This is a genomic window from Niveispirillum sp. FG148 (genome assembly GCF_057809655.1).
In genome coordinates, this window is sequence record NZ_JBMDKJ010000008.1 from 1 (window position 1) to 56,592 (window position 56,592).

Here is a 56,592-nt window from a genome sequence, read left to right on the forward strand (position 1 = left end):
CTGCCTGCCGTGGCCGCATGACACAACCGGCCAGATAAGCCGGAGAGCGCGATGATCCCGCCGCTCCTACACCACGCACGGGGACGTGATCTTGCCTGCCCCCGGCCCTGCGCAAGCCCCGCCTGCGCCGCTGGGAAGCGAGCCAGTACCTGGAGTTGGTTCACGGCATCAATTACGCCCCCGCCACCTTGGCGAAGCTGGCGAGCGTCGGCGGCGGGCCGACCTATCAGAAGAATCTTCGTACCCCGCTGTATCCCCGCGACGAACTGGACGCTTGGGCTCTGGCCCGGCTGGGAAAGCTGCGACGCAGCACCAGCGACGCGGGGGAATGAAGGCGCCGCTACACCGCCCTGCTGCGCTGCCCACGACGACCGAAAGCGACCTGACCCCCGCGGTCATTTTGGAGAAGCGTCTTGTCCTTCCAGATCATCACCGTCGTCATGCCGCTGCGTTTGCCGCCGCCCGAAAAGGCGGTGCTGCTGGCGCTGGCATACCGGGCGGACAAAGACGGGAATGACGCATACCCTTCCATCAATACCCTATGCCACGAGACCGGGTATGGTGAACGCGCTGTTCAACAGGCGCTGGGCAAGCTCCAGAAGGACCATCGGCTGATCGCCATGACGGCCGAAGCCGATTATGGCAAGCGCCGTCCCCGGACCTATCGAATTCTGCTGGAAAACATCACGTCGGAAACGGCCACCCCCGCACCAGATGCACCGGTGCAGGACATGCACCCCCGCACCAGATGCACCGGTGCGGGAGATGCACCGGTGCAGGAGGTGCGCCCTACCCCCGCACCAGATGCACCCGAACCTGTCCTTGAACCTGTCCAGAATAAAAACAGAGGGAAGCTGCGCGAGCGAAAAGCCGATCAGGTCGCCGGGGAAAGCACCAAGCGGGGAACCCGGATGGACCCGAATTTCACGTTGCCGCCAGCGTGGCGGGACTGGGCAGGGGAGCGCTGGGCGGAGAAAGCCCGCACCAGCGGAGTGCCGCCCCCCGATTTTGACCGGGAAGCAGAACGCTTCCGGGACCACCACCTCGCCAAGGGCACCGTGTCCAAGGACTGGGCGGCATCCTGGCGAACCTGGATCAGCAATGCCCTGACCTACGCCGAAAGGGACCAAGCCAATGCCGCCAGACATGCACCTGCTGCCCGACGCCAGTCGCGCCCCGCCGCGCAATCCTCAACCGCTGCATTTGCCGAAGGCATCTTCGGGTTTGGCGGAGGCGCTGAAGGATCGCCAGACGGGGCGGCTGGTTCAGCGCCCGGATGGTACAGAGACGTTCGAGATGGCGCCATCGTCATGGACGGCACCGCCCAACGTGTCGACTGAGATCCGTCAGGAGGCGGGCCATCGCGCCGGTGTCCTGGCCGCAGCACTGGCATCCGCGCCACCGCCCGGCATAGTCCGGCAATGGCTGGGCATGCTGGGGGTCGCCTGTGCCGGCGGGCGGATGGAGGGAGACGACGCCAAGGCGAAGATGTCAGTTTACGAAGCTCTGCTTGATTATCCCCATGCCTGCTACACCGCCGACAGCATCCGCACAGTGACGCGGGCGATGGGCGCCAAGGGCGGGTTCTTTCCTTCCCTGGGTGAACTGCAGATCATCCTGGACGCGGAACGGGCGCGGCTGGAAAGCGAACTGGGGCGTTGCAGGGCGCTGCTGGGCCAGCCGACCAAGGCAACGGCACCGGGGCAGACAGGCAAGGTCACCGGCAATGGGCATGGCACCGCCGAACAATGGACGTTTCGGCTGGAGAAGTTCCTGGTGTCGGCCTTCTGGGTTGAATCGACCTGGGGTGGCCGGCCAGGGTCAGGAACCTGTTTGGCACCCTTGCCGGCAATCCAGGCTGTGTTGGGAGACGAAGCCGCAGACACCGAGGCCCAAGCCCGAAAGCGTGGTCGGGAAGGACGGTCAGCGGAGCAGATCGAGGAAGTTTCCGAACTGCTGAGGAAATGGCGCTCCGCGTGAAGGAAGCCTCGAAGAAAGCCTGAGTAAACATCGGAAAGTACCAGGAAATCTATCTTCCGCCGCCAACGTCGAAGACGTTGAAGTTCCCATTTCGTTCCGTCCAGTGTGATCCGTTATTCCCGTGAGGGCTTTCGGATGCTGGGCAGGATCAAGGCGCTGTTGGCGCCTGAGCGGAAGAGCGGTGACGGATATGAGGTGCTGACCGGCAATCTCTTGCCGACCGCCGCCGGTGTGTCCGTGTCCGCTGAAACCGCGATGCGATGCAGCACCGTCTATGGCTGTGTGAAGGCCATCGCCGAAACCGTCCAGCAGATCCCGTGGCACCTGTACCGCCGACGGGGGGACGACCGGGTTCGGGCCACCGACCACCCCGCCTATGCTCTGGTCACCAAGGCGGCAAACGAGTGGACCCCGGCCAGCGAATTTCGCCTGATCCTGGCCACTCACCTCGCCACCTATGGCAACGCCTATGCCTTCGCCAACCGGGACCGCGCCGGCCGGGTGGTGGAGTTGATCCCGCTGGACCCACGGCGGGTTGCCGTCCGCCAGCATCCCACCACCATGGCGCCGATCTACAGCGTCACCACGGGTGAGGGCACCCGCGATTATGGCCGGGATGAAATCATGCATATTCGTGGCGTCGGGCTGGATGTCTGCCATGGCGACAGCCCCGTCACCCTGGCCAGGGAAGCCATCGGCCTTGCCCTGACCCTGGAATCGCATTGTGCCGGCTTGTTCGGCCGGGGCGCCAAGCCCAGCGGCCTGCTGAAACACACGAAAAAGGTCGGCGACGATGTGATGGCACGTCTGCGCAAGAGCTTCAGCGCTTGGTACACGGGCACCGCCAATTCCGGCCGGACGATGATCCTGGAAGACGGCATGGAGTTCGAGCAACTCCAGCTTTCTTCCACCGACAGCCAGACGCTGGAAATGCGCCGAATGCAGGTGGCGGAAGTCTCCCGCTTCTGGCGGGTGCCGCTGTCCCTGCTGAACGACTTGGAACGGGTGACGCACGCGAATGCGGAGACGCTGGGCCAGCAGTTTCTGACCTACTGCATGATGCCCATCCTGCGGGCTTTCTGCGATGCCGCCGCCATCACCCTGCTGACCCCGGAAGAGCGGGACGAGTTCTATTTCGAGTTCCTGATCGATGACCTCACCCGCGCCGAAATCGCCAAGCGGTTCGAAGCCTATAGCAGGGCCATCAATGCCGGCGTGCTGAACCCGAACGAAGCCCGCGCCATGGAAAACCGGCCGGCCTATGCCGGTGGCGAGACCTTTATGCGCCCGGTCAATACCGCGCCGGCCCCGGCCGCCCCCTCCACCACCGATGGGAGCGGCACCGATGGAACGGCTTGAACTGAAGTTCTCCCATGATGCCGGTGAGGCTGGGCTGATTGAGGGCATCGCGTCGCCCATCGGCGGCACCCCGGATCGGGTGCGCGATATCGTGGCTCCGGGAGCCTTTGCCCGCACCCTGGCCGACCATCGGGCCGCAAGCGCCATGCCGGCGATGCTGCTGAACCATGACCCCAAGGCCGTGGCCGGCACCTGGCTGCAGATGACCGAAACGCCGGAGGGCTTGCGTGTCTCCGGCCGGCTGGCGCTGGGCACCGATGATGGCGACCGCGCCTATGTCCTGGCCAAGTCCAAAGCCATCACGGGCCTGTCCATCGGCTATCGCGCCATCCGGGCCAAGGCCATGCCCGGCGGCATCCGCCGCCTGGAGGAAATCGACCTGCTGGAAATCAGCCTGGTCAGCGTACCTGCTGCACCGGGTGCCCGGATCACCAGCGTCAAGAGCTTCCCCGCCGCCGCTGCGGCATCATCGAGAGAGAGCGCACCCATGGAAGAGAATGAAGCCGGCGGCGGCACCCCGACCGTCGAAGAGCGAGTCGGCAAGCTGGAAACCGGTATCGCCGATCTGGACAAACGCCTGAAGGTGGTGGAGGGCAACAGTGCCGCCGCTGCCAAGGGCGTGGACCGCATCGAGACCATGCTTCGCCGTCCGGGCACTGCGGCACCGGAGACGAAGGCAGCGGACGGGGTGGAGGCCAAGGCCTTCGAGAATTATCTGCGCTTCGGCCCCACCGGCATGGAGTTTACCGAGGTCAAGACGCTGCGCACGGCGGAAGACCCGTCGGCCGGCTATCTGGCACCGGCGGAGTTCATCGCCGAAATCGACAAGAACGTCGTGCTGTTCTCTCCCGTCCGCCAGTACGCCACCGTGCGCAGCACGGCACGCGGTGCGGTGGAACTGCCCAAGCGCATCGGCCGGCCTACCGCCACCTGGGTGGAAGAGCTGGAGGATCGGGACGACGCCGACACAGGCAGCCGATACGGCAAGTCGACCTATGACGTGAAGGAACTGACGGCCTATGTGGATGTCAGCTTCTCCACGCTGGAGGATGCGGCCGTCAACATCTTCGCCGAACTGTCCGCCGACCTGGCCGAAGAGTTCGGCTATGCCGAAGGGCAGGCGTTCGTGAACGGCAACGGCGTGAAGCGCCCCATGGGCTTCATGTCGGATACCAGCATCCCCACCGTGATCAGCGGCCATGCCTCCCTGATCACCGCCGACAGCCTGATCGACGCCTATCACGCCCTGCCCACGCCCTACCGGGCAAATGCGGTCTGGGGGATGAACAGCACGACGCTGGGGGCCTGTCGCAAGCTGAAGACCACGACGGGCGAATATCTGCTGTCCATGACCGGTATCGCCGGTTCCCCGGTCACCACCATCCTGGGACGCCCCGTCATCGAGCTGCCGGACCTGCCCGACGTGGCGGGCGGCGCCGTACCCATCGTCTTCGGCGACTTCCGCCAGGGCTTCCGCATCTTCGACCGGGTGGGCTTCTCCATCCTGCGTGATGACCTGACCCAGCGGACCAAGGGCAAGGCCCGGTTCCATGCCCGCCGCCGGGTGGCCGCCGGGGTGCGGAAGTCCGAGGCCATCCGCAAGCTGATCGTGTCCGTGAGCTAAGGAAGCATCCCATGCGCGACCTGATGAACAACATCCACCCCGTCCGGGCGATTTCCCCAGCGGCGGCCGTCACCGACAACACGCCCTTCGTGTCGCAGGTGGTCGATACGCTGGGCTTCAACAGCCTGACCTTCGTGATCCTCACCGGGGCGCTGGCCGATACCGACGCCACCTTCACCACCCTGCTGGAACATGGTGATGCGTCGGACTTCTCCGATGCGGCGGCGGTCCCGGATGACCTGCTGATCGGCACCGAGGCGCTGGCGAGCTTCACCTTCGCCGATGACAACGAAACCCGGAAGCTGGGCTATGTCGGCGGCAAGCGCTATGCGCGCCTGACCATCACGCCGGCCGGCAATAGCGGCAATGCCTTCGTGGCTGCCGTCGCCTTGCTGGGCCATCCCAACAGCGCCCCCACTGCCAACCCGCCCGTCTGATCGGAAGGCCCCGGAATGCTGACCATCATCACCCCTGCGGAAAGCCAACGCCTCACCACCTTGGTCACGATCAAGGATGAATTGCGGCTGACCACCGGGGCCGATGATGCCTTCCTGCTGACCCTGATTGACCAAGCCAGCGGGGCCGTGCGGCGCTGGTGCAACCGCACCTTTGCCGCCGAAACCGTCCGGGAGACGTTCCGCCTGCCCACCGCCAACGACAGCCTGATGCTGTCGCGCTGGCCGGTGGGTGCCGTGCTGTCCGTCACCCTGGCCGGGGCGGCGCTGGGCGAAGCCGGGTATGAGGTGGAGGGGGCAAGCGGTCTGCTTTACCGCCTCACTGACTCGGACGAACGCCAGCCCTGGCCGCCGGTGAAGATCGTGGTGGAATACGTCGCCGGCTTCGTTCTACCGGGCAACCCCGGCCGCACCCTGCCCGACGACGTGGAGCGGGCTGCCATCCTGCTGGTAAAGGCGGCTTGGTTCAGCCGCAACCGTGACCCGCTGGTCAAGACGGAAGAGGTCGACGGTATCGGCGCCAATTCCTATTGGGTCGGCGGGTTCAGCGACGGGGCCGCCTTGCCGCCCGATGTGCAAGGTCTGCTTTCCGTCTATCGCCAACCCGCCATCGGATGACGCCATGCTGAACCCCGGCACCTATGCGCTGGCCGACAAGCCCGTCACCACCGCCGCCAACGAAGCGCAGGCCCCGATCACGGATCTTGAAGGCATGACCGCCGCAACGGTCCAAGCCCGGTTCGCCTACGGCACGGGCGGCACGTCCGCCAAAGTCTATGTCGCCACCAGCCTGGACGGCGGCACCACCTGGGTTGACATCGCATGTTTCGCCTTCACCACCGCCGGCGGGGTGAAGGTGGTGAATGTGTCAGGACTGACACCCCGGACAGCCCCCATCGTGCCAACGGACGGCGCCCTTGCCGACGACACCACGGTTGATGGTGTGCTGGGCGACCGGCTGCGCGCCCGGATCGTGACCACCGGCACCTATTCCAACAGCCTGTTGACTGTCCGAGCGGTGGTGCGATGAACAGGGAAATTGCCACCCTGGACCGCATGCTTGCCGTGGCCGGGGAACCCATCGTGCTGATGCGTCAGTTCGGCACGACGCCCAACAGCTTCGCCAGCGTCGAATGCCGGGCCTTCGTGCGCGGCTATCGGCCGGAAGAGCTGATCGGCGGCATCTCGCAGACCGACAGCTTCGTCGTCATCTCGCCAACAGAAATCAACCGAGCCAAATGGCCGGGGGGATCGGGCCTGCTGTCCATCACGGATGCCCGCATTCCCCGCAAAGGGGACAAGGTCATGATCCGGGGCCTTCAGCGCAATGTCGAGACGGCCGGGCCGATCTATGTTCGCGGCACTTTGGTCCGCATCGACATGCGTGTGTTGGGGTAAGCCATGCCATTCGCCCCACCCCGTTCCTGCAAATGTGGCGCCCTGGTTCCTGCTGGCCAGCGGTGCCCCCGATGCGCCAAAGCCGCCGACCTTGCCCGCGGTTCCGCCCGCCAGCGCGGCTATGACCGGGATTGGGAGAGTGTCCGGGCGGCATTCCTGGCACGCCATCCAATGTGCTGCGCCCCTGGCTGCGACCAGCCGGCCACCGATGCGGACCATATCCAGACCGTGAAGGAGGCCCCGCACCGCCGGCTTGATCCCACCAACCTCCGCCCCTTCTGCCACCGGCACCATTCCCAGCGGACGCGCCGCGACCAGGGAGGACGGCGGGGATAGGGGTTCCAGAGTTTCCAACCCGAGGGGGCCGGGACCGTCTGGGGGTCTTGCGCGCACTCACCTTGAAATTGGGGATTTTCCCGAAAGGGCTTTCAGATGAAGGGTCGAAAACCGAACCTACGGGTGATTGAAGGGGGTGCCGCCACGGGCCGCTGCCCCTCTCCCCCGACCTGGCTTTCCGTTCACGCCAAGCGCGAATGGAAACGCTGCGCTCCCGAACTGCATCGCCGGCGGCTGCTGACGGCCGACACGCTGGCGACGCTGGAAAGCTACTGCGTCGCAGCCGGCCAGGTGCGGGAGTTTGAAGAGCTGATGGCCACCGATGGCCGGATGATCTCCGGGGAGGACGGGCCCAAGCCGCACCCGGCTTTCAAGATGCAACAGGCAGCAATGCGGGAATGCCGGCTGCTGGCGGCCGAACTGGCATTGACGCCGCAGCGACAGGGCACCAAAGGCAAAACGGACGAAGGAAAAGGCGATGGCTGGGATTCCGATCTTCTCGCCTGATCCGGGGCTTTACCCTGATCCAACCGGCCGGGCCGACCGGATGTGCCGCTTCGTCAACAAGCTCCGGCTATGGGAAGGAAGATTCGCAGGCAAGCCGTTCCACCTGCATGATTTCCAACGGTCATTGGTCCGCCGCATATATGGCCCGGCCACGGACGACGGGCGCCGTCTGGTGCGCATGGCCTGCATCTGGATACCCCGCGGCAATGCCAAGACGACGCTCGCGTCGGCGCTGGCCCTGGCTCATTTCCTGGGACCGGAAGCCGAAGCCGGCGGACAGGTGATCCAAGCAGCGGCCGACCGGGAGAATGCCGGCATCGCCTTCAAGCACAGCTTTGAGATGGTGAAGCAGGATGACACCCTGCTGCGCCGCGTGGCGCCCATCGAAAGCCGGAAGGTGCTGAACCACACAAAGACCAGCTCCATCCTGAAGGCGATTTCCTCCGAGGCCTACAGCAAGCACGGCATGAACGCCTCGTTCTTCCTGGCCGATGAGGTGCATTCCTGGCCGTTGGTTGAAGGCCGGAAGCTGTTCAAGGTGGTAACGGACAGCATGGTGAAGCGGGAACAGCCGCTGACCATTGTCATTTCCACCGCCGGGGAAGGTCAAGGCGGGCTTGCCCATGATCTATGGTCCTACTCCCTGGCCGTGGCGCGGGGCGAAGTGAACGATCCGACCTTCGCGCCCATCATCTTCGCCGCCGACCCGGAAGCGGATTGGCGCGACGAAGCGGCCTGGCACGCGGCAAACCCGGCCATCGCCGCCGGTTTTTGCAGCCTGGAGGAATTGCGCATCAAGGCCCGCCGCATCGAGCATTTCCCGGCGGAGATTGCCGATTTCCGCCGCTTCCATCTGAACCAGTGGCAGGAAGGGGCCGCAAACCCTTGGATGGATCTGGCCACCTATGACCAGGCAGCGACGATGACGCCCCCTGACGAGCTGATCGGTCGCCCCTGCTGGGTTGGCGTTGACCTGTCCAGCGTTGAGGATCTGACGGCCGCGGCCGCGGTCTTCCCCTCTGGCGATGGCGACACCCGGTCCTATGACGTGATCGCCACCTTCTTCCTGCCGGCCGCAGCCTTGGCCCGGAAGGCGGATCGTGACCAGGCGGACTATCTGCGCTGGCGGGACGCTGGGCACCTGAAGGTGACGGAAGGGAACCGCATCGATTACGACGCGGTGATCGCCCATGTCGTGGAGTTGGCGGAACGGTATGCCGTCCAGGAAGTCGCCATTGATCGATGGAACTCCACGGCTGTGACCACGGCGTTGCAGCGGGAGGAAATCACCGTCGCCACCTTCGGTCAGGGCTTTGCCAGCATGGCCGCCCCCGTGCGGGAGTTGAAGAGGGCCATCCTTGGCGGTGAGTTCCGCCATGGTGATAACCCGGTCCTGCGCCTGTGTTTTGGCAACGTGGTGGCAGAGAAGGACGCGGCGGAGAACGAGAAGTTCACCAAGGAAAAGGCCAGGGGCCGCATTGACGGCGCGGTGGCCGCCGCCATGGCCGTAGGCCGCATCCTGGCCAGCGAAGACACCGGTTCCGTCTATGAGGCCGCCCGGCCTGAAGGCTTCCTATTCGTTTGAGGACACCATGCGCTTGGATGTTATCCGTATCGACCGCCGCCACGACAATTCAGCCTGTATCGCTGTCGTGGCCGTTGCAATCCCGAAAGCCGGTGTCGAGGTCCGCGGCATTCGGATAATCAGACGCGATGACGGCAGCGTCTACGCGAACATGCCCCACCAGCGCGACCATCTTGGAGCATGGTATCCCACCGTCCGGTTCATGAAGCCGGGCACCGTTGACGCCATTAAACGGGCCGCTCTGGAGGCTGTTTGCGGCCCGCAATAAGCTGCTTACGCCACGCTTACGGCAAACCATCCGCTCCCACCAAGAGCATGAAAAGCAAGGGTAATGCCAAATTGTCTCTAGCATCTGGCAGGCGGATGATGACGGGGTGCTGAATCCCGCCGCCATCCGCCTGGTTCCCGGCACCATCATCCCCAAGGCCGTGGGATCGGCGGGGCTGACGCCGCTGGCCAGTCCGGGGCGGTTCGATATCAGCCAGCTGGTGCTGAACGATCTGCGTGCCCGCATCCGCCATGCCCTGCTGGCCGACCGGCTGGCCCCTGTCGACGGGCCGCGCATGACGGCGACGGAGGTGCTGGAACGCAGCGCGGAGGTGGCCCGGCTGCTGGGCGCCACCTTTGGCCGGCTGCAATCGGAACTGCTGGTGCCGCTGGTGCGGCGCTGTCTGTCCATCCTGCGCCGGCGCGGGCTGATCCCGGACATCGCCGCCGACGGACGGCAGGTGCAGGTGCGCATCCTGTCGCCGCTGGCCCGCGCCCAGGCGCAGCGTGATGCGGAAACCACCCTGCGTTGGCTGGAATCGGTCTCGGCCCTGGGGCCGGACGCACTGTCGGTCGTGGATCTGCCGGCCTGTGCCCGCTTCCTGGCCGACGCCGCCGGTGTGCCGCCCGGTCTGGTGCGGGCGCCGGTCCCCGCGATGGAGGCAACCGATGGCTGATCCCGGCTGGCCCTGGCTGGGTGAAATCCGCCCAGAGCCGTCACCCGAACCCTCCCCCGACCTGCTGGCCGAGGCCTGCGCCCGGCTGTTCGCACGGGGCGACGGACGCCTGCTGCTGGACCATCTCTGCCGCCTGACCCTGCACACCAGCCCCGGCCCGGAGGTCAGTGAGGCGCGGCTGCGTCATCTGGAGGGGCAGCGCGCCCTGGTCCTGCATCTGCGTCAACTGGCTGTTCGCGGCGGCCTGTCCCTCCGCCCCCATTTCCCTGACCTGAAGGAAAAACGCCATGAAGTCGATTTCTTTGGCCCCTGACACTTCCACCCGACCCGACCATGTCCCGGCCAAGTTCTGGGACGGGGAGAACGGAACCATCCGCATTGAGGCCCTGCTGAAATCCTATCAGGAGCTGGAGCGGAAAATGTCCACCCCGCCCGACCCGGCAGCGGAGAAGGCCCGTGCCCTGACCCTGCTGGGCGTGCCGGAAAAGCCGGACGATTACTGCATCCGCTGCGACCATGGTCTGTTCGAACCGGACGACGCCATCAACCAGCGCCTGTTCGCCGCATCCTACACCCCCGATCAGGCCCAGCTGCTCTACGATCTGGCGGCCGAGCGCCTGCTGCCGCTGCTGCAGGAGATGGCCGAGGGCTTCCAGGCCGAACGGGAGCTGGAAAAGCTGGTCAGCCATTTCGGTGGAGAGGAGAAATGGCGCGACCTGTCGGGCCAGATCCTGGCCTGGGGAGAGCGCAACCTGCCGCCGCCCCTGCTGTCCGCCCTGTCCGGCACGGCCGACGGGGTGCTGGCCCTGCATCGCATGATGGCTGAGGGCGGCGGGGAGCCCAGGGTCCTGCGCGCCGGGCCGGAGACGGAAGGCCATGATGGCCAGGACCTGAACCGCATGATCGCCGATCCCCGCTACTGGCGTGACCGCGACCCCGCCTTCATCGCCAAGGTGACGGAAGGGTTCCGGCGAACCTATGGGGGATAGTTGTCGTTTCGATTATTGCGTTTAGAGGCGACATACCCCATATGTACCGGATATGGGGTATGGTCCGCCTTATGGAAGCAGGAAGATGAACGCGCTGTTGGATCGTGAGGGAACCGTGATTCCGTCGGCCGAAGATTCTGAACTGGCCACGGAGTCGAGCCGCATCCTGTCCCGTAATGCCGGCCGGCCGTTGCGGGTGCAGATCGACAATGGCCCCATATTGCCCCTACCCGGCGCCGTCAGAGAGCTGCTGTCCCATCTTCTGCTGGAAATGTCGCAAGGCAATGCGGTGACGGTGATCCCCGTCCATGCCGAGGTGACGACACAGGAGGCGGCTGATTTCCTGAATGTCAGCCGCCCCCATCTCGTCAAGCTGCTGGAAACAGGCCAGTTGCCCTTCCATAAGGTCGGCACCCATCGTCGCGTGCGCTTCACCGACCTGCAAGCCTTCAAACAACGGAATTCACAGGCGCGGTCGGCCGCCCTGGATGCCTTGACGGCGGAGGCCCAGGAACTGGGCCTGGGTTACTGAAATGTCCCGGTTCACAGTCGTCCTGGACGCCTGTGTTCTCTATCCTGCGCCCTTTCGCTGCGTTGATCTGATTGGATTCAGAACTGCCAGGTCACGGCCACGGCGCCATATTCATCGCCTTCATCCTGACCGACAAATTCCCGGCTGCGGAAGACATGGGTGTAGGTGATACGGGCGTCATAGACATTGACGGCGAAACCAGCCTGGACATCGCCGACCCAGGTCTTGCGGTCCACCGACCGGCTGTCGCGGAAGCTGTTGCCATCCAGGAAGATGTTGCGGGCCACGGCGCGGCCGGAAAAGCCCAGGAAGGCGTAGAAGCCGACCGGATGGCGGGCGTCGGGTTCGAAGAAGCCGCTGCCGGGCAGCGACGGCTGGATGCGGGCCGGGCCGAAATCGGCGGGCAGTTGCCAGCCGGCCCGCAGCATGAAACCCGCATCGGCATAGGTGGAGACGTTGCCCACGGCGCCGCCGACATGCGGCATGATATCGACGCCAAATCCGGTGCTTTCCAGCAGGTCATGCCGCCAGCTGCGCTGATAGGTGATGACCACGCCCGGTTCGTTATGCAGCTGCGTGCCCCAGCCCATCGGCTTTGGCGCATCGGTCAGGCGGTGGACGATCTTCTGCGTCGGTTCGGCCAGCGAGGCCGGACCGACCATGCCCAGGGTCAGCTGCAACTGATCCATGCGCTGGCCATTCTCATTGATCAGGCCGGCCGAACCGTGCAGCCAGCCGGCATAGGGCCGTTCCGTCAAGGGCGGGTCCACCAGCTTGATATCGCTGGGCGTATACATGTTCTGACCCAGGGAGAAGACGGCCCGGACATGGCCGTCCTGGGCGAAGAACGGCACCAGCCGGGCCCAGCGGCGGGTCCAGTCCGGCACCTCGTCCCGTGCCGTCGTCCACACCGCCTCCACCCCGTTGGTGTAATGGCGGTCCAGATTGTAGAACAGGTCATTTTCCAGGATCAGGGTCAGCGTACCCGTCTCCGCCCCTGCCGTGCGGGCAGCCTGCGCCCCCGCCGGCAAGGCGGAGGCCAGGCAGGCCAGCAGGAACGGAACGGATCGAAGGGTGGCTTGCGGCGTCATGGGCATGAGCATTGTTCAACCGGAACTGGTGAGGCTTTGAACTGACCCGGCCGCTGCCGCAGTGACGCCCCTCACACTGGACCCATCACACGCCCATGAACTGGCGTATCAGGGCGAAGGTGCCCTCAGGATCGTCGCGGAAAGTGCCGTGCCCGCAATGGGGAAACCGGTGCAGGCGGCTGGTGGCCGGTGGCAGCAGAGAGATGATTTCCTCCGAACATTCCCAGGGGGTGATCGGATCCTGGTCCCCGCACAGCACCAGCACGGGGCTGGCGGCCTTGGGCAGGCTGTCGCGGAAATCCATGCCCCACATTTCGCCACCCTGGCCGGAGAAATGTTCCAGCACCTCCGGCTTCATGATGGAGCGGGCGCGGCCCGGACCGTCCATCGGTGCCTTCACCGTATAGAATGGCATGACCTGGGCGGCATAGGGTGCCACCTTGTCGGCTGTCAGCGCGGACCAGAAATCCTGTGCTGCCTGGCCCACGGCCGGGCCGCCGCGGCGGGCGAAGGCGGCGGCGATCAGGTCCAGCTGCATGCGTGCCGCCGTGGACGACAGGATGATGCCCGCCGCATGGCCGGGATGGCGGCGCATATATTCCATGGCGACGAAGCCGCCGAAGCTGTTCCCCAGCACGAAGGGCTTTTCGATGCCCAGCGCGTCACAGAAGCCCATCACATCATCGGCCCATTGCGGCAGCGTCCAGGTGGCGCGGTCATCCCCGCCGCTGCGTCCCTGGCCGCGATGGTCCAGATAGATCACCTGGGCGACATCGGCCAGCCCGCTGAAGGTGGGCTTGAAACTGGCATGGTCGAAACCGGGACCGCCATGCAGCAGCAGCAGCGTCGGCTTCTTGCGCAACGAGCCGCCATCGGGCACCAGTTCCGCCCCTTCGACATCGAAATACAGCGGCACGCCATTGACCATCACCCGCACGATTACATCTCCGACAGGGCTACGCGAAGGGTGCAGGCTGGCACGGGGGCCGGGGGTGCTGCAAGGGTTGCCGCTGCGCCGGTCCAGACGTACAAGCAAGGATGCTGGGAAACCGGCGGACAAAAGGGACAGGGGCGAAGGCCCATCCATGCACAGGAAGGCAATCGGACAATGCAGAGCAAGACTAGGCGCAGGTTGGCGGCACTTCTGCTGGGGACGCTGGGACTGATGCCGATCATGACGGACATGGCCGTGGCGGCCGATTATGTGGACGGGGCCCAGCCGGGGCGTGGCGACCGTCTGGTCGGCGCCAATTTCGCCGGCCGGTCGGAAATCATCGCCAGAAATGGTGCTGCCGCCACCAGCCAGCCGCTGGCAACCCAGGTCGCCATCTCCATCCTGCAGCAGGGAGGCTCCGCCGTTGACGCCGCCATCGCCGCCAACGCCACGCTGGGCCTGCTGGAACCCACGGGCAGCGGTATGGGCGGCGACCTGTTCGCCCTGATCTGGGACCCCAAGGCCAAGAAGGTGGTGGGTCTGAACGCGTCCGGCCGCGCGCCCAAGGGGCAGAGCCTGGATGATCTGGTCAAGCGTCTGGGCCCGGGCAAGCCCATCCCGTCGCACGGGTCCTTGTCCGTCACCGTGCCCGGTGCTGTGGCCGGCTGGTTCGAGATGCACAAGAAATACGGCAAGCTGCCCATGGAAAAGGTGCTGGCCCCGGCCATCGCCTATGCCAATGACGGCGCCCCCGTTTCCCCCTTCATCGCCAAGGGCTGGGCCGGGAATTTCAAGCGGTTCGAACAGATGACGGGCGTGATCGAGGAACTGGACAATGCCCGCAAAACCTATCTGATCGACGGCAAGCCACCCGTCGCCGGCCAGATCTTCCGCAATCCCGATCTGGCCAAGTCGCTGTCCATCGTCGCCAAGGGCGGCAATGACGCCTATTACAAGGGCCCCATCGCCCGGACCATCGATGCCTATATGAAGCGCATTGGCGGCCCGCTGCGGTACGAGGATTTCGCGGATTTCAAGGCGCAGTGGGTGGAGCCGATCTCCACCAATTACCGCGGCTATGATGTCTGGCAGATCCCGCCCAACGGCCAGGGGCTGGCCACCTTGCAGATGCTGAACATCCTGGAGGGCTATGACCTGAAGAAGATGGGGCATAACAGCGCCGACTTCATCCATGCCTCGGTAGAAGCCAAGAAGCTGGCCTTTGCCGACCGCTCGCGCTGGTACGCCGATCAGGAATTCGTGAAGCTGCCCATCAGCACGCTGATTTCCAAGGAATACGCCGCCAAGCGCCGGGCCCTGATCGACATGGGCAAGGCCGGCGCGCCCGAAACCGGCCTGATGCCGGAAAGCCATGACACGATCTTCCTGTCGACCGCCGACAAGGATGGCTTGATGGTGGCCTTCATCCAGTCCAACTATCGTGGCATGGGCTCCGGCCTGGTGCCGGACGGGCTGGGCTTCATGTTGCAGGATCGCGGCGAACAGTTCGCGCTGGATCCCAAGCACCCCAACGTCTATGCGCCCGGCAAGCGCCCCTTCCATACCATCATCCCCGGCTTCGTCACCAAGGATGGCCAGCCCTTCGCCGCCTATGGCGTCATGGGCGGAGCCATGCAGCCGCAGGGCCATGTGCAGGTCCTGGTCAACATGATCGATTTCGGCATGAATGTGCAGGAAGCCGGCGATGCCGCCCGCTGGCAGCATGAAGGCTCGCCCGAACCGACAGGGGAGAAAGGCGACGGCGTCGGCACCCTTTATGTCGAACAGGGCGTATCGCCCGCCGTCATCGAGGAGCTGCGCAAGCGCGGCCACAAGGTGGAAGTGAAGCCCGGCCTGCATTACGGCAGTTACGAGGCCATCCAGCGCGACACTGTGAATGGCGTCTATCGCGCCGGCACGGAAATGCGCGTGGACGGCCACGCGGCCGGCTATTGATCGTCGCGGCAGCGGGGGCGGCAGACGCACCCCCGCTGCCCCTGTCAGGGATCACCCCACGGCCGTGCGGCGTTCCGCCCAGCGGATGCCCTGGGCGATGGCAAAATTCATGACCAGATAGATGGCCCCGGCGATGATGAACATCTCCACGGGCTGGAAGCTGCGCGACGCGATGGCGCGGGCCGCGCCTGTCAGTTCCATCAGGGTGATGGTGCTGGCCAGCGAGGTGGCCTGCACCATCTGGATCATCTCGTTCCCATAGGCGGGCAATATCTGACGCAACGCCTGCGGCAGCACGATGCGCCGGTACAATAGCGGCCGCGACATGCCCAGCGCGCGCGCCGCCTCGATCTGGCCGAAGGGCACGGCCTGAATGCCGCCGCGCAGGATTTCCCCTGTATAGGCCGCTGTGTTCAGCGTCAGCGCGATGATGGCACACCAATAGGGCTCGCGCAGGATCGGCCACAGCAGGCTTTCCCGCACCGCCTGGAACTGGCCCAACCCGTAATAGATCAGGAAAATCTGCACCAGCAGCGGCGTGGACCGGAACAGGAAGACATAGACGCCCGTAACGCCGGAAACGGCCCGGTGGGAGGACAGCCGGCCAAAGGCGACGGCCAGGGCCAGTACGAAGCCCGCCGCCAGCGCGATGACGACCAGTTGCACGGTTACCCAGGTGCCAGCCATCAGTGACGGCAGGGAGGAAAGAATCAGATCCGGTACCATCGGCCGCCCTCCCTCAATTCGCCACGGCGCGGCGCACGCCGCGCTCGGCCCGGCGCGACAGGGCGCGGAAACCGGCTTCCGACAGGGTGGTCATGATCATGTAGAGGATGGCCGCCGTCACGTAGAAGACGAAGGGCTGCCGGGTCGACTGCATGCCCATATAGGCTTGTCGCATCAACTCCGCCAGCGTGACAACCGACACCAGCGTCGTGTCCTTCAGGGTCATCTGCCAGACATTGCCCAGGCCCGGCAGGGCATAGCGCAGGGCCTGCGGCACCAGGATGCGGCGCAGAATCAGGAAACGGTGCATGCCCAGCGCACGCGCCGCCTCGATCTGTCCTTTGGGCACGGCCTGCAGGGCGCCACGGATCACCTCTGTCGCATAGGCGCCCGACACGATGCCGACGGCCGACACACCAACAGCAAAGGCCGACAGTTCAACCCGTCCGTCGTACCCGAACAAGACCGCCAGCCATGTGATCAGGCCCGAACCGCCAAAGAACAGCAGCCAGATGACCAGCAGGGCCGGCACACCGCGCACGACCGTTGTATAAGTGGCAGCCAGCCAGCGCAAAGGGGCGGGCCCGGCCAGCTTGGCCGCCGCCGCCAGCGACCCGGCAGCGATCCCGATCAGATAGGCAAGCACGGCGACGGACAGGGTCATGACCGCGCCGGAGGCGATTTCGTCTCCCCACCCGTCGGCACCGAAACGAAGCAGGTCAAGCATGGGGCGGCCTCGCGGCGCTGCGGGGCGGGGTCTGGATCATTGGGCGCAGGTTTCCACGAATTCGGCGGCGAACTGGTCCCAGCGGCGATTGCCCAGCACCCATTCGGAGCTGGCAATACCCTTGGCACGGGCGTCGTCGCGGTTCTGATAGGCAAATTCCATCGCCTCCAGCAATTCCTCCACGTCGCTCTCCCCCCAGTAATTGCGATTGCCGTCGGGGTTGGTGACGGGGCGCTGCCGGTTCAGCACATAGGTGCGGTCATCCCCGATCAGGTCCATATGGCCGGTATTGGCCGACAGGATGACGGGCATCGCACAGGCCATGGCCTCCATCGCCACCAGGTTGGTGCCGGGTTCGCAGCGATTGGGGAAGACGCCCAGATCACATTCGCGCAAGACCCCGGCGATATGTTCACGCGTCAGGAAGCCCAGGTCCTGGAACGAGCCCTCGGGCAGGCCGTTGGCCCGCAGCCAGCCCGCCACATCGACATAGCCTGTGGCGGCAAAGCCCGGCGGAACGGACAGGATCGTGCTCTCCGCCAGGCTGAGGGCGGTTGCCGGCCAGAAATTGCCCCAGGCCGTGACCAGCAGCGCCTCGGGATGGCGCTGCTGGAAGGCGCGGAAGGCCGCGACGACAATATCCTGTCCCTTGCGGAATTCGATCTTCCCGCCGGAAAAGATGACGAAGCGGTCGCCGAAACGGCCCATGCGCGGCCCCGGCGACACCTCCGTCGGGTCGATCCCCTGAAACACGCAGTCCGAGGCAATGCCGTGATCGGCCAGCACCTGCTTGTTGTAGCTCGAATGGATGACGACGCGGCTGTAGCTGAGGCTGTCGGCAATGGCCGTCGGCGACAGGTTGGTGTCGGTGAAGGCGCCGACGCCGATATTCTTGTCGCCATAGAAAGGCTGCGTGGAGAGGTGCGGCTGCATCTGGCCACCCAGCGCGTAGAGACAGACGCCGTTCTGCAGATAGAGCCGCTGCCCGGCCGCCTGTGACTGATCAATGATCGCCCGCAGGCGGGCCGACGGCTCACACAGGGGCCTGAGGGCTTCTTGCGTGTTCGGCCGCATGGTGCCCATGTCGGGCTGGTCATACAGGAAAACGGCCCCGCCCGTCCGCAGCAGGTGCAGGCAGGTATGCGTGCCGACCAAACCCCAGCCATGCACCTCTGTCAGGCGCCAGTTCAGCACGAAGGGCCGGTATTCCTGTTGCGACAATGGCTGCACTCCTGGCAAGCGGGTCGGAAGGGGGAAGCCGCCCTTCCCCCGGTAAGCGGCTAAATCAGGGCATCGAACTGTCGAAGCCAAACCATTGCACCGACAGGGTCTTCATCGTCCCGTCGGCCTTCATGTCGGCCAGGGCCTTGTTCAGGGCTGCCAGCAGTTCCGACCGGTTCTTGGCGATGGCAATGCCCTGCCCGTTGCCGAACAGGCCCCCGTCGAAGCCGGGACCGAAATAGCTGAAATCCTTGCCTTCCGGACGCTGCAGGAAGGCATTCCAGGTGATGGCGTCGGCCAGACCGATCTCGACGCGGCCCGTCTGCATGTCCAGCGCCAGATTCTCCTGCGTGTCGTAACGACGGATCTCCACCACGTCGGACAGGTACTTGTCGGCGAAATTGGCGTGGATGGTGCTGGTCTGCACCCCCAGCACCTTGCCCTTCAACAGGCTGCGCAGCTTGTCCAGGCTGGCCTGCTCCTCCGCGCTGATCTCTGTCAGGTCGACACGCTCCACCCCGTAATCCACATTTTGCAGCGGGTTGGCATTGGCCGACACCAGATAGGCGGGTGTGGTGGTGTAGCCGGCGGAGAAATCGACGGCCTGCCGGCGTTCATCGGTGATGGACATGCCGGCGACGATGGCGTCGAAGCGGCCGGCCTGCAAGGCGGGGATCATGCCGTCCCAGGCCTGGGCGATGAACTGGCATTCGGTGCCCATGCGCTTGCACACATCCTTCATCATGTCGATTTCGAACCCGACAAGATTGCCGGATGCATCAACCATGTTGTAGGGCGGATAGGCACCTTCCGTGGCCACGCGCAGCGGGTTGGGAATGCCAGCTGCTGTCGCGGCCACCGGCTCGGCCTTCCTGGCCTCATCCTTGCCGCAGCCCGTCAGCGCCATCAGGCCCGCCAATGTCAGGGCCGCCATCAACTTCTTCATCGTCCGATACTCCCCCAGAACCTGTCCTGTCCGGATTGCTTATTTATCGTCGCCGATCCAAGCGGCCTTGGCGGCCGGTCAGGGTCGGGTTCAGCGTTGACCCTCGCGGGTCAGGAACTGCCGGCAGCGCTCCGACTTGGGGTTGCCGAACACTTCGGCCGGTGTCCCCTCCTCCTCGATGCGCCCCTGATGCAGAAACACAACCTTGTGCGACACGTCGCGGGCGAACGCCATCTCATGCGTGACGATCAGCATGGTCGCCCCCTCGGTCGCCAGGTCGCGCATGACCTTCAGCACCTCGCCCACCAGTTCGGGGTCCAGCGCGCTGGTCGGCTCGTCGAACAGCATGACCTTGGGTTCCATGGCCAGCATGCGGGCGATGGCCGCGCGCTGCTGCTGCCCGCCCGACATCTGCGACGGGTAGGCGTCGCGCTTTGCCGACAGGCCGACCTTGGCCAGCAGGGCCTCCGCCTTGGCCACAGCCTGATCCTTGGGCTGGCCCAGCACATGTACCGGCGCCTCGATGATGTTTTCCAGCACCGTCATGTGAGTCCAGAGATTGAAGCTCTGAAACACCATGCCGCAGCGCTGGCGGATGCGGTCGACCTGGCGGCCGTCCGCGGGATGGACGCCGCGGGCGGTGCGCTTCATGGCGATTTGTTCACCGCCGATGCGCACAATGCCCTCGTCCGGGATTTCCAGCAGGTTGATACAGCGCAGCAGCGTGCTCTTGCCCGACCCGGAGGAACCGATCAGGGCCACCACCTCGCCCTCTTTGGCCGACAGGGAAACGCCCTTCAGCACCTCATTGTCGCCAAAACGCTTATGCAGCGCCTCCACCTCTACGGCCGGGACTGCGGTGGATGCGATCGGGCTGGGCGGCATCTGTATCCGTGCAAAGCAATTCAAAGGTCCGCCCCCAAGCTACCGCGCCAAGCCCCGGCCGCGAAAGGGGGAAATCCTGCTGAAACCACTCAATTGTTGGCGCACCCGTGACCGGCCACCCCGGCTGGAAGTCCGATCTTCGGACCCTGTTGGGAATTGACGCGGCGGGACGGCGCGTACCGTGCTATGGATGAAAAATCCTCCGTCTTCCATCCGGTCCGTCGTCCAGCATGAGCCAAGGTATCCAGCCCGCCCCGAACCGCAGCACACATTTCGTGTTTGAGCACAAGGTGTTCACGGTCGAAGGCTGCCGATTCGTCTGGTCCAAATCGGCGGAGGAACCGGTGATGCGCTTCATGCTGGGCAAGGTGCAGGCCGAAGTCGCCATCGCCAAACTGTGCAATGAATTCAAGATCGACCCGAAAAGCTTCGACGGCCAGTTGCTGGACATGGCATCGAAGGGTCTGAAATATGTGCGGGAAATCCGCCCCGGCGACACGATTCCCAACGAACTGATTGATGGCACCGCTTCCTGGCGGGTCGATGACAAGCATTTCAACATCGCCAAGGGACGCCTGACCGTGCAGATGGTCACCTGGCTGACGGGTGGCGAAACGGTGATTTCCAGCCCGGAACAGCTGGAGCAGGTGGTGGAGGACCCCGGCACCAAGGCCCGCGTGCGCGAGGCGTTTCAGATGATCGCCAACAAGCTGGCCCTGACCGGCAACGCCGAGGAGCAGGTGGAAACCCGCATCGACCTGCTGGCCAAGGAACTGTCCTACATTGAGGCGCTGCGCGAACGCTGCGCCAAATTGCAGAAGATCCGCGACGGGCTGGAGGATGCACACCGCATCTACAAGAATGAACGCAATCTGCGTGAGGAAATCGTCCGCATGCAGACACTGTCATTACCGCCCCTGACCGACATGGGGCAGCGCTTCGACCAGGTGGATGCGCAGACAGGCGAGATCCTGTCCATGCTGCTGAAGTTCGACAAGAACATCGCCTATATCCGCGAAATGCGGGACGACCTGCACCAGACCCTGCTGCCCTGGGACGAGGTGATGGAGGATTGGGAAGCGGTGACGGTCGAAAAGGGCGGTCCGTTCGAGGCCGTGCTGAAGAAGACCTACCAGTTCCTGGCCCGCAACTATTCCCAGGCCAAGCATTGGCGTCTCGCCTCCCGCCCCGCCCCGCGGTAACGGTGCGGCCCCGGATTTCGGGGACACGGGGGGTCGGAAAACCAACCCGTGTCAATGCCCGCCGACCGGCTCCGGCGCCACGTAACGGAAGCTGATGCTCTTGGCCTGGCTGCCCTCCTTCTCGGGCATGCGGCTTTCGAACTTGGTCGACTGGTTGGGGAACAGGCGGCGCACGGGCGGGATGATGCGCCAGGCGTAAAGTTCCTTGCCATCCTCTCCCAGCGCCACGGCCTGGATGTCGGGCACGTCGCGCTGCGTGTCGGACTTGTTGGCGATCTCCCCGGTCACGAACAGCAGGTTCACGCCCTCGACGTCGCGCACCTCGACCTTCGTGTTCCTGGGATCGCCCGGATCCGACAGACCCGTGCCCGGCAGTTCGGCCAGCCCCACCATTTCATACAGCAGGAAGGAGGCCGGCCAGGCCTGGATGATCTCGTCCTTGCCCAGCACGATGCCCGTACCGGCCCCGCCAACGACCAGCAGCAGCCCCATCCAGGCGGCGACGGTCGCCTTCCTGAAGCGTCTGGCCTTTCCCGGCATGGCCGGCAGGTTGCTGCCCTTGGGCATGGGGCGCGGCCGGAAGGGCCGGGCCATGCCCATATCCTCGCCGTCGGCATCGAACCGGCTGGATTCGAAGCTGCCCGACAGGGCGTCCTGGGCCAGCCCCGACAATTCGTCATCGGCCGGCGGATCGTCGAACAGCGTCGGCCGTTCGTCGAAAATATCCTTGGACGGCGGCGGCGGTGGTGGACTGGCGGGGGCGTTGCGGGCCGCCGGCCGTGCGGCCGGTCGCGATGCCGGCGTCCCCGACCCTGGGCGTTCCACCTTGGCGATGGTCGGGGCGGCATTGGCTGCGGACGTGGCAGTCCGCGCGCCTGACCGCTCGACCGGCACCTCCCGCCGGGGGGGCGGGGGCGGCGGTGAAAGGGCCATGGCAGGTTCGGCGAACCAGATATGGCCGCACTGTCCGCACTTGACCTTGCGGCCCTCACCCAACAGCCGCCCGTCGAGCATGAAGCGTTTGGCGCAGGACGGGCAGGAGAGGATCATCGCGGAGGGGCGCCGGATTGCTGGTGGGAAATCGGGGTCGCCCGTGCAGGCACGGGGGCTCCCTATCCTTATAGGCGGGCCGCCGGGTGCAGCGCAAGGTTGGGGGTTGGGGGCACCGCTACCTCCATCGGATGGGGCGTCGACACGATCCCCTGCTTTACGCGCCGGTTTGCCCGTGCCATTCCTGTGACCTTCATCAAGGGTGGCAGGGCCGCCCGCCGACTTCCGCCGGATCAGGGTAAAGATGGGCCGCCGCGCGCATTTCGACATTCCGTTGAGCCAGGATGCCACCGGGCGCTTCCTGCCCTGGATCATCGCCTTGATGGTCTATCTGGCAGCGCTGGCGCTGGCGGCGTCGCTGATCCTGTCGGGCCTGGCCCGGCGCTGGGACAGCGAACTGTCATCCGGTATGACCGTGCAGGTGGCCCCCACCGGCCCCAACGGCGTCCGCGACCAGGAAGAACGGGTGCGCAAGGTGATGGATGCGCTGTCGGGCAGTGTCTTTGTCGTCGATGCCCGCCGCCTGTCGGACGCCGATGCGCGGGCCCTGGTCGAACCCTGGCTGGGAGACGGGGCGCTGGTCGCCGAACTGCCCCTGCCCGCCCTGATCGATGTCCGTCTGGCCGATGGCGCCAGGATCGACGATCTGACCGAACAGCTGAACCGCGCCGCGCCGGGCGTGACGGTGGAGGACCCGGCCCGATGGCTGGGCGATCTGCGCCGGCTGGCCCGCACGGTCCAGGCCCTGTCCGTGGGCATCATCGCCCTGATCGGCGGGGCCGGCGTCGCCTCCATCATCTTCGCCGCCAGCGCCGGATTCGCCGTCCATCGGGACGAGGTGGAACTGCTGCATGTCATGGGCGCCACCGACGGCTATGTCGCCGGCCAGTTCCAAAGCCACATGATGCGCCAGTCGCTGCTGGGCGGCGGCATCGGTTTCCTGCTGGCGCTGGCCACGCTCTGGGGCCTGCAGCAGGCGGGCCGCGGGCTGGACGCGTCGCTGCTGCCCGACATGGCGCTGAACCTGCGCGATTGGGCCTGGCTGCCGGCCGTACCCGTGACGGCCGTGATCCTGGCTGCCGCCACAGCGCGATTGACCGTCATGCGCGCACTGGGGCGGCTGCCGTGATTGGGCGGCTGCTTCCCCGGCCCTTGCGCGGGCCGGCCCTGACGGGGGCGGCGCTGGCGGCAACCTGGGCCATCGGCCTGTTCCTGTTCGCGGCATCCTTGCCGCGGCAGGCGCCCGACGACGCCATCACCACCGACGGCATCGTCGTCCTGACCGGTGGCAGCGCGCGGCTGTCGGTCGGCTTCGACCTGCTTCGGGCCGGCAAGGCCCGCAAACTGTTCATCAGCGGCGTTTACCGCGGCGTGGAAGTGCGGGAGCTGCTGGCCCTGTCCTCCAAGTCCGGCAACGATCTGGAATGCTGTGTCGAGCTGGGCTACGACGCCGACGATACCGAGGGCAATGCCGTGGAGACGGCACGCTGGATGGCGGACGAGGGATTCCACAGCCTGCGCGTCGTCACCGCCAATTACCATATGCCGCGCAGCCTGGTGGAATTCCGCCGCGCCCTGCCGGGCGTCACCCTGGTTCCACACCCCGTTTCGCCGCCGAAGGTGCGGCTGGATGGCTGGTGGGGCTGGCCCGGCACGGCGGAGCTGATCGTCAGCGAATACAACAAATATCTGCTGGCCCTGGCCCGCGCCGCCCTGACGGGGCCGCGCGCCCCTGCGGGTTGAGAAGGGCACCCCTGCAACGGCGGTGCCCGGCCTGGACAAGCCGGGGCGGCTTGGCCTTAATGGGCGGCCGCCGCACCGCCGGGAGACCATACGCGCATGTTGTTTGTCCGCTCGCTGCTCTTCAACATCCTGTTCTTCGTCTGGACGGCCGTCTATTGCACGGGCATCGTCTGGATCATGGTCATGCCGCGGTCGGTGGCGCTGGTGATGATACGGTTTTACCTGCGCAGCCTGTCCTTCCTGGAACGCACCATCATCGGCCTGCGCTACGAGGTGAAGGGCGTGGAGCACCTGCCCAGGGACGGGGCCTATCTGGTGGGCGCCAAGCACCAGTCCATGTGGGAGACGATGAAGCTGCATCTGCTTTTCCACGATCCCTCGATCGTGCTGAAGCATGAGCTGCTTTATATCCCGCTCTGGGGCTGGTACGCCTGGAAGGCCAAGCTGATCCCCGTGAAGCGCGGGAAGCGCGGGGCCGCTATCAATTCGCTGGTCCGCGGGGCCCGCGTGATGCGCGACATGGGGCGCGAGATCGTGATCTTCCCCCAGGGCACCCGCGTTGCGGTGGGCGAATACCGGCCTTACAAGGTCGGCATCGCCCTGCTGTACAGCGATCTGGGTGTGCCGCTGGTGCCGATGGCCGTGAATTCCGGCGTATTCTGGGGCCGCAAGACCTTCATCAAGCGGCCGGGCCTGATCACCATCGAGTTCCTGCCCCCCATTCCGCCCGGCCTGCCCAGGGAACATGCGCTGGCGCTGCTGGAGGAACAGGTGGAAACCGCCAGCAACCGTCTGGCCCTGGCCGTGGGCGGCGTTGCCACCCCCCGCCCCGCCGCGAAGACCGGCACCACCGATGCGGCCAAGACAGGATAAGGCACACCCGGTCTGCGAAATAGTGGACCCATTTCCCTCCTGCAGGGGCTTTCGCATTGCCGCGCAAAGCCTTATCTGTCGCGCCAGGGGCGTGTGACAGATCAAGCAGGAACAATACCCGTGAAGACCAAACATCTGCTGGCCGCAGCGGCCATGCTTTTGTCCGCCGTCGGCGCCGCCCGCGCCGAGGATGGCCCCTATGTCGCCTCCTCCGTCTCCGCCTTCCTGGGCAGCGACTATTCCCATCACCCCGCCTGGTCCGCCGCCAAGGGCGACAGCCAGAACAAGTTCGCGGGCGGTCTGGCCGCCGGCTATCGGCTGGATGATTACCGCTTCGAGCTGGAAGGCACCTATGGTCGCATCGCCGACATCGACGGCACGCTGACCACAGCCCTGAAGACCAAGTATCCGACCCTGACCAAGCCCACGGGGGATGTCACCCTGTGGACGGCCATGGCCGGCGCCTATGTCGACCTGCCCGTCACCGCCAAGTACCAGCCCTATGTCGGCCTGGGCGGCGGTGTCGCGCACCTGGACAATGATGCCGGGCTGCTGGCGATCAACAACGGCACCCACGCCGCCGCCTTCGGCGAAGCGGGCCTGAACATCGCGCTGTTCGATGGCCTGACCATTGCCCCCGGCTACCGTTACCTCTGGATCAACGCCAAGGGCGACGGTGCCGATAATGTCAGCACCCACATCGTCAAGCTGACAGCCCGGGTGAGCTTCTGATACCAATTTCCGGTGAGCCGGACTCATCGGGAATTGGTACGGCGGCGACGGCCACAGCACCGCACATGCGGCGTAGCCGAGCCGGCGGCGCCGGCGATTGAAGCCCGGTGATCGGTTGCGATCACCGGGACACGGTATAAGCTTCCGGCGGGAACGGATCGGGCGGTCCGTTCCCGTCAACCGGGGGGCAGGAATGCGCGAACTGGGCGGGGTGAGTGCCACCTCCGGCGCATTTCCGTCTTTCCTCCCGCGGCGAACGGGTCTATATAACCGTCATCTTTATCCCATACGGACCGGCCAGCGAGCATCGTTGGCAGGCTGGTCTGCTTTGCGGGTGGGCCTTTGGCCCGCCTTTTTGTTTATCTGGGCCTTGCCGATCGGACTGCCGGCGGCCGGGTTGGAGTTGGAACGCGAATGGACGTGCTGGAACGCATCGGCGGCATCATCACCCCCTCGGTCGAGGCCATGGGGTATGAGATCGTGCGCCTGCAGATTTCCGGCGGGCAGCGCCCGACCCTGCAGATCATGGCCGACCGCGCCGATGGCGACGCCATGACCGTGGAGGATTGCGCCGACATTTCCCATGCGGTCTCCGCCCTTCTGGACGTGGAAGACCCGATCGCGTCGGCCTATACGCTGGAAGTGTCCAGCCCCGGCATCGACCGGCCGCTGACCCGCCTGAAGGATTTCGAACGGTTCAAGGGCCTGGAGGCCCGGATCGAAACGGACATTCCCCTGGATGGGCGCAAGCGTTTTCGCGGCACCCTTTACGGGGTGGAAGGCGAAAATGTGCTGATCGCGCTGGACGCCAAGACCTCGCAGCCGCCCAAGCGCAAGCCGGGCGCCAAGGTTTCGGCCAAGGCCAAGCCGGTGGAGATTGATCCCGACCTGGTGGAAGTGGCGGAAATCCCCTTCGCCCAGGTGGCCAAGGCCAGGCTGGAACTGACCGACGCGCTGCTGGCCGCAGCCGCCGCCGACCAGGGACTGGCCGCCGGCACCGAAGGCGGGCAGATGGATGTGGACGACACGGCCAAGCCCGTGAAACGTCCCAAGAGTGATCATCAGGGGCCGAAGGCGGATAAAGCGGACAAGGCTTCCAAGAAGAAGGGCCCGGGGCGTTTCGCCCGCAAGGGTCAGGATAGTGACCAGGATAGCGACACCACCGATGACCAGAACGACGCCGAAGCCGGCGCCGGTTCGGTCTGATTCAGCATAGAAGGCAGGGTTCGCCAGGATGGAACTGCTTCAAGTAGCCGACGCGGTCGCCCGCGAGAAGAACATCGACAAGGAGCATGTGCTCGAAGCTATGGAAGAGGCCATCAAGAAGGCTGGCCGTTCCAAGTACGGGCATGAGCACGACATCCGCGCCCGCATCGACCGCAAGACGGGCGATATCCAGCTGACCCGCCACATGGAAGTGGTGGAGACGGTGGAGAATGAGGCCGTCCAGGTCGATCTCGCCAAGGCCCGTCGCAAGAATTCGAAGGCGCAGATCGGTGATTTCATCGTCGATCCGCTGCCGCCCATCGATTTCGGCCGCATCGCCGCCCAGACGGCCAAGCAGGTCATCGTGCAGAAGGTGCGCGAGGCCGAGCGCGAGCGCCAGTACAACGAATATATCGACCGCAAGGGCGAGATCGTGAACGGTCTGGTCAAGCGCGTCGAATATGGCAATGTCACCGTCGACCTGGGCCGCGCCGAAGCGATCCTGCGCCGCGACGAGTGCCTGCCGCGCGAGCATTTCAAGGTCGGTGACCGTGTGCGCGCCTATATCTACGACGTGCGCAAGGAACCGCGCGGGCCGCAGATCTTCCTGTCGCGCACGCATCCGATGTTCATGGCCGGCCTGTTCAAGCAGGAAGTGCCGGAAATCTATGACGGCATCATCGAGATCAAGTCCGTGGCCCGCGATCCCGGGTCGCGCGCCAAGATCGCCGTCATCTCCAAGGACAGCTCGATCGACCCGGTCGGCGCCTGCGTCGGCATGCGCGGTTCCCGCGTCCAGGCCGTCGTCGGCGAGCTGCAGGGCGAGAAGATCGACATCATCCCCTGGAAGCCCGACCCGGCCACCTTCGTCGTCAACGCGCTGGCCCCGGCCGAAGTGGCCAAGGTCGTGCTGGATGACGAAGGCAACAAGATCGAAGTCGTGGTGCCCGACGACCAGCTGTCGCTGGCCATCGGCCGCCGCGGCCAGAATGTCCGTCTGGCCTCGCAGCTGACGGGCTGGACCATCGACATCATGACCGAAGCCGAGGAGCGCGAGCGCCGTCAGGCCGAGTTCTCGTCGCGGTCGGCCCTGTTCATGGAGGCCCTGGACGTCGATGACATGATCGCCCATCTGCTGGTTAACGAAGGCTTCACCTCTGTCGAGGAGATTGCCTATGTCGACCTGGATGAACTGACCCGGATCGAAGCGTTCGACGAGGATGTGGCTGCCGAGCTGCAGAATCGCGCCGCAACGTATCTGGAGCAGCAGAACGAGATCCTGGAAAACAAGCGTCGCGAGATGGGCGTCGAAGATGACGTCGCCAATATCGAGGCGCTGACGCCGGCCATGCTGGTGAAGCTGGGTGACAAGGGCGTGAAGACGCTCGACGATCTGGCCGATCTGGCGGGTGACGAACTGATCGACATCCTTGGCAAGGACGCGATGACGCTGGATAAGGCCAATGAGGTGATCATGGCCGCCCGTGCGCATTGGTTCGCTGACGAGGAGGCCGCCGAGGGCTGACCCGCAAGGGTCCGCCATCGGTGACCGTTTATAGGGAACAGGTTCATGAGCAGCGGCATTGAGGCGACGCCCGGCTATCCGCCGGAACTGGACGCCGAGGCCCAGGCCGATGAACCGGAGGCCGTGGCGGGCCGCAAAAGCCCGCTGCGCCGCTGCATCGCCAGCGGGAAGGTCCAGGACAAGGCGGGCATGGTCCGCTTCGTCATCGGACCCGACCAGACGGTGGTGCCCGACGTGGACGAAACCCTGCCCGGTCGCGGGCTGTGGTTGACGGCCGAGACGGGTTTGGTTGAAAAGGCCCTGGCCAAGGGGCTTTTCGCCAAGGCCGCCCGTCAGGGGGTGAAGCCGGTGCCGGATCTTCTGGCACTGACCCGCCGCCTGATCCGTCGTCGTGCCCTGGGCCTGATCGGCCTGGCCCGCAAGGGTGGGGGCGCGCTGCCGGGGTTTGAGAAGGTACAGGCTGCATTGCGTTCCGGTGTCATCGGCCGGACGGGCGGTGCGGGCCAAAAGAGTGTAGGGTTGTGGTTGGAAGCGTGCGACGGGTCCGACGATGGTCGGAGCAAGTTGCACGCCCTGGCACAGGCGCTGGGTGTGCCGCTGATCGATCTGTTCGATCGGGCGGAACTTGGGGCGGCCCTGGGCCGGGATGAGGCGGTGCATGTGGTGCTGGCGGCGGGTCCGCTGGCGGCACAGGTCCGCCGCGAAGTTGCACGGCTTTCCGCGCTCGGCGGAACGGGTCCCTGAACATTTGGGGACGCGTATTGGGTTTCAACGGCTTACTGTCGGATTAGGGATGAGCGATACCAACGACCAGAACCGCGACAAGAAGGTGCTTACCTTGGGTGGGCGCCCGACGCTTGGACTGGGTGGGGCCAACAAGCCGAAGCCGGCGGCCCCGGCACAGCAGGCGGGCGGGGGCGGCGCGTCCGGCACCGTGCGCCAGAGCTTCTCGCATGGGCGCGGCAAGGAAGTAGCGGTCGAGGTCAAGCGCAAGCGGACCTTCGAGAAGGGCGCCGTCCAGGGCGTGGCCGACGGTGGTGCTGCCGCCCGGCGCGCTGCGGAAGGTTCGGCCGGCGGCCGTGGCCCCCAGCAGCGCGGTAATGCCCCCCGGCAGTTGAGCGATGCCGAACGCGAGGCGCGCATCCGCGCCCTGCGGTCCGCCGCCGAGGCAGAGGATCGCCGCGTCAGCGCCGAAGAGGAACAGGCAGCACTGGACGCCGCCGAAGCCGAGGCCCGCGCCGAGGCCGAAGCCCGCGCCGAGGCCGAGGCCGCTGCGGCGGCGGAAGCTGCGGTGGCTGCGGCCAATGCGGAGCCGCTGGACGAGGACATCGTCCGCCGTCGTGAGCTGGAAGAGCTGCGCGCCATCCAGGAGGCCGAGAAGGCCGCCGCCGCCGAGGCCGAGCGCAAGCGCAAGGAAGCCGAGGACGCCCGCAAGGCCGAAGCCGCGAACCGTGGCGAGAGCAGCCGCTCCCGTCATGCCGCGGCCCCGGCTGCGGATGATGATCGTTCCGCGGCCCGTCCGGCCGGTGGCAATAATGCCGCCCGGCCCGCCACGACCACGACGACCGATGCGGGCGCTGCCCGCCCGGCGCCGCGTGTCCCCGGTGGCCCGACTGCCGATTTCGACGAGGAAGAAGGTCCGCGCCGCGCCAAGGTCGCCGGTCCCGGCAAGGTGGCCGCCAAGGTCCCCGCCGCCCCGGTCAAGGCCAAGGTCGACGATAAGCGTCGCGGTGGCAAGATGACCATCTCGCAGGCCCTGTCGGATGACGAGGGACGCCGCGGGCGTTCCATGGCCGCCGCCAAGCGTGCCCGCGAACGTGAACGCATGCGGCTGTTCGGCCGTCAGGAGACGCAGAAGGTGACGCGCGACGTGGTGATCCCGGAGGTCATCACGGTCGGCGACCTTGCCAACCGCATGGCCGAGCGTGGCGCCGATGTGGTCAAGGCCCTGATGCGCATGGGTGTGATGGCCACCATCACCCAGACCATCGACGCCGATACCGCCGAACTGGTTGTGCAGGAGCTGGGTCACCGTCCGATGCGCGTCGCCGAAAGCGACGTGGAAATCGGCGTGAAGGGTGATGTCGACCGTAGCGAGGACCTGGTGTCCCGTCCGCCGGTCGTCACCGTCATGGGTCACGTCGACCATGGCAAGACCTCGCTGCTGGATGCGCTGCGCAAGACCGACGTCGCCGCCCGCGAGGCCGGTGGCATCACGCAGCATATCGGCGCCTATCAGGTGCAGCTGAAGTCCGGGTCGAAGATCACCTTCATCGACACGCCGGGTCACGCCGCCTTTACCGAGATGCGCGCCCGTGGCGCCAACGTCACGGACGTGGTGGTGCTGGTCGTGGCTGCCGATGACGGCGTCATGCCGCAGACGATCGAAGCCATCCGCCATGCCAAGGCGGCCGGCGTGCCGATCATCGTCGCCATCAACAAGTGCGACCTGCCCTCGGCCAAGCCGGATCGTGTCCGCCAGGAACTGCTGCAGCATGAACTGGTTGTCGAAGGCATGGGCGGTGACGTCCTGGACGTGGAAGTGTCGGCCAAGGCCGGCCTGAACCTGGACAAGCTGGAAGAAGCCATCCTGCTGCAGGCCGAAATCCTGGAGCTGAAGGCCAACCCGAATCGCACCGCCGAAGGCGTGGTGGTCGAGGCCAAGCTGGACAAGGGTCGTGGCCCGGTCGCCACCGTGCTGGTCAAGCGCGGCACTGTGAAGGTGGGCGACATCGTCGTGGCCGGTTCCGAATGGGGCCGTGTCCGTGCCCTGGTCAACGACCGCAGCGTCAATGTCTCCGACGCCACCCCGGCCACGCCGGTGGAGGTGCTGGGCCTGGGCGGCGTGCCGCTGGCCGGTGAAGAGATGGTCGTGGTCGAGAGCGAAAGCCGCGCCCGCGAAATCACCGAGTACCGTGCCCGCAAGAAGCGCGAGGCCGAGAGCGCCAAGTCCGGCCGCGGCTCCCTGGAGCAGATGTTCAAGCAGATCCAGGCCGGCGAGGCCAAGGAACTGCCCATCGTCATCAAGGGCGACGTGCAGGGTTCGGTGGAAGCCATCTCCGGTGCGCTGGAGAAGCTGACGGCCGAGAACACGGAAGTGAAGGTACGCGTGTTGACGTCCGGTGTGGGCGCCATCACGGAAAGCGACATCACGCTGGCCAATGCGTCCAAGGGTCTGGTCGTGGGCTTCAATGTCCGCGCCAATCCGCAGGCTCGCGACATGGCCAAGCGCGACGGCGTCGAAATCCGCTACTACTCGATCATTTACGACATCATCGATGACGTAAGGCAGATGCTGACCGGCATGCTGGCGCCGACGCTGCGGGAGAAGTTCCTGGGCAACGCGCATATCCTGCAGGTCTTCAACATCACCAAGGTCGGCAAGGTCGCGGGCTGCCGCATCAGCGAAGGCATCGTCAAGCGCGGCGCCAAGGTCCGCCTGCTGCGCGACAACGTTGTGATCCACGAGGGTACGCTGAAGACCCTGAAGCGCATGAAGGACGAAGTCCGCGAAGTGCGCGAAGGGTTCGAATGCGGCATGGCCTTCGAGAATTACGAAGACATCCGCGAAGGCGACATCATCGAAGCCTTCGAAATGGAAGAAATCGCCCGCGTCCTGTAAGTCAGGGAACGGGATCGATCGAGAAGGGGCCGGCGGTGCGAACCGTCGGCCCTTTTTCTTTGCCTTGATCGACCTGACCCGAATCACCCTTGACGGCGTCCTGGTTCCGCGGGAACTTTCCCCCATGATGACCAGCCGCACCCCATCCTTCGCGCAACAACAGGCCCGCCCTCCGGCGGTGGCCTGCGCGTGGCCGGGTGACGGAGGGGTGAAGCGGGTCTGCTGAGACCCCCCACCCCGCCACATCCGAACATCACGATCGTCAAGCACCCCGCCGACAGCCCGTCGGCGGGGTTTTTAATTTTGGGAGCATGGATATGATCGAATTCCCCCTTTTCCTGAAAGCCATGGGCATCGGTGCCGCCATCGCGGCTCCCGTTGGCCCCATGTCACTTCTCTGCATGCGCACGACATTGGCCCATGGCTGGCGGCGCGGCCTGGCCATCGGTGGCGGCATCGCCGTGGGCGATGGGCTTTATGGCATCGTGGCTGCCTTGGGCCTGGCCGGTCTGTCGGGCTTTCTGCTGGACCATGCCGCTCCGCTGCATGTTGTGGCAGGGTTGGTCCTGGTCTGGCTGGGGTGGAAGACGCTGCGGGCGCCGATCTCCGCCGACAATGGTGACGGCCGGGTGGTAGCGGATCGCAGCGGTCGGGAATTCCTGACCGCAATCGGCCTGACCCTGACCAATCCCCCCACCATTCTGACCTTCGCCGCCCTGCTGACGGCCCTGGCCCCGCCGGAAGGGCTGGGGATGCCGGCCGCCCTGGCGACGGTCGCCGGGGTGTTCACCGGTTCCCTGCTCTGGTGGATTCTGGTCGTGTCCCTGGTCATGGGCATGCGTCATGTGCTGGGGACGGGTCTGCGGCTGTGGATTGACCGGGTGTCCGGACTGGCGCTGCTGGGCCTGGGGCTGCTGGCGCTTTGGAACGGCGTGACAGGCCCTTGGGCATGAGCGCCTGCGACAGCCCGCCGCACGACCTTGGTCGCCTTTTCAAGCAGCGGCCGGCTTGCGATGCCTGGGCAATTATCCGTGTACTGAACATCGGATGTCGCTGGTTCTTGCTGGCCTTTCCCATTCTCCGGGCGTTTCATGGTTCCGCCAGCAAACGGGTTGAACAATGACCTTGCGGCATCCGGGAGATGATCAATGCCCAAAACTGCCCAAAACCTGATCTGGATCGCCATCGGCGTCTTTGGTGCCGCCTGCCTGGGCGGCATCGCCATCCATCGTGGCGAAACGATCAACGCCTTCTGGTTCATCGCGGCCGCCTTCGGCATCTATGCGGTGGCCTATCGTCTTTATGCCGGCTGGATCTGCGCCAAGGTGCTGTCAGCCGACCCCAGCCGGGCCACCCCGGCGCTGCGCCTGAATGACGGGCGGGACTATGTGCCCACCCACCGCTGGATCACCTTCGGCCATCATTTCGCGGCCATCGCCGGCGCCGGCCCCCTGGTCGGGCCGACCCTGGCTGCACAGTTCGGCTATCTGCCGGGAACACTCTGGCTGCTGACGGGGGCCGTCATCGGCGGGTGCGTTCAGGACATGGTGGTCTTGTGGGCGTCCACCCGCCGCAACGGCCGTACCCTGGGCCAGATCGCCCGGGACGAGCTGGGCCCCGTGGCCGGCGGTGCCGCCCTGGTCGGCACCTTGCTGATCATGGTGTTGATCGTGGCCGTCCTGGGTCTGGTCGTGGTCAACGCCATGAAGCACAGCCCCTGGGGCACCTTCACCGTGGCCATGACCATCCCCATCGCCATCCTGGTCGGCATCTATATGCGTCATATCCGCCCCGGCCATGTGCTGGAAGGATCGCTGGTCGGTCTGGTGCTGCTGCTGCTGGCCACGGTCGGCGGACGCTGGGTAGCCGAAAGCCCGGCCCTGGCACCCTTGTTCAATTTCGACGGCCCGGCCCTGGCGCTGCTGGTCATTGGTTACGGCTTCTTCGCCGCCATCATGCCGGTCTGGCTGCTGCTGGCCCCGCGTGACTATATCAGCACCTTCATCAAGATCGGCGCCATCCTGCTGCTGGCGTTTGCCGTCATCATCCTGCGCCCGGAACTGCACATGCCGGCGCTGACCCGGTTCGTGGACGGCACGGGGCCCGTGGTGGCGGGCGGGCTGTACCCGTTCCTGTTCATCACCATCGCCTGTGGCGCCGTGTCGGGCTTCCACGCGCTGATCAGTTCGGGCACGACGCCCAAGCTGATCATGTCGGAACGCGACCTGCGTCTGGTCGGCTATGGCTCCATGGCCATGGAAAGCTTTGTCGGCATGATGGCCCTGATCGCGGCCTGCGTGCTGGACCCCGGCGTCTATTTCGCCATCAACAGCTCCGCCGGCCTGGTCGGCTCCACGCTGGAGACGGCAACGGCGACCATCAGCAGCTGGGGCTTCCCGGTGGAAGCCCAGCATATGAAGGACCTGGCCGACGCCATGGGCGAGACGACGCTGCTGGCCCGCACGGGCGGTGCACCGTCGCTGGCGGTGGGCATGGCCCAGATCTTCGCCGGCGCCTTCGGGCAAAGCATGCTGGCGCTCTGGTACCATTTCGCCATCATGTTCGAGGCCTTGTTCATCCTGACGGCCGTCGATGCCGGCACGCGTGTCGGCCGCTTCATGCTGCAGGACCTGCTGGGCAATATCTGGGCACCCTTGGGGAACACCAAGGCGCGCGGACCGGCCATCGTTTGTTCAGCCCTGTTCGTCGCCAGCTGGGGCTATTTTCTTTATATCGGCGTCATCGATCCCTATGGCGGCATCAACATCCTGTGGCCGCTTTTCGGCATTTCCAACCAGATGCTGGCCGCCATCGCGCTGGCCATCGTCACCACCATCCTGGTGAAGCAGGACAAGGGGCGTTACGCCTGGGTGCCGGGTGTGCCCATGGCCTTCCTGGCCGTGACCACCACCTATGCCGCGTGGCTGAAACTGTTCGACACGGACCCGCGCGTCGGCTTCCTGGCCGGGGCCAATGCGCTGGAAGCCAAGCTGCAGGCAGGCACCCTGATCGGCAAGGCGCTCGATTCGGCACCGCAGCTGATCTTCAACCAGCGCCTGGATGCCGGCCTGACCGTGTTCTTCATCCTGGTCCTGTGGGTGACGATCATTGAGATGGCGCGCATCTCCCTGCGTCATGTCCAGGGCAAGCCGGTGCCGCCCCTGGCGGAGGCACCCTATGTCGATGCGGCTACCCTGCCGCACCCGACCGGCCTGCAGGGGCATTAAGCCATGATGGCGGGGCCCGCCAGCTTCCTGCGTGCGGCCTGGACCGTGCTGCGGGAAGTGTCCGGCGATGCGGCGTATGAAAACTACCTCGCCCGCCATCAGGACCGCCACCCGGACCAGCCACCGCTGGACCGGGAAGCGTTCTACATGTCCGAACTGGACCGGCGGTGGAGTGGTGTGAACCGTTGCTGCTGACCATGCCGGCGCGGCAATGCAAGGGCCGGGGAGGGCTTTCCCCGGCCCTTATACCGACGGTCAAAATTATGGCTGTCGGTACGGCGTAGCCAGGCTTACGGATGCAGGTGCGGCGATTGCGGCCGGTGATCGGTCACGATCACCGGGACGCACTATCATTGTTTGGGCCCGACGAAGCGGAAATCCACGCCCTTCTTCCAGTCCAGCCCGGCCGGATAGATGCCCAGCGCGATCATCTGCCGGGCGAACGCCTCCCAACGGTCGGGCGACATGGTGCCGATGCCGCGGGTCAGCGCCTCGCCGCTTTCCACCAGCCCGTAATCAATCATGCGGGCGCGGGCATAAGCGATCGTCTCGTCGTCCATTTCCGGATTGTCGCGCTTGATCAGGGCGTTGGCGGCGGCCGGATCACCGTGCAGATATTGTTTCCAGCCCTCGATGGATGCTTCCACGAACGCGCGCACCAATTCCGGCTTCTGATCCGCCAGACCCTTGCGCACCATGATTGTGGCGGCATAGGACAGGTACCCATCATCGGCCAGCAGGAAGACCTTGGGCTTGACCCCGGCCTTCTGCGCCGTGAACGGTTCGGATGTCGCATAGCCCTGCTGGATCGCCTGCTTGTTCACCAGGAAGGGCGCGATGTTGAAGGTGTATTTACGGATCTGGCTGTCCTCGAACCCATAGCGGAACTTCAGATAGCGCCAGATCGTGGCCACGGTCGGGTCGCCGACAGCGATGGGCTTGCCCTTCATGTCGGCCAGACTGTTCACGTCCGGCCGGTCATGCGACATCAGGATGACGGGATCCTTCTGGAACAGGGCCGCCACGGTGACGACGGGGGCGCCCGCTTCCACCAGATTGAGCGTGAAGAAGCCGCTGGAACCCATGGCGGCGTCGATGGCGCCGGCGGCCAGCATCTGTTGCGGGTCCATGCCGACACCACCCTGGCGCAGCACGACATCCAGCCCCCGCGCCTTATACAGGCCCGCGGCCACGGCCTGGTAGAAGCCGCCATGTTCGGCCTGGGCGCGCCAGTCGGTGACGAAGACCAGCCGTTCTTGCGCGACGGCAGGCCAAGCCAGGGCGGCCAGGGTCGCGGATAAAGCCAGGATCGGGGCGAGCAGGCGGCGCAGCATCACGGGCTCCCAACGGGCGAAGGCGATCGAAGACGGAGTCGTTTCCTTGTACGGGAGGTCCCCTTCCCTGCCAAGCGGCCGAAAGGACGGCCGTCCCGTCAGGAAACGGCCGTCCCGTCCCCCACCACGCGCATCCGCCAATGCGCGGTCGGCGGGGGAAGCTCTGCCCCAAGCGCGGGGCGGGGGGCCATGCGGCGGAACCGCGTGGCCTGCTGATCGGCGGGGCGGGCCACGATCTTCAGTACCGAGGACCCGACCTCCCCACAGCCCGGACAGGGGAAGCGGCGGCTGAATTCGGCCACGGTCCAGTCATGACCGTGCCGACGGACCAGCATGTCCGTGCGCCACCGGCTTTCCTCTCCACAGCAGATGCAATGCATCTCAAAATCCTGGCCCCGGAAATTGGCGCAGCCGATGCTGCCCATCAATGCGCTGTGTCGGATCGCCGGCTTCATTCCCGCCTCCATCATCCCGGCAACCGGGATGTCGTACTCCCGCTGCCTTCTGTTCTCCTTTCTACAATGTTCTTGTTTTGTTCTCAAGCGGAGTCAGCAGCGGTCGATACGGGAATCCGCATTCGGGCGTCCCGGCGCCGGTCAATCCTTCTGACAGGTGGCCTTGTCGGCGCTTAATTGCCGGCAGACCAGGTTCTTGCTGGTCTTGAAGGTCCCGTCACTGCTGCGGCGGATGGAGATGTTGTTGGAGAACTGCACCCAGCCGGCACTGCCCCAATGCGAGCTGATGCCGTTGGAAAAAACCAAGGTGCCGTCGGCCATCTTCACGACGGCGACGTTCTTCTTGAAGGTGATCCGGTCCTGGTCCATGTGGGCCACCTGGCCGTTGGAACACAGCACCATCTCCTCCGTCCCCTCCTGACGGGTACAGACCAGGGGGTCGCCCCCCGCCAGAACCATGGCATAGATCGCCACTTCCAAAACATTCAGCGGCATTCCGGACACCCGCGCAGCTAGAGCCCCTGGAAGCAGAGTATCCTAAATCCGTGCGACAATGAAAAGACGCCGAAACGGAAACAGGGTGCACCCGTCCGATTCGGGCCGGTATGCCGCACGCAGACGGGCGCCATAGTCGGCCCGGAAATCGGCCGCCTGATCTGCCGGCAACCGGGAGGTGACGGGCAGCAGCGCCGTCCCCGACACCCATTCCAGCACGGGATCATCGCCTTCCAGCGCATGCAGATAGTCGGTTTCCCAGATATCGACATGGGAAGCGACCGGATGCAGAACGCGCCAGTAATCAGCCGGCGACAGCACCGTGCGATGGTCCAGTGCCCCGATCAGCGTGGCAGCCCAGGGCCCGGCCGCCGCCGTTTCCAGCAGAAGACGATGGGAAGGCGCATCGAAATTGCGCGGCATCTGCACAGCCAGCACGCCCCCCGGCGCCAGGTAACCGGCCAGCCGCGGGAACAGGGTCGTGTGATCGGGCAGCCAATGCAGGGCCGCGTTGGAAAAGATCAGATCCGGATGCCCATCCGGACGCCATTGCCCGATATCGCCCAGTTCCCAGGTGACGCCGGACGCGTCACGGGCTGCCTTGGCCAGCATGGCAGCGTCGCTGTCCAGCCCCACCGTGGCGGCATCGGGGAATCGGGCTGCCAATTGCCGCGTCAGGTAGCCGGTGCCACAGCCCAGATCGACAATGCGGGCCGGCTGCAGCGGCGGGATACCCGCCAGCAGGTCCTGGCCCGGTCGTTCGCGGGGCCCACGGAACCGTTCATATTGTCCGGGATTCCACTGCATGGCGCGCTCCTTTCTCCAACGGGGTCCAGAAACGACAACGCCGCCCGGTGGGGCGGCGTTGCAAGGGGGATCAACCTTCGAACGGATCCTTCATCAGGATCGTGTCATCGCGTTCGGGGCTGGTGGACAGCAGGGTCACCGGCGCCTCGATCAGTTCTTCCACCCGGCGCACATATTTGATGGCGGCCGCGGGAAGCTGGGCCCAGGAACGGGCACCCTGGGTGCTGGCGCTCCAGCCTTCAAACGTCTCGTAGATCGGCTCCACTTCGGCCTGCGCCGTCTGGCCGGCGGGCAGATGGTGGATCACCTCGCCCTTGTACTTGTAGCCGGTGCAGACCTTGATCTCATCGAACCCGTCCAGCACGTCCAGCTTGGTAAGCGCAATGCCGGTGATGCCGCCGGTCTTGATGGCCTGGCGGACCATGACGGCGTCGAACCAGCCGCAACGGCGCTTGCGCCCCGTCACGGTGCCGAACTCGTGCCCGCGCACGCCGATCTTTTCCCCGATCTCGTCATGCAGTTCGGTTGGGAACGGGCCGGAGCCGACGCGGGTCGTATAGGCCTTGGTGATGCCCAGCACATAGCCGACAGCCCCCGGCCCCATGCCCGACCCGGCGGCGGCATTGCCGGCCACCGTGTTGGAGGAGGTCACGAACGGGTAGGTGCCATGGTCCACATCCAGCATGGCGCCCTGGGCACCTTCGAACAGGATGCGCTTGCCCTGGCGACGGGCCTCGTCCAGGTACTTCCAGACCACAGCGCTGTAGGGCAGCAGCTTGGGCGCCACCTCATGCAGCTGGGCCAGCACCTCGTCCTTGCTCAGCTCCGCCGCGCCCAGCCCGCGCAGCAGGGCATTGTGATGGAACAGCAGCTGTTCGACCTTATGCTCCAGCACCGCCTCGTCGGCCAGATCGCAGACGCGGATGGCGCGGCGGGCCACCTTGTCCTCGTAGGCCGGGCCGATGCCGCGACCCGTGGTGCCGATCTTGTTGACGCCACGCGCTTCCTCACGCGCCTTGTCCACCGCGCTGTGCAGCGGCAGGATCAGGGCACAGTTTTCCGCCACCAGCAGGGTCTTGGGCGTAATGTCCACGCCCTTTTCCCGGATGCTGTCGATTTCCTTCAGCAGGGCCCAGGGATCGACGACGACGCCATTGCCGATGACCGACAGCTTGCCGGGGCGCACAACGCCCGACGGCAGCAGAGACAGCTTGTAGACCACGCCGTTGATCACCAGCGTGTGGCCGGCATTATGGCCGCCCTGGAAGCGGACCACGACGTCAGCGCGGCTGGACAGCCAGTCAACGATCTTGCCCTTGCCCTCGTCGCCCCACTGGGACCCGACGACCGCCACGTTGGCCATGATATTCCTCGCTTCTTGGGAAGTTTGGGGCGGCGCCGTCACGCAGGCCCGCCCCCTTGTTCAGGGTTCGATCGGAAATCGGGTCAGACGGGCGTGGGCCCGTCCGCCGTCAGGATATGGGAACAGGACAGGCGCCTGGCCTCTGCCGCGGAATCGGCCAGATCGGCCATGGCGGCAACCGTGTGCCAGCCCAGCGCGCGCAGCGCCTGCGCTTCGGCATAATCGGTGCCCAGAGGCAGCAGAACGCGTTTGGTGGGCTGTGGCCCCGGCAGGGCACGCAGCACGGTGTCGGTATAAAGCGTGAAGCCCGTTGCCGCCTCTCCCACAGGATCGGCGCCGCCCGTGCGGTACCGGCCACCACGCCCCAGCTCGCCGCGCACACCGCGGGCGAAGATGGTGAAGCTGACGCCCGTCTGATACTCAAACCCGCGCATTTCCACGGGGTCGATGGTCACCGACAGGGTGGGATCGGCCTGGGCGATCAGGCGGACAACATCGGTCAGCTCCCGCCGCGCCGTCTGCGCCACGGGCGGCAGATCGATGGCGGCCAACCGTTCCACAGCAGCCGGGGCCGGGCCCGACGCGTTCAGGATGGACAGGAACAGGGCGCTGTGTGCGCCCGCCGCGTCGGTCAGGGCGGCCGCGTCGCGATGGTCCAGCGCCGCGCGCAGGCGGGCGTAATCATCGCCGGACAGGGACAAGGCCTGGGCCACGGCCGGCACCAGGGTCGGCACCGTCAGGTCGATGGAAATGCCCTTGGCCCCCACCGATGACAGGGCGCTTGCCGCCAGCAGAATGATCTCGGCATCCGCCTCTGCCCGGTCGGGGCCGATCAGTTCCACGCCCACCTGCCCGAACTGGCGTTCCTGGCGCAGGCTGCTGCCCTTCACGCGCAGCACCTGACCGGCATAAGACAGACGCAGCGGGCGCGGCGCCTTGCGCAGACGGGTGGTGGCAATGCGGGCGACCTGCGGCGTCATGTCGGACCGCACACCCATCATCCGCTGCGACACGGGATCCATGATGCGGAAGGTCTGGTTGGCCAGCGTCGCGGCAGAGCCGGACAGCAGCCCCTCTTCGAACTCCACCAGGGGTGGCTTCACCCGCTCATACCCATGGCGATGGAATTCCTTCAGCAGCCGTCCGACGACCTGCGCCTCATGCTCCGCGTCCGGCGGCAGCAGGTCGCGCAGTCCGGTGGGCAGCAGGGCCTTGGCCGCCAGGGCCTTGGAGGGCGTATCGGTCATGGGCTGAATACCGATGAAGAGTGTCGCAAAAGCGATGGGAGGGGTCCCCAACACCGGTAACCGGTCTTAGCCCAGGCCCGGCCTTCACGCAAATGCAAAGACCCCGCACCGGCTGGCGGGCTGCCCTGCGCAGAGGGGGGCGGGGGGGAGGGACGATTGTTTCGTTTTGGAGAAATCCGGAAATCAACCCGCGCCATTTGACCCAGGTCAACGCAAGCTGAACCCGATCGCCGTATGGAGTCCGTGCTGACTTCGTGGACGGTCATGACCGGTTCCGCACCCGGCCGCCGTCCTGTCGCAACCTTTGCCGAATAGGTGGTGCCATGGACTTCAAGTCATTGATCCCCTTTGGCCGGACGACGGATGTCACCCGCCGCGGGGAGGACCCTTTCACCAGTCTGCGCCGGGAGATGGACCGGCTGTTTGACAGCTTCACGGCTGACTGGTCGCTGCCCAGCTTCACCAGCAGCGGCTTCCTGTCGCCCAAGGTCAATGTCGTGGAAACGGAAGCCGGCCTGGAAGTGACGGCTGATCTGCCGGGCATCGACGCCAAGGACATTCATCTGGACCTGACCGACAATGTCCTGACGCTGAAGGCCGAGCACACGACCGAAAAGGAAGAGAAGGACGAGAAGAAGCACTTCCATGTGGTCGAACGCGCCCAGGGCACTTTCCTGCGCCGCTTCGCCCTGCCCTTTGATGCCGACGCCGACAAGGTGGAAGCTGCTTTCGACAAGGGCGTGCTGAAGGTGACGATCCCCAAGGCACCGGCATCGGAAAAGCCGGTGAAAAAGATCGAGATCAAGGCGGCCTGAACCCGTTCCCGCCCCTCGGTCTGGCGTTCCACGCCGACCGGGGGGTCACCCCGCCTTGGCCAGCAGCGCCATCTGCCCGGCCAGCCCCTGGGTCAGCAGCGCGATCAGCACTTCCAGCAGGACCAGACCGGCAGCCACCGGGCCGGGGCAGGACAGCGCCAGCCGAACCGTGAACCAGCTATAGTAAAGGCCCCAGAAGAACAGGCCGATGGCGATGCCGTTGGCGATGGGAATGCTGGCCTGGGCCGCCAGCAAGGCACCCGTCAGGTTGACCAGGGAGGTGACGGCGCTGCACCAGTTATAGGTGGAGACAAACAGTGGAAACCGGTCGGCGCGGCCCATGCCGTCCAGCACCTGCGCCGTCATCACCAGATATCCCGCCATCTGCAGCAGGAAGCCCAGCGCCGACAGCAGCAGGAAAGGTGCGACATCCACCCCGTCCGGCATGTCGAGCATGTCGATGGCCACATGGATCAGCACCATGGGCACGAACAGGATGCAACTGCGCCAGGCGCCCAGCGGCGTCGGGTCGATGGCCTCGATCCCGCGCCGGTCCAGGGCCGCCAGACGGACAGCGCCCAGCAGCGGGCTCACGCCGCACCCTTGGCGAAGAAATCGGTCAGGACCCGGTCATAGATGGCGGCGAGCGTGCGGATGTCGGCGACATCCACATGTTCATCGACCTTGTGCATGGTCTGGCCGACCAGCCCGAATTCCACCACGGGGCAGAAATTCTTGATGAAGCGGGCGTCCGACGTGCCGCCGCTGGTGGACAGTTCCGGCTGCTGGCCGGTCACGGCCGTCACCGCCCCCGCCACCGTCGCCACCAAGGCGCCGGGCGGGGTCAGGAATGCCTCTCCCGACACGGCCATCTTCAGGTCCCAGGCGCCGCCCACTTCCTCCAGCACATCACGGATATGGGCTTCCAGGCTTTTGGGCGTGTGCAGGTCGTTGAAGCGGATATTGAACTTGGCCGTACCCTTGGCCGGGATGACATTGCTGGCCGGGTTGCCGACATCGATGGTGGTCAGCGCCAGGGTGCTGGGCTGGAAATGCGCCGTGCCCTCGTCCAGCGGGCTTTCGGCCAGCATGGACAGCGCCTTGGTCAGGCGCGGCAGGGGATTGTCGGCCAGATGCGGATAGGCGACATGGCCTTGCGCGCCATAGGCGGTCAGCGTGGCCGTGACCGACCCGCGCCGGCCGATCTTCATCATCTCCCCCATCACCCGGGGATTGGTCGGCTCGCCCACCAGACAGGCGTCGATCCGCTCGCCCCTGGCCTGCATCCAGTCCAGCACCTTGCGCGTGCCATTGATGCTGGGCCCTTCCTCATCCCCCGTGATCAGCAGGGAGATGGAGCCGGCGGGAACACCATTACGATCCAGGAATGACTTCACGGCCGCGACGAAGGCGGCAATCGCACCCTTCATGTCGGACGTGCCGCGACCGTAAAGTTTGCCGTTGATGATTTCGGCCCCGAAAGGATCGACGGTCCATGCGGCATTGTCGCCCACGGGCACCACGTCCGTATGACCGGCAAAGCAGAAATTCGGCGCCGCATTGCCCAGCCTTGCATAGAGATTGTCGACCGGATCGGTCCCCGCCTCTTCAAACACCAGCCGGTGGCAGGTGAAGCCCATGGCTTCCAGCACCCGCTGCAACACGCCCAGCGCGCCCGCATCGGCGGGGGTGACGCTGGGGCAACGGATCAGGTCCTGGGTCAGGGCAACGGGATCAATGGTCATGGCATCAGGCTCAGGGGCGTTTGAGATCGGGTGGGTTTTAGCAGATGGGGCTTCCCGCCGTCCCCTGCAAAGCCGGGATTGCCGTTCTTCGCCATCAGCCACAGCCCTCCACCCAGGCCCGCACCTGGTTCAGCGCGCGGTTGTCGGGGCCCAGGCGGCCTTCCTCCGTGCGCAGGATGGCGTGGAAGGCGCGCAGTTTCAGGGCGTTGGACCGGGCTTCCGATATCTGCACCCCACCGGCATCGATAACCAGATCGATGCAGCGTTCGGCCGCATGCAGCCGGCCCAGCAGATAATCATGTTCCCGGTCATGCCGGCTGAAAAAGCCGCCAAAGGCGTTCATGCGCGCGCTGCGCAATTCATTGGGCGCCCCGCCCCGGCGCAGCAGGCGGGCATCGGGTGGGGCAATGCGGTCGACGCGGATGGCGTGGAACTCATCCAGTTCCACCCAGCCAGAAGTGGAAAAGGTCAGCACGTCCCAGAAGGCGAAGCCCAGATAGGCCTCGAATATCTGCCGCCGCGCGGCGGGACCCAGATAGTTCAGCCCCATCAGGGCGAAGATCTCGTCCACCTCCGCCGACTGCGCCTCCAGCTTCCAGGCGCCGGCCAGATGGGCCAGGGCGCGGTCCAGCGTCTCAGGCCCCGGCACCGGCCCGTCGGCACGCATCAGGCTGTTGAAGGCACTGCGTTCCCCGGCATTGAACATGCCCAGCCCGTCCGCCCCCATCACCGACCCCGACAGGCCGGGCAGCCGTTCCAGCGCGCTGTAAAGGCTGGCCTTCATCTCGTCCAGGTCGGGGGCATGGGTGTCGGCATGTTCGCCTTCGCCCACCAGCGGATAGATGGCGTTCAGTTCGCGGATCAGGAAGCGCAGGCGGCGGGCGCGGAAGGCGATGTCAAAATCGCGCAGGAACTGCACCCAGGCGGGCCGTTCCTGCCCCTCCACCTGCTCCACCAGCCTGTCGGGCAGCACGTCGCGCGCCCGGGCCCAATCATGCAGCGCCTTGCACAGGGCCGGGCGGGCGGCGGCATCGGTCCGGCCCAGGCAAGGGCACAGAAGATCGGCCAGCAGGTCCAGCGCCCCTTCGATCTTCAGCCGCAGATAGGCCTCGAACGCGAATCCGGCCTGGGAGGCGGCCTGGGCGCTGGCCCGGTCGCGCCAGTGGCGGATCTGTTCGATGCTGGGGGCCGCGGGCAGCGCTCCGCCCACGACCAGCGCCACCTGCTCGGCCACCCGCGGCCGGGCAGCATCCAGCAGGCCGCGCACCCGTTCAATACGGGTGTTGCGGCCGGCAATGGACAGAAGTTCGTCGCGCACCGGCTCGTTGCGGGGAATATCGGACAGGGCGCCGCGGATGGTGCGGAAGAAGCCCGGCACCTCCTGCCGCACGCCAGCCGGCTGCCGTACCGCGGGTTTGGGGTCGATATAGACGACGCGGCGATCCACCTCGCGATAGGCGGGGCGGCCGGCAATGGCCGACAAGGCTGCGGCAAACGGTTTGTTGTTCAGCACCGAGCCGTCGATGAAGCTGGCCTGCTCCGGGTCTGCGCCCTGACGGCGATATTCGGCGAAGTTGCGCTGGAAGAAATGGGCCCGGCCTTCCCACCCCTCGCCACGTTCATTCAACAGCCGGTCCATCTGCCGGACCTGGGCCGGGGGAAAGGCACCGGGATAGCTGGCGGATGCCCGCGCGGCGAAGACCAGGCCCGGCACGTCGCCATCCTTGAAATCGCTGTCCAGTTCCCCCTCCCCACCCCGGCGATAGCGGAAGGTGAAGCGGTGGCGATGTTCCCGCTCCAGGATCTCCGGCGGATCGTGGGCGGGGATGCGCGTCGTGTAGCCATGGAAATCCGTCACCGTCACATGCAGCGACAAGGGCAGACCACGCGGCAGCAGGCTGGCCAGCGGGCGCTTGCCGCTGTCGCCCATGGCATGGGCGGCATCAAGCAGGAATTCCATCAGCCGCTTGCCATCAAACGGTGGCCGGAACCAGCGCGACCGCACGAACAGCGACAGTTTCTCCCGCACCTCCTCGTCCGGGGCCAGCTTTTCCAGATAACGGGTCAGGGCCCAGAGCACGGGACGCATGAACCATTTCGACCATTTGCTGGCCCGGCTGTCCGCCGTCAGCAGACGGGTGACGTCGGCATTTTCCAGCCACAGCACGGTCAGCGGCTCCAGGTCCAGATCATGGGCCAGGGCACGGGCCAGCAGCACACCATTGATGCCGCCGGCACTGGCCCCGGCCACGACATCGATCAGCACCCGCAGCGACAGGTCGGGCAGCAGGTCGTGCAGCAGTTCGAAATAGATATCCTCGGTATCATGCGGCCGATCGTCACCTTCCGTGGCGGCAGCATAGCTGGTGGCCTGGCCATGGCCCGTGCCCGGATGGCCAGGGCGTCCGGCATGCAGGGCCTGACTGGCCCTGACCAGCTTCCACAATTCCTTGGTGACGCCATGCATATAGACGGCCAGGCTGACCCCGCCATAGCAGACGAGCGCGATCCGCAGCTCCTTCTCCTTCACCCGCCGGGCCTCCCGCTGGTTAGAGCCCGTGAGAGTGGGGCCGGGCGGCATGGGCGTCAATATTCACAACCGCCGCATTTATAACCGACGCGCCCAGAACGGGTGGTCGGGCCAGCGCCGTTCCAGCCCATACCAGGCCGACAGATGCGCGCGGTAGGTCTGACGGATCAGGCCCAGGCGCTGAACATAGTCCGGAATGCCGTCCTGGCCCGACAGGGTACTGTCTGCCGCCTCCGCCGCCGCCAGCCCGGTATAAAGCGCGTTGAACAGCCCCTGGGAGGATAGCGGATCGAAGGCGGCAGCGGCATCGCCGCAGGCCAGCCAGCCCGGCCCGCCCGGCACCGGCAGAAAGGCGCTGTTGGCGCCCGTGAAGCCGCCCGGTCCGCCGGGATCATCCACGGGCAGCAGCGGGGCCAGCATCGCCACCCCGGCGGCCATCGTCAGCAATCCACCCCGTTCATGCGCCTTTCGCACGGCCGGCAGGTCGGCATCGCTGTGAAAGGCAAGGATCCGCCGGCCGGCCGGCAGCGGCGCGCTGTACCACCAGCCATCGGGATCGGCAGCAATCAGGGTCAGGCCCGCTTCCCGTCCATTGTCAGGGATATGGGCCCAGGCACAGGCCAGCCGGTCATCCGCACGCGGCACCATGCCCAAACGCCGCGCCACGGGGCAGAGCCGGCCGCCGGCATCGATCAGCAGCCGGGCCCGCACCTCCCCCCGCGCCTCCCCGGCCAGGGCGACGCGCCAGCCCGCGCCATCGCGGGCCATCCCGCCCAGGTCGGCTGGAATGGTCATCACCGCCCCGCGACGGCGGGCCACCTCCCGCAGCCATCCCTCGAACCGCGACCGGTCCAGATGCCAGCCGGGACCATAGGGATCGCGCAAGCCATCGCGTTCCACCACCGCCGGCCCACCCCATACCGATCGCTGGCCGTGACAGTGCCCATGGCCCTGCGCCTGGAATTCCGCCAGCAGTCCCATATCGTCCAGCAGCCGCCCGGCGGCCGATGGCAGCGATTCGCCGACGCGCGGTGGAGTTGCCACGCGCCGGTCGATCAGCATCACCCGCCATGTCGGGGCCAGGTTCAGCGCGGCGACACAGCCCGCCGGCCCGGCCCCGACGATCAGGACATCGACTTCAGTCACCTCGGGCGTCGCCTCACTGCCGAACGCGGCGGGTGAGGCGGCGGACCTGACGCAGCCCCTCCATATCGGCCCGCGCGCCAGCCAGCAGGCCACGGGCGGCGGGGGCCGCCTCCCGGTCCGCCACCTCCATCACCGGCGGCAGGGCGATGCCGTCGCTGGGACCGGGCAGGACATCGACCACAGCCACAATGTCGATATTGTTGGCCATGTTGTTGATCTGGCTGATGTAGGTGCCGGTGCCCAGCGTGTCGTCCCAGGACTGGCGGCGAGCGAAGGCAGCCAGCCGATCCGCCGTGGATGCGTCCTTGTCCATGACGATCTGGTAATCGCTGGGCGTCAGCACCTGGTTGGGCACGCGCGCCGGCCAGAAGGTGGGCAAGTAAGGATCATAGTCCGGATCATAGCCTGACCGGCAGCTGGCTGTGTCCGTCTGCCAGGGCACGGCCATCCAGCGGGAAATGCTGCCCGGCCGCTGTCCATAAAGCGGGCCCATGGGCGTCTGGCAGATGGCCGGCGTCAGCACGGGGCCATAATCCGGCTCCGGCCCGTTGGGCGCGTGCAGGAAACGGTAGGGGCCCATGAAGATGCTCTGCGACCGCACGGGCCAGGTCATCTCGCACCCCGGGTGGAAGGCGTCCGCCAGACAGAATTCCAGCGAGGCGCGGTCCAGCGTGTCGGGCTGGTCGGCCACGGGCAGGTCATCCAGGCTTTGCGGCGGCGTGGCGGCGGGGTCGTAATCCTGGATGAAATCGCCATCGACCCACTGCTTCAGGAAGCCCAGCTGCGTCGCCGTCAGTTCGGTATATTGGCGCGGGGTCTTGGCCGCCGGCACATCCATGGCATCGCCATAGACCCAGGGCCAGGGCACGGGCGACCAGCTGTCGCGGTCGCCCTGGCGGAACTGGTTATAGAGCTGGCGGCGGTTTTCCTTGTTCTGGTCCGACGCATCGGCCAGCGTGGCCCGCCATTCGGCCGTGGTGAAATCCAGGGGCGATCCCCAGCCAAAGCCACGGGCAAAACCTTCATTCACCCATTGCAGATGGGTCAGCCGTTCAAAGATGGGCAGGATGTCGCCCGTGAAGGACGGCCGGGCCGGCCGGGTCAGGAAGCCCAGATCATAGGCGATGTCGCGCATCAGGTCCCACAGCGTGCGCACGGATTTCTGCTGCGGGGCATAATTGGGCGGACCGACCACGATCCAGGCCGGGGCCACGGTCAGTTCCTTGCCCTGCCAGGTCACGGTCGCCGTCACCGGCCCGTCGGCGATATCGTCATGCCAGCCGTCATTATTGGCAAAGGTCACGGCCGGCGCGCCATTGTAGGAGGCGGACTTGCCATAGCCGCCCAGCACCACCAGCCGTCCGGCCTCGTCGGTGCGCAATTCGCCCAGATAGACGGGCTTGCCCACGAAATGGCCCGTGTCGAAGGCGACGGGACCGGCGGAAGCGCCGGAAATCCAGCGCTGTCCGGGATCGATGACCAGCGAGGCCCGGTCCTTCACCTGGGCATTGCGGCGATAGGAAGGGGGGGCGGTCGCGGCTTCGGGAATGTCCAGCGCCAGCTGGAATTCGTACCAGGCGGCCTTCTGGTTGGCCAGATGCACCTGCCATTCGACCTTGGCCCCGCTGTCGGCGGTCAGTTCCCGCACCGGCACGCCCTTGGCGTTCAGACCATAGACGCGGAAACGCGCGGCCTGCCGCTTCAGCGCACCCGTGGCGTCACGGTAGAAGCCGGGCGGCCTGGGTGCCGGCTCCGGCACTTCCGGTCCCAGGAACCATTCATCGGGGCTGTTGCCCACCCGGGCAATGCCGATGGAAGGATAGATCGCGGCGCTGACGATCACATCGTCTTGCGTGCTGGACAGTGTCATTTCCCGTTCCCTCCCTCTGTACCGACGGCCTTCGGTCGGCCGGCTGCCGGAAGATTGCGAGAGAAACCTCTAAAGCACAATTATTAATACGATTAAAAGTTATAGAAACTCTCGCGCGCATCCCGCCGCAATAATCGGGTGGGGCGGGCCGGTGAAAGAGGTCAATCTCTGGCATCCAGACCCGAAAGGACCGATGATGCCGACCGTCGCCCCCTTCCCCATCCGTCCGATTCCATCTGCCGCCATGACCGTCCCCCCCGACAGCCCGTTCGATCCGCGCGACCCCGTGCTGGCCGATGGCGGCGCGCGACTGGTGGCCCAGGCCCTGCACCGGCTGGCGCGCGACTGGCAGGAACCACCCTCGCTGGAGGAACTGTCGGCAGAGGCCGGGCTGACGCCCTGGCATTTCCAGCGCCTGTTCAAGCGCTGGGCCGGGATCAGCCCGAAACGCTTCGCGCAGTTCGCCACGCTGGGCCATGCCCGTGCCCTGCTACGGGACAGTGGTGGAGGCGGGGCCGACCTGCTGGGCGCCAGCCTGGATCTGGGCCTGTCCGGCCCGTCGCGCCTGCATGACCTGTTCGTTGTCGCCGAAGGCGTGACGCCAGGCGAATATAAGGCGGCGGGCCAGGGCCTGACCATCCGCTGGGCCGTACATCAGACGGCGCTGGGCGCCGCGCTGATTGCAGCCACGGATCGCGGCGTCTGCTGGTTCGGCTTCCTGGGCGCCGATGGCGACCCGGCGGGGCAGTTGGCGGAACTGGCGCGGGACTGGCCCAACGCCATGCTGGTGGAAGACCCCACCCCCACCCTGGCCGCCGCCACCTCTCTAGACCCGGCGGCGCAAGGTGCCGGACCGGTGACGCTGCACCTGAAGGGCACGAATTTCCAGATGCGGGTCTGGCGGGCGCTGCTCGACATCCCCTATGGCGGGGCCACCACCTATGCCGGCATCGCCGAACGCATCGGCCAGCCCAGTGCGGCCCGCGCCGTGGGCAATGCCGTGGGCGCCAACAAGGTCGCCTGGCTGATCCCCTGCCACCGCGTCATCCGCGGCACCGGCGTGCTGGACAATTACCGCTGGGGTCCGGTGCAGAAGCGCACCCTGCTGGCCTGGGAGGCCGCACGGCTGGCGGGGGAGTGAATGCGATGCCCCCACATGCCGGGCGCCAACATCCGTTGGCTTGGCCTTACCGCAGCATGCCGCTTTCGATGACGCCATCGATGACGAACTGACAGGCGAGCGCCGTCAGCAGGATGCCCAGCACGCGGTTGATCACGTTGATGCCGGTGACGCCCAGCAGCCGGCTGACCTCGCCCGCGAACAGCAGCACCAGCAAGGTGGCACCCAGCACGCCCGACAGCACGGCCAGTACGATGGCCTGCATCATCAGGTCGCCATCGGCCCGGCCCATCAGCAGCACGACCGAGGTCATGGCGCCGGGACCGGCGATCAGCGGGATGGCCAGCGGGAAGACGGAGATATCGGCCTTGTGCGTCGCCTCCTCCTTCTCCTCCGCCGTGGCGGTGCGCAGGCCGCTTTCGCGGGCGAACACCATGTCGATGGCCACCAGCAGCAGCAGGATGCCGCCGGCAATACGGAAGGCCCCGACGCCGATACCCAGCGAGGTCAGCAGCAATTCCCCGATGAAGGCAAAGCCGAACAGCAGGCCCGTGCCGATCAGCACACCCTTGACCGCCGTGCGGCGACGATGGCGCCCGTCCATCCCCGCCGTCAGGGCGGCGAACATGGGGCCCAGGCCGATGGGGTCGATGGTGACGAAAAACGCGATAAAGGTCGAAAGGACCAGGTCGGTCATGACGGCCACCAGAAGGGAATAGGGGATGTCGGGGATGGACATCCTCTACCCCAACCAATGGTTACAGTAAAATGCCGGCCCGGCAGGGCTGCTATTTGATGGCATTGCCGGGCGGAATGGCGACGCCCCACCGCCATTCCGGTCGCAGATTACTTCGGCATGACCAGCGTGAAGTAAGGCGCCGTCACCTTCTCCCCCGGACCGAACGGGCCCGGCGCCTTGGCCGATACGGGCTTCAGGCTGCGCAGATAGGCGACGATGGCGATGGCGTCTGCATCCGTCATCTTGGCATAGCCCATATAGGGCATGACCGGGGCCAGTTGCCGGCCATCGGGACGGACGCCCGTGCGTAGGGCCGTCACGATCTGGGCATCGCTCCAGGCGCCCAGGCCCGTTTCCTTGTCCGGCGTCAGGTTGGAGCCGACGAAGACACCCATGCCGGGCACTTCCCAGCCGACATCGCTGCCGCCCAGCAGGCGGGCCGTGTCCGGCTTGCCGGCCATGGCGCCGGCCGTGTGACAGTCACCACAACCCAGAATGCCCACCAGGTAGGCACCGCGCGCCTTGTCCTGGGCCAGGGCGGCCGGGGCCGTGGCAAGAAGACCCGTCAGAGCCAGGATAATCGCCGCGCCGCGACGGACCGACCCCGATGGAAATGTGGAATGCATGATCCTTCTCACTTGTTCGTCTGATATCATCGTCCCATCCAGGTCCGATCATGCCTGCGGGCCACAATAATCGCCATAGATGTAACAATTGCAACATTACACCCTATCCAGCGAACCCGCGCCGGTCGCACCCAGCGCAACGGGACTTGAAAACTGAATCATATTTCGGATATGCGGACCGGGGCGCATTGACTCCCATGCTGCACCGCCGTACACCTCAAGGGAAAAGCCCACAAAATGGAGGAGGCCGCGGGCACGCTCATGAGCAAGAAAGTCTATACCGATGCCGTATCGGCCCTGGCAGGGCTGCTGCGCGACGACATGACCGTGATGGCCGGCGGGTTCGGCCTCTGCGGCATTCCCGAAAATCTGATCGCGGCCATCAAGCTGTCGGGCGTGAAGGGCCTGACGGTCATCTCCAACAATGCGGGCGTGGACGGCTTCGGCCTGGGCCAGCTGCTGGAGACCAAGCAGATCAAGAAGATGATCAGCTCCTATGTGGGTGAGAACAAGCTGTTCGCGCAGCAGTTCCTGTCCGGTGAGCTGGAGCTTGAATTCAACCCGCAGGGCACGCTGGCCGAGCGCATCCGCGCTGGCGGGGCGGGCATCCCCGCCTTCTTCACCAAGACGGGCGTGGGCACGCTGGTGGCCGAGGGCAAGGAACTGCGCGAGTTCGACGGCGAGACCTATGTCATGGAGCGCGGCCTGCGCGCCGATCTGGCCATCGTGAAGGCCTGGAAGGGCGACACGGAAGGCAACCTGATCTATCGCAAGACGGCGCGCAACTTCAACCCGATGATGGCCATGGCAGGCAAGGTCACGGTGGCAGAGGTGGAGCAGCTGGTGAATGTCGGCATGATCGACGCCGATCATGTCCATACGCCCGGCATCTTCGTGCAGCGCATCATCATGGGCGAGCACGAGAAGCGCATCGAACAGCGCACCACCCGCAAGCGCGACTGACCCGACGCTCGCCCCTGCGAGTGGCGGGTAGGCCGCCGACCGGCGGCCCGGCACCCCATGGTGCCGCAAGCCAAGCCGCCGGATGGCGGCGCCCGGCGCTTGAGGGGGCATGTAAACTTTTTGGGAGACCAACATCATGGCTTGGACCCGTGAAGAAATGGCCGCCCGCGCCGCCAAGGAGTTGCGCGACGGTTTCTATGTGAATCTGGGCATCGGCATCCCGACCCTGGTGGCGAACTTCATCCCCGACGGGATGCATGTCACCTTGCAGTCGGAAAATGGCATGCTGGGCATGGGCCCCTTCCCGTTCGAAGGGGAAGAGGATGCCGACCTGATCAATGCCGGCAAGCAGACCATCACCGAGCTGCCCTACAGCAGCTATTTCAGCAGTGCCGACAGCTTCGCCATGATCCGTGGCGGGCATATCGACCTGTCGGTGCTGGGCGCCATGCAGGTGGCCGCCAATGGCGATCTGGCCAACTGGATGATCCCCGGCAAGATGGTCAAGGGCATGGGCGGCGCCATGGATCTGGTGGCCGGCGTCAAGAAGGTCGTGGTGGTGATGGAACATTGCGCCGTCGACAAGAAGACGGGCGCCATCGAACCCAAGCTCTTGAAGGCCTGCACCCTGCCGCTGACCGGCACCCGCGTCGTCGACCTGGTGGTCACCGACCTGGGCGTGTTCCAGGTCGACAAGCATGGCCACGGCCCGCTGACCCTGATCGAACTGGCCCCCGGCGTGACGCTGGAGGAGATCAAGTCGAAGACGGAAGCGGAATTCGAGATCGCGGACGGGGTTCTGGGCTGATACCCGACACCTTGTCAGGCGAGCGTTGACGGGAGGGGGTGTTCCCCCTCCCTTTTTCTTTGGCATCCCCCTGCCCTTTTCGTCATCCTTCCCGCCACATCCAGGGGAAGGAACCGGTCATGACCGACGCCGCCGATTATCCGCGCACGGCGCGTGGTACGAATTTCTTCGAAACCGACACCAACCTGATCCGCTTGCTGGAACGTCGCGCGCCGCATGTGCTGGAGGCGCATGAACAGCGCCTGTCGGAATTCGGCGCCTGGGCCGGGGAAACGCTGGACGCGCAGGCCGAATATACCGACCGGTTCGCCCCGCCGCGCCTGGATGGCTATGATCTTGACGGCAACCGCACGGGCCGCGTCGTCTTCAACCGCGACTATCTGAACTGCCATGCCGAAGCCTACCGCCGGGGTGCCGTCGGGCTGGCCTACCTGCCCGACGGCAAGGGGCCGACGGGGGCGCAGAGCCATGCCGCCTGCTTCACCATGGGCTATATGCTGTCGCAGGCCGACATCTCCATCCATTGCCCCGTCACCATGACGGGCGCGGTGGCGCATGTGCTGGACAGTCTGGCCCCGGCGGCGGTGCGCGGCCGGTATCTGCCGGAAATGATCCGCATGGACGGGCTGGCCCTGTCCGGCGGCACCTGGGCGACGGAGCTGCATGGCGGGTCGGATGTGGGGGCCACGACGACGCGGGCCGAACAGCGCAATGACGGCTACCGCCTGCACGGCATCAAATGGTTCACCAGCAATGCCGGCGCGGGGCTGGCCATGGCCACGGCGCGGCCGGACGGGGCGGAACCGGGCGGGCGCGGCCTGGGCTGCTATCTGGTGCCCTCGCATCTGGACGATGGCACACCCAACCATCAGCGCGCCCGCCGCCTGAAGGAAAAGGCCGGGACCAAGGGGCTGGCCACGGCCGAACTGGACCTGAATGGCTGCTGGGCCGTGGAGATGGCAGCCCCGCCCGACGGGCTGAAGATGATGATGGCGGCGCTGGAATATAGCCGCATCCATAATGCCGTCGGGTCGGCCGGGCTGCTGCGCCGGGCCTTTCTGGAAAGTGCCGGCTGGGCCACGCACCGCGTCGCCTTCGGCCGGCCCATCCGCCAGTACCCGATGGTGCAGGACCAGTTGCTGGACATGCAGATGGAACTGGAGGCGGCGACGGCGCTGGCCTTTGAATCCGTCCTGGCCTTCGACGCACAACTGGCCGATCCGGAGATGGGGGGCGACTGGCTGCGCCTGATCACGGCGCTGGCCAAGTACCGCACGGCCGAACAGGCCGTCACCGCCTGCCGCCATGCCGTGGAGATGGTGGGCGGCAACGGCTATACCGACGAGATGGCGACCAGCCGCTTCTACCGCGACTGTCTGGTCGTGTCGGTCTGGGAAGGGCCGGCCAATATCCAGGCACTGGAACTGCTGCGGCTGGTGGCGGGCAAGCGGCCGGGCGATCAGATCTTCCTGGCCCGCGTCGGCACCATCCTGTCCGACCTGCCGCCCGCCGCCAAGGAACCGGCCGTGGAGGATGTGTCGGCCATCCTGGAAGGGGCGATCGAGGAATGCCGCGCCGCCCTGTCCTTTCTGCGCCGCAATCCCGATCAGGGGCCGCGCCATGGTCGGCGGCTGCTGAACCTGATGGCCGACACGGCAGCGGCGGCCCTGCTGTGCGAGGAGGCGGTGGCGGAGCTGAAATGGGGCGACCGGCGCAAATGGCTGGTGGCCTGCCGCTTTGTGCTGAAGGTCCTGGGCAAGGCCGACCCGATCAGCGCCAATATCGATCCGGCCAATGCGGAGTTCGACGCTGTCCTGGCCTATGAACCCGTGGGCTGGTGAAGCGCCATGAAAAAACCCCGCCGGTTTGCCGGCGGGGTTTCCTCAACAGGACCCGGGAAAGGGCGGGATCAGCCGATGGTCTCGGCCTCAACAGCCTCTTCGGTGGACGCAACCGCGGGGGCGGGGGCCTCCGCGGCGGCGAGGGCAACCTCCACCGGGACGGTGGGGATGACCGGCTCCTGGCCGATCACCTGGATCGTACCGGCCAGCTGCCCACCATTTTCCACTTCCAGCGTGCCATAGCGGATATTGCCCAGGATGCGGCCCGTGGCGCGGACCTTCAACGTGCCGCGCACGGTGATGTCACCTTCGAACCGGCCACCGATATCGGCCTCGTCGATCTCCACGGAGCCCTTGAACAGGCCCGTATCGGCGATTTCCACGACATGGCCGTCGCGCAGCTTGGCCTCCACCGTGCCTTCCACGACCAGCACGTCACAGGCGGCAATCTCACCCGACAGGCTGATGTCGCGGCCGACGATCAGCTTGCGCATCTCGGTCGACGGGGCCGGGCTGGTGCCTTCCACGCCCGTCGGCGCCACGCGCTTGGGCGGGCTGTTGGGAATGTCCACGACGCGGCGCGGAATGGAACCGGCGCTGGCGCCCGGGGAAGCGGTCGGGGTGGTGAAAGGCGTGTTCATCGTCGTCCTCGGGCTGGTGTCGGTACCTTGGTCGGCGGCAGGTGCGGCGGCAATGGCGTCGGCTGCCGGGTCCGCCTGACGGAACCCGGCAGCGGGTGCAGCCGGTGTGCTGTCAACGGGCGGCGGGGGGGCGGCTGGCGGGGTGGGCGTGCCCGGCGGGAAAGGCGGTCTCTGGCGTCGGAACATTGGTGTCGGCCCCCAAATGCACTGGCTCAGGGTGGGGGTCGGCCCATGGCGCGACCCCGCAAGGCGGTATAGCAGAACCCGCGATCAAGCAGCAGCCTTCGATGGAAGATCGCGGCACATCTCTTCAAAAAGATGCACCATGAAAGCGGCGGCCAGCACGGGCACCAGCAGATTGACGATCGGCAGTGACGAAAGAAAGGCGATAATGATGCCCGCCACAAAAAGTCCCACCCGATGGTCGTCGCGCAGGGCCCGCACGGCGCCGATCGGCAGCCGGCGGACGGCCACCAGCTCAAAATATTCCCGGCCGACCAGATAGCCGTTGACCAGGAACCAGACCACCAGGTTCAGCACGGGCACAAAATAGAAGGGCAGGGCCAGCAGGTTCAGGGCCAGCACCAGCCCCAGGAATTTCAGCCCCTCCCACACGGCGCGCCAGACCGGTATCCGGTTGGGCGGGGGCAGATGGGGGTAATGGCGCCGCTC

55 protein-coding genes and 1 pseudogene (1 of these 56 only partly in view) are annotated in these 56,592 nt (G+C 66.0%); 33 read left to right on the plus strand and 23 right to left on the minus strand.

Annotation, left to right across the window (positions count from 1 at the left end; all coding sequences use genetic code 11):
* Positions 1-155: 155 nt before the first annotated feature.
* From ACODTW_RS10745 to ACODTW_RS10815, 15 genes and pseudogenes are all read left to right on the plus strand, one after another.
* Positions 156-332 carry a hypothetical protein gene (locus ACODTW_RS10745; protein ID WP_488945991.1) on the plus strand — a complete coding sequence of 59 codons (177 nt, stop codon included), beginning with the start codon at positions 156-158 and terminating at the stop codon, positions 330-332.
* Between the two features lie 81 nt (positions 333-413).
* The gene (locus ACODTW_RS10750; RefSeq protein WP_488945992.1) at positions 414-1,340 is read left to right on the plus strand and encodes a helix-turn-helix domain-containing protein; all 927 of its coding nucleotides are present in this window, start codon (positions 414-416) and stop codon (positions 1,338-1,340) included.
* Positions 1,330-1,980: a hypothetical protein gene (locus ACODTW_RS10755; protein ID WP_488945993.1), complete on the plus strand. Its 651-nt coding sequence runs from the start codon at positions 1,330-1,332 to the stop codon at positions 1,978-1,980. The genes ACODTW_RS10750 and ACODTW_RS10755 overlap by 11 nt, the downstream gene beginning before the upstream one ends.
* 135 nt (positions 1,981-2,115) lie before the next feature.
* On the plus strand, positions 2,116-3,339 hold the full coding sequence (locus tag ACODTW_RS10760; RefSeq protein ID WP_488945994.1) for a phage portal protein: 1,224 nt from the start codon (positions 2,116-2,118) through the stop codon (positions 3,337-3,339).
* On the plus strand, positions 3,326-4,963 hold the full coding sequence (locus ACODTW_RS10765; protein WP_488945995.1) for a phage major capsid protein: 1,638 nt from the start codon (positions 3,326-3,328) through the stop codon (positions 4,961-4,963). Before ACODTW_RS10760 ends, ACODTW_RS10765 begins: the two co-directional genes overlap by 14 nt.
* A gap of 11 nt (positions 4,964-4,974) precedes the next feature.
* Positions 4,975-5,400 (plus strand): hypothetical protein, encoded by a 426-nt coding sequence (locus ACODTW_RS10770; RefSeq protein ID WP_488945996.1) that lies wholly within the window; start codon positions 4,975-4,977, stop codon positions 5,398-5,400.
* A gap of 15 nt (positions 5,401-5,415) precedes the next feature.
* Positions 5,416-6,036 (plus strand): head-tail connector protein, encoded by a 621-nt coding sequence (locus ACODTW_RS10775; protein WP_488945997.1) that lies wholly within the window; start codon positions 5,416-5,418, stop codon positions 6,034-6,036.
* Between the two features lie 4 nt (positions 6,037-6,040).
* On the plus strand, positions 6,041-6,448 hold the full coding sequence (locus tag ACODTW_RS10780) for a hypothetical protein (RefSeq protein WP_488945998.1): 408 nt from the start codon (positions 6,041-6,043) through the stop codon (positions 6,446-6,448).
* A complete protein-coding gene (locus ACODTW_RS10785) occupies positions 6,445-6,816 on the plus strand; it encodes a hypothetical protein (protein ID WP_488945999.1) in 372 nt (123 codons plus the stop codon). Before ACODTW_RS10780 ends, ACODTW_RS10785 begins: the two co-directional genes overlap by 4 nt.
* A gap of 432 nt (positions 6,817-7,248) precedes the next feature.
* Positions 7,249-7,659, plus strand: coding sequence for a phage terminase small subunit P27 family (locus tag ACODTW_RS10790; RefSeq protein ID WP_488946000.1), 411 nt, complete (start codon positions 7,249-7,251; stop codon positions 7,657-7,659).
* Positions 7,631-9,244 carry a terminase large subunit gene (locus tag ACODTW_RS10795; RefSeq protein WP_488946001.1) on the plus strand — a complete coding sequence of 538 codons (1,614 nt, stop codon included), beginning with the start codon at positions 7,631-7,633 and terminating at the stop codon, positions 9,242-9,244. The genes ACODTW_RS10790 and ACODTW_RS10795 overlap by 29 nt, the downstream gene beginning before the upstream one ends.
* 341 nt (positions 9,245-9,585) lie before the next feature.
* Positions 9,586-10,164 (plus strand): annotated as a pseudogene (locus ACODTW_RS10800) (portal protein); the annotation flags it as partial.
* Positions 10,165-10,180: 16 nt separating this feature from the next.
* Complete coding sequence (locus tag ACODTW_RS10805; protein WP_488946002.1) at positions 10,181-10,501, plus strand: Bbp19 family protein; 321 nt, start codon at positions 10,181-10,183, stop codon at positions 10,499-10,501.
* Positions 10,476-11,177: a capsid assembly protein gene (locus ACODTW_RS10810; protein WP_488946003.1), complete on the plus strand. Its 702-nt coding sequence runs from the start codon at positions 10,476-10,478 to the stop codon at positions 11,175-11,177. The genes ACODTW_RS10805 and ACODTW_RS10810 overlap by 26 nt, the downstream gene beginning before the upstream one ends.
* 85 nt (positions 11,178-11,262) lie before the next feature.
* Entirely contained in the window at positions 11,263-11,709 is a 447-nt protein-coding gene (locus ACODTW_RS10815; protein WP_488946004.1) for a helix-turn-helix domain-containing protein, read from the plus strand.
* A 77-nt stretch (positions 11,710-11,786) separates the two neighbouring features.
* On the opposite strand, the gene ACODTW_RS10820 is transcribed toward ACODTW_RS10815, so the two are convergent.
* On the minus strand, positions 11,787-12,800 hold the full coding sequence (locus ACODTW_RS10820) for a lipid A deacylase LpxR family protein (RefSeq protein WP_488946006.1): 1,014 nt from the start codon (positions 12,798-12,800) through the stop codon (positions 11,787-11,789).
* An 85-nt stretch (positions 12,801-12,885) separates the two neighbouring features.
* The gene (locus ACODTW_RS10825; RefSeq protein WP_488946205.1) at positions 12,886-13,728 is read right to left on the minus strand and encodes an alpha/beta fold hydrolase; all 843 of its coding nucleotides are present in this window, start codon (positions 13,726-13,728) and stop codon (positions 12,886-12,888) included.
* Positions 13,729-13,908: 180 nt separating this feature from the next.
* On the opposite strand from ACODTW_RS10825, the gene ggt reads away from it, so the two are divergent.
* Complete coding sequence (gene ggt / locus ACODTW_RS10830; RefSeq protein WP_488946007.1) at positions 13,909-15,690, plus strand: gamma-glutamyltransferase; 1,782 nt, start codon at positions 13,909-13,911, stop codon at positions 15,688-15,690.
* A gap of 51 nt (positions 15,691-15,741) precedes the next feature.
* Here the strand turns inward: ggt and ACODTW_RS10835 are convergent, their stop codons facing one another.
* The 5 genes from ACODTW_RS10835 to ACODTW_RS10855 form a co-directional block, all read right to left on the minus strand.
* Positions 15,742-16,416 (minus strand): ABC transporter permease, encoded by a 675-nt coding sequence (locus ACODTW_RS10835; RefSeq protein ID WP_488946008.1) that lies wholly within the window; start codon positions 16,414-16,416, stop codon positions 15,742-15,744.
* Positions 16,417-16,429: 13 nt separating this feature from the next.
* Positions 16,430-17,143, minus strand: a complete 714-nt coding sequence (locus tag ACODTW_RS10840) for an ABC transporter permease (protein ID WP_488946009.1) — start codon at positions 17,141-17,143, stop codon at positions 16,430-16,432.
* Between the two features lie 36 nt (positions 17,144-17,179).
* On the minus strand, positions 17,180-18,364 hold the full coding sequence (locus ACODTW_RS10845; RefSeq protein WP_488946010.1) for a glycosyltransferase family 4 protein: 1,185 nt from the start codon (positions 18,362-18,364) through the stop codon (positions 17,180-17,182).
* A 64-nt stretch (positions 18,365-18,428) separates the two neighbouring features.
* Positions 18,429-19,310, minus strand: coding sequence for a transporter substrate-binding domain-containing protein (locus ACODTW_RS10850; protein WP_488946011.1), 882 nt, complete (start codon positions 19,308-19,310; stop codon positions 18,429-18,431).
* Positions 19,311-19,400: 90 nt separating this feature from the next.
* Positions 19,401-20,195: an ABC transporter ATP-binding protein gene (locus ACODTW_RS10855; protein WP_488946012.1), complete on the minus strand. Its 795-nt coding sequence runs from the start codon at positions 20,193-20,195 to the stop codon at positions 19,401-19,403.
* Positions 20,196-20,425: 230 nt separating this feature from the next.
* On the opposite strand from ACODTW_RS10855, the gene ACODTW_RS10860 reads away from it, so the two are divergent.
* Positions 20,426-21,397: a hypothetical protein gene (locus tag ACODTW_RS10860; RefSeq protein ID WP_488946013.1), complete on the plus strand. Its 972-nt coding sequence runs from the start codon at positions 20,426-20,428 to the stop codon at positions 21,395-21,397.
* Positions 21,398-21,448: 51 nt separating this feature from the next.
* On the opposite strand, the gene ACODTW_RS10865 is transcribed toward ACODTW_RS10860, so the two are convergent.
* Entirely contained in the window at positions 21,449-22,447 is a 999-nt protein-coding gene (locus ACODTW_RS10865; RefSeq protein ID WP_488946014.1) for a zinc-ribbon domain-containing protein, read from the minus strand.
* Positions 22,448-22,691: 244 nt separating this feature from the next.
* Here ACODTW_RS10865 and ACODTW_RS10870 point away from each other — a divergent pair, with 244 nt between their 5' ends.
* The 11 genes from ACODTW_RS10870 to ACODTW_RS10920 all read left to right on the plus strand — a co-directional run bounded on the left by ACODTW_RS10870 (position 22,692) and on the right by ACODTW_RS10920 (position 35,570).
* On the plus strand, positions 22,692-23,576 hold the full coding sequence (locus ACODTW_RS10870) for a cell division protein FtsX (RefSeq protein ID WP_488946015.1): 885 nt from the start codon (positions 22,692-22,694) through the stop codon (positions 23,574-23,576).
* Positions 23,573-24,190: a YdcF family protein gene (locus tag ACODTW_RS10875; protein ID WP_488946016.1), complete on the plus strand. Its 618-nt coding sequence runs from the start codon at positions 23,573-23,575 to the stop codon at positions 24,188-24,190. The genes ACODTW_RS10870 and ACODTW_RS10875 overlap by 4 nt, the downstream gene beginning before the upstream one ends.
* A gap of 96 nt (positions 24,191-24,286) precedes the next feature.
* Positions 24,287-25,063: a lysophospholipid acyltransferase family protein gene (locus ACODTW_RS10880; protein WP_488946017.1), complete on the plus strand. Its 777-nt coding sequence runs from the start codon at positions 24,287-24,289 to the stop codon at positions 25,061-25,063.
* Between the two features lie 120 nt (positions 25,064-25,183).
* Positions 25,184-25,795: an outer membrane protein gene (locus tag ACODTW_RS10885; protein ID WP_488946018.1), complete on the plus strand. Its 612-nt coding sequence runs from the start codon at positions 25,184-25,186 to the stop codon at positions 25,793-25,795.
* 414 nt (positions 25,796-26,209) lie between these two features.
* Positions 26,210-27,001 (plus strand): ribosome maturation factor RimP, encoded by a 792-nt coding sequence (gene rimP, locus ACODTW_RS10890; protein WP_488946019.1) that lies wholly within the window; start codon positions 26,210-26,212, stop codon positions 26,999-27,001.
* Between the two features lie 28 nt (positions 27,002-27,029).
* The gene (gene nusA, locus ACODTW_RS10895) at positions 27,030-28,526 is read left to right on the plus strand and encodes a transcription termination factor NusA (protein ID WP_488946020.1); all 1,497 of its coding nucleotides are present in this window, start codon (positions 27,030-27,032) and stop codon (positions 28,524-28,526) included.
* A gap of 45 nt (positions 28,527-28,571) precedes the next feature.
* The gene (locus ACODTW_RS10900) at positions 28,572-29,270 is read left to right on the plus strand and encodes an RNA-binding protein (protein ID WP_488946021.1); all 699 of its coding nucleotides are present in this window, start codon (positions 28,572-28,574) and stop codon (positions 29,268-29,270) included.
* 49 nt (positions 29,271-29,319) lie between these two features.
* The gene (infB, locus tag ACODTW_RS10905; protein ID WP_488946022.1) at positions 29,320-32,148 is read left to right on the plus strand and encodes a translation initiation factor IF-2; all 2,829 of its coding nucleotides are present in this window, start codon (positions 29,320-29,322) and stop codon (positions 32,146-32,148) included.
* Positions 32,149-32,465: 317 nt separating this feature from the next.
* On the plus strand, positions 32,466-33,101 hold the full coding sequence (locus tag ACODTW_RS10910) for a LysE family translocator (RefSeq protein WP_488946023.1): 636 nt from the start codon (positions 32,466-32,468) through the stop codon (positions 33,099-33,101).
* Between the two features lie 195 nt (positions 33,102-33,296).
* On the plus strand, positions 33,297-35,375 hold the full coding sequence (locus ACODTW_RS10915) for a carbon starvation CstA family protein (protein ID WP_488946025.1): 2,079 nt from the start codon (positions 33,297-33,299) through the stop codon (positions 35,373-35,375).
* A gap of 3 nt (positions 35,376-35,378) precedes the next feature.
* Positions 35,379-35,570 (plus strand): YbdD/YjiX family protein, encoded by a 192-nt coding sequence (locus ACODTW_RS10920; protein ID WP_488946026.1) that lies wholly within the window; start codon positions 35,379-35,381, stop codon positions 35,568-35,570.
* A 155-nt stretch (positions 35,571-35,725) separates the two neighbouring features.
* On the opposite strand, the gene ACODTW_RS10925 is transcribed toward ACODTW_RS10920, so the two are convergent.
* From ACODTW_RS10925 to ACODTW_RS10950, 6 genes are all read right to left on the minus strand, one after another.
* A complete protein-coding gene (locus ACODTW_RS10925) occupies positions 35,726-36,709 on the minus strand; it encodes an ABC transporter substrate-binding protein (RefSeq protein ID WP_488946027.1) in 984 nt (327 codons plus the stop codon).
* 98 nt (positions 36,710-36,807) lie between these two features.
* Positions 36,808-37,164, minus strand: coding sequence for a hypothetical protein (locus tag ACODTW_RS10930; protein WP_488946028.1), 357 nt, complete (start codon positions 37,162-37,164; stop codon positions 36,808-36,810).
* Positions 37,165-37,305: 141 nt separating this feature from the next.
* A complete protein-coding gene (locus ACODTW_RS10935) occupies positions 37,306-37,659 on the minus strand; it encodes a hypothetical protein (RefSeq protein ID WP_488946029.1) in 354 nt (117 codons plus the stop codon).
* Positions 37,660-37,701: 42 nt separating this feature from the next.
* Complete coding sequence (locus ACODTW_RS10940) at positions 37,702-38,466, minus strand: methyltransferase domain-containing protein (protein WP_488946030.1); 765 nt, start codon at positions 38,464-38,466, stop codon at positions 37,702-37,704.
* Positions 38,467-38,536: 70 nt separating this feature from the next.
* Positions 38,537-39,829, minus strand: coding sequence for an adenylosuccinate synthase (locus ACODTW_RS10945; protein ID WP_488946031.1), 1,293 nt, complete (start codon positions 39,827-39,829; stop codon positions 38,537-38,539).
* 83 nt (positions 39,830-39,912) lie between these two features.
* Complete coding sequence (locus ACODTW_RS10950) at positions 39,913-41,076, minus strand: ATP phosphoribosyltransferase regulatory subunit (RefSeq protein ID WP_488946032.1); 1,164 nt, start codon at positions 41,074-41,076, stop codon at positions 39,913-39,915.
* A 323-nt stretch (positions 41,077-41,399) separates the two neighbouring features.
* On the opposite strand from ACODTW_RS10950, the gene ACODTW_RS10955 reads away from it, so the two are divergent.
* The gene (locus ACODTW_RS10955) at positions 41,400-41,891 is read left to right on the plus strand and encodes an Hsp20/alpha crystallin family protein (protein ID WP_488946033.1); all 492 of its coding nucleotides are present in this window, start codon (positions 41,400-41,402) and stop codon (positions 41,889-41,891) included.
* A 45-nt stretch (positions 41,892-41,936) separates the two neighbouring features.
* Here the strand turns inward: ACODTW_RS10955 and ACODTW_RS10960 are convergent, their stop codons facing one another.
* The 5 genes from ACODTW_RS10960 to ACODTW_RS10980 all read right to left on the minus strand — a co-directional run bounded on the left by ACODTW_RS10960 (position 41,937) and on the right by ACODTW_RS10980 (position 49,182).
* The gene (locus ACODTW_RS10960) at positions 41,937-42,485 is read right to left on the minus strand and encodes a hypothetical protein (protein ID WP_488946034.1); all 549 of its coding nucleotides are present in this window, start codon (positions 42,483-42,485) and stop codon (positions 41,937-41,939) included.
* Positions 42,482-43,636 (minus strand): succinyl-diaminopimelate desuccinylase, encoded by a 1,155-nt coding sequence (dapE, locus tag ACODTW_RS10965; RefSeq protein ID WP_488946035.1) that lies wholly within the window; start codon positions 43,634-43,636, stop codon positions 42,482-42,484. The genes ACODTW_RS10960 and dapE overlap by 4 nt, the downstream gene beginning before the upstream one ends.
* A 94-nt stretch (positions 43,637-43,730) precedes the next feature.
* Positions 43,731-46,166: a patatin-like protein gene (locus ACODTW_RS10970; protein ID WP_488946036.1), complete on the minus strand. Its 2,436-nt coding sequence runs from the start codon at positions 46,164-46,166 to the stop codon at positions 43,731-43,733.
* A gap of 78 nt (positions 46,167-46,244) precedes the next feature.
* Positions 46,245-47,312 carry an FAD-dependent monooxygenase gene (locus ACODTW_RS10975; RefSeq protein ID WP_488946037.1) on the minus strand — a complete coding sequence of 356 codons (1,068 nt, stop codon included), beginning with the start codon at positions 47,310-47,312 and terminating at the stop codon, positions 46,245-46,247.
* A 13-nt stretch (positions 47,313-47,325) separates the two neighbouring features.
* On the minus strand, positions 47,326-49,182 hold the full coding sequence (locus tag ACODTW_RS10980) for a LodA/GoxA family CTQ-dependent oxidase (RefSeq protein WP_488946038.1): 1,857 nt from the start codon (positions 49,180-49,182) through the stop codon (positions 47,326-47,328).
* A gap of 193 nt (positions 49,183-49,375) precedes the next feature.
* Here ACODTW_RS10980 and ACODTW_RS10985 point away from each other — a divergent pair, with 193 nt between their 5' ends.
* A complete protein-coding gene (locus ACODTW_RS10985; RefSeq protein WP_488946039.1) occupies positions 49,376-50,323 on the plus strand; it encodes a methylated-DNA--[protein]-cysteine S-methyltransferase in 948 nt (315 codons plus the stop codon).
* A 46-nt stretch (positions 50,324-50,369) separates the two neighbouring features.
* Here ACODTW_RS10985 and ACODTW_RS10990 read toward each other — a convergent pair whose 3' ends face one another.
* Entirely contained in the window at positions 50,370-51,041 is a 672-nt protein-coding gene (locus tag ACODTW_RS10990) for a MarC family protein (RefSeq protein WP_488946040.1), read from the minus strand.
* Positions 51,042-51,148: 107 nt separating this feature from the next.
* The gene (locus tag ACODTW_RS10995) at positions 51,149-51,667 is read right to left on the minus strand and encodes a c-type cytochrome (protein WP_488946041.1); all 519 of its coding nucleotides are present in this window, start codon (positions 51,665-51,667) and stop codon (positions 51,149-51,151) included.
* A 261-nt stretch (positions 51,668-51,928) separates the two neighbouring features.
* Here ACODTW_RS10995 and ACODTW_RS11000 point away from each other — a divergent pair, with 261 nt between their 5' ends.
* From ACODTW_RS11000 to ACODTW_RS11010, 3 genes are all read left to right on the plus strand, one after another.
* Positions 51,929-52,630 carry a CoA transferase subunit A gene (locus ACODTW_RS11000; RefSeq protein WP_488946042.1) on the plus strand — a complete coding sequence of 234 codons (702 nt, stop codon included), beginning with the start codon at positions 51,929-51,931 and terminating at the stop codon, positions 52,628-52,630.
* Positions 52,631-52,766: 136 nt separating this feature from the next.
* The gene (locus tag ACODTW_RS11005) at positions 52,767-53,438 is read left to right on the plus strand and encodes a CoA transferase subunit B (RefSeq protein WP_488946043.1); all 672 of its coding nucleotides are present in this window, start codon (positions 52,767-52,769) and stop codon (positions 53,436-53,438) included.
* 119 nt (positions 53,439-53,557) lie between these two features.
* Complete coding sequence (locus ACODTW_RS11010; protein ID WP_488946044.1) at positions 53,558-55,279, plus strand: acyl-CoA dehydrogenase family protein; 1,722 nt, start codon at positions 53,558-53,560, stop codon at positions 55,277-55,279.
* A 68-nt stretch (positions 55,280-55,347) separates the two neighbouring features.
* On the opposite strand, the gene ACODTW_RS11015 is transcribed toward ACODTW_RS11010, so the two are convergent.
* Positions 55,348-56,106 carry a bactofilin family protein gene (locus tag ACODTW_RS11015; RefSeq protein WP_488946045.1) on the minus strand — a complete coding sequence of 253 codons (759 nt, stop codon included), beginning with the start codon at positions 56,104-56,106 and terminating at the stop codon, positions 55,348-55,350.
* Positions 56,107-56,190: 84 nt separating this feature from the next.
* On the minus strand, positions 56,191-56,592 hold the 3' portion of the coding sequence (locus ACODTW_RS11020; RefSeq protein ID WP_488946046.1) for an EI24 domain-containing protein. 279 nt of this gene lie beyond the right edge of the window; only the last 402 of its 681 coding nucleotides appear in the window; the start codon falls outside the window, past its right edge; its stop codon occupies positions 56,191-56,193.

Excerpts from the sequence above, each read along its gene's own strand:
- ACODTW_RS10860 (WP_488946013.1), top strand. The coding sequence starts at position 20,426 with ATGAGCCAAGGTATCCAGCCCGCCCCGAACCGCAGCACACATTTCGTG.
- ACODTW_RS10835 (WP_488946008.1), bottom strand. The coding sequence starts at position 16,416 with ATGGTACCGGATCTGATTCTTTCCTCCCTGCCGTCACTGATGGCTGGC.
- ACODTW_RS10935 (WP_488946029.1), bottom strand. The coding sequence starts at position 37,659 with ATGCCGCTGAATGTTTTGGAAGTGGCGATCTATGCCATGGTTCTGGCG.
- ACODTW_RS10955 (WP_488946033.1), top strand. The coding sequence starts at position 41,400 with ATGGACTTCAAGTCATTGATCCCCTTTGGCCGGACGACGGATGTCACC.
- ACODTW_RS10900 (WP_488946021.1), top strand. The coding sequence starts at position 28,572 with ATGAGCAGCGGCATTGAGGCGACGCCCGGCTATCCGCCGGAACTGGAC.
- ACODTW_RS10985 (WP_488946039.1), top strand. The coding sequence starts at position 49,376 with ATGATGCCGACCGTCGCCCCCTTCCCCATCCGTCCGATTCCATCTGCC.
- ACODTW_RS10855 (WP_488946012.1), bottom strand. The coding sequence starts at position 20,195 with ATGCCGCCCAGCCCGATCGCATCCACCGCAGTCCCGGCCGTAGAGGTG.
- nusA (WP_488946020.1), top strand. The coding sequence starts at position 27,030 with ATGGAACTGCTTCAAGTAGCCGACGCGGTCGCCCGCGAGAAGAACATC.
- ACODTW_RS10820 (WP_488946006.1), bottom strand. The coding sequence starts at position 12,800 with ATGACGCCGCAAGCCACCCTTCGATCCGTTCCGTTCCTGCTGGCCTGC.
- ACODTW_RS10795 (WP_488946001.1), top strand. The coding sequence starts at position 7,631 with ATGGCTGGGATTCCGATCTTCTCGCCTGATCCGGGGCTTTACCCTGAT.
- ACODTW_RS11000 (WP_488946042.1), top strand. The coding sequence starts at position 51,929 with ATGAGCAAGAAAGTCTATACCGATGCCGTATCGGCCCTGGCAGGGCTG.
- ACODTW_RS10805 (WP_488946002.1), top strand. The coding sequence starts at position 10,181 with ATGGCTGATCCCGGCTGGCCCTGGCTGGGTGAAATCCGCCCAGAGCCG.
- ACODTW_RS10920 (WP_488946026.1), top strand. The coding sequence starts at position 35,379 with ATGATGGCGGGGCCCGCCAGCTTCCTGCGTGCGGCCTGGACCGTGCTG.
- ACODTW_RS10940 (WP_488946030.1), bottom strand. The coding sequence starts at position 38,466 with ATGCAGTGGAATCCCGGACAATATGAACGGTTCCGTGGGCCCCGCGAA.
- ACODTW_RS10760 (WP_488945994.1), top strand. The coding sequence starts at position 2,116 with ATGCTGGGCAGGATCAAGGCGCTGTTGGCGCCTGAGCGGAAGAGCGGT.
- ACODTW_RS11015 (WP_488946045.1), bottom strand. The coding sequence starts at position 56,106 with ATGTTCCGACGCCAGAGACCGCCTTTCCCGCCGGGCACGCCCACCCCG.
- ACODTW_RS10840 (WP_488946009.1), bottom strand. The coding sequence starts at position 17,143 with ATGCTTGACCTGCTTCGTTTCGGTGCCGACGGGTGGGGAGACGAAATC.
- ACODTW_RS10915 (WP_488946025.1), top strand. The coding sequence starts at position 33,297 with ATGCCCAAAACTGCCCAAAACCTGATCTGGATCGCCATCGGCGTCTTT.
- ACODTW_RS10815 (WP_488946004.1), top strand. The coding sequence starts at position 11,263 with ATGAACGCGCTGTTGGATCGTGAGGGAACCGTGATTCCGTCGGCCGAA.
- ggt (WP_488946007.1), top strand. The coding sequence starts at position 13,909 with ATGCAGAGCAAGACTAGGCGCAGGTTGGCGGCACTTCTGCTGGGGACG.
- ACODTW_RS10780 (WP_488945998.1), top strand. The coding sequence starts at position 6,041 with ATGCTGAACCCCGGCACCTATGCGCTGGCCGACAAGCCCGTCACCACC.
- ACODTW_RS11010 (WP_488946044.1), top strand. The coding sequence starts at position 53,558 with ATGACCGACGCCGCCGATTATCCGCGCACGGCGCGTGGTACGAATTTC.
- ACODTW_RS10785 (WP_488945999.1), top strand. The coding sequence starts at position 6,445 with ATGAACAGGGAAATTGCCACCCTGGACCGCATGCTTGCCGTGGCCGGG.
- ACODTW_RS10925 (WP_488946027.1), bottom strand. The coding sequence starts at position 36,709 with ATGCTGCGCCGCCTGCTCGCCCCGATCCTGGCTTTATCCGCGACCCTG.
- ACODTW_RS10850 (WP_488946011.1), bottom strand. The coding sequence starts at position 19,310 with ATGAAGAAGTTGATGGCGGCCCTGACATTGGCGGGCCTGATGGCGCTG.
- ACODTW_RS10995 (WP_488946041.1), bottom strand. The coding sequence starts at position 51,667 with ATGCATTCCACATTTCCATCGGGGTCGGTCCGTCGCGGCGCGGCGATT.
- ACODTW_RS10865 (WP_488946014.1), bottom strand. The coding sequence starts at position 22,447 with ATGATCCTCTCCTGCCCGTCCTGCGCCAAACGCTTCATGCTCGACGGG.
- ACODTW_RS10880 (WP_488946017.1), top strand. The coding sequence starts at position 24,287 with ATGTTGTTTGTCCGCTCGCTGCTCTTCAACATCCTGTTCTTCGTCTGG.
- ACODTW_RS10790 (WP_488946000.1), top strand. The coding sequence starts at position 7,249 with ATGAAGGGTCGAAAACCGAACCTACGGGTGATTGAAGGGGGTGCCGCC.
- ACODTW_RS10775 (WP_488945997.1), top strand. The coding sequence starts at position 5,416 with ATGCTGACCATCATCACCCCTGCGGAAAGCCAACGCCTCACCACCTTG.
- ACODTW_RS10980 (WP_488946038.1), bottom strand. The coding sequence starts at position 49,182 with ATGACACTGTCCAGCACGCAAGACGATGTGATCGTCAGCGCCGCGATC.
- ACODTW_RS10870 (WP_488946015.1), top strand. The coding sequence starts at position 22,692 with ATGGGCCGCCGCGCGCATTTCGACATTCCGTTGAGCCAGGATGCCACC.
- ACODTW_RS10910 (WP_488946023.1), top strand. The coding sequence starts at position 32,466 with ATGATCGAATTCCCCCTTTTCCTGAAAGCCATGGGCATCGGTGCCGCC.
- dapE (WP_488946035.1), bottom strand. The coding sequence starts at position 43,636 with ATGACCATTGATCCCGTTGCCCTGACCCAGGACCTGATCCGTTGCCCC.
- ACODTW_RS10825 (WP_488946205.1), bottom strand. The coding sequence starts at position 13,728 with ATGGTCAATGGCGTGCCGCTGTATTTCGATGTCGAAGGGGCGGAACTG.
- ACODTW_RS10945 (WP_488946031.1), bottom strand. The coding sequence starts at position 39,829 with ATGGCCAACGTGGCGGTCGTCGGGTCCCAGTGGGGCGACGAGGGCAAG.
- ACODTW_RS10810 (WP_488946003.1), top strand. The coding sequence starts at position 10,476 with ATGAAGTCGATTTCTTTGGCCCCTGACACTTCCACCCGACCCGACCAT.
- infB (WP_488946022.1), top strand. The coding sequence starts at position 29,320 with ATGAGCGATACCAACGACCAGAACCGCGACAAGAAGGTGCTTACCTTG.
- ACODTW_RS10770 (WP_488945996.1), top strand. The coding sequence starts at position 4,975 with ATGCGCGACCTGATGAACAACATCCACCCCGTCCGGGCGATTTCCCCA.
- ACODTW_RS10950 (WP_488946032.1), bottom strand. The coding sequence starts at position 41,076 with ATGACCGATACGCCCTCCAAGGCCCTGGCGGCCAAGGCCCTGCTGCCC.
- ACODTW_RS11005 (WP_488946043.1), top strand. The coding sequence starts at position 52,767 with ATGGCTTGGACCCGTGAAGAAATGGCCGCCCGCGCCGCCAAGGAGTTG.
- ACODTW_RS10765 (WP_488945995.1), top strand. The coding sequence starts at position 3,326 with ATGGAACGGCTTGAACTGAAGTTCTCCCATGATGCCGGTGAGGCTGGG.
- rimP (WP_488946019.1), top strand. The coding sequence starts at position 26,210 with ATGGACGTGCTGGAACGCATCGGCGGCATCATCACCCCCTCGGTCGAG.
- ACODTW_RS10930 (WP_488946028.1), bottom strand. The coding sequence starts at position 37,164 with ATGAAGCCGGCGATCCGACACAGCGCATTGATGGGCAGCATCGGCTGC.
- ACODTW_RS10990 (WP_488946040.1), bottom strand. The coding sequence starts at position 51,041 with ATGTCCATCCCCGACATCCCCTATTCCCTTCTGGTGGCCGTCATGACC.